The organism is Sphingomonas faeni (genome assembly GCF_040407495.1).
GTDB lineage: Bacteria > Pseudomonadota > Alphaproteobacteria > Sphingomonadales > Sphingomonadaceae > Sphingomonas > Sphingomonas faeni_D.
Genome location: NZ_JAPZPP010000001.1, coordinates 1 through 56,385 on the forward strand (window position 1 = coordinate 1; position 56,385 = coordinate 56,385).

General features: G+C 65.4%; 54 protein-coding genes, 5 tRNA genes and 1 riboswitch (1 of these 60 only partly in view). Of the genes, 27 read left to right on the forward strand and 32 right to left on the reverse strand.

The window, feature by feature from the left end:
- Window positions 1-77 (forward strand) — tRNA-Arg (locus O6W96_RS00005).
- A gap of 50 nt (window positions 78-127) precedes the next feature.
- Window positions 128-204 (forward strand) — tRNA-Arg (locus O6W96_RS00010).
- A gap of 9 nt (window positions 205-213) precedes the next feature.
- Here O6W96_RS00010 and O6W96_RS00015 read toward each other — a convergent pair.
- Window positions 214-1,182: an alpha/beta hydrolase gene (locus O6W96_RS00015; RefSeq protein ID WP_353467685.1), complete on the reverse strand. Its 969-nt coding sequence runs from the start codon at window positions 1,180-1,182 to the stop codon at window positions 214-216.
- Between the two features lie 80 nt (window positions 1,183-1,262).
- On the opposite strand from O6W96_RS00015, the gene O6W96_RS00020 reads away from it, so the two are divergent.
- A complete protein-coding gene (locus O6W96_RS00020; protein WP_353467686.1) occupies window positions 1,263-2,210 on the forward strand; it encodes an alpha/beta fold hydrolase in 948 nt (315 codons plus the stop codon).
- Between the two features lie 264 nt (window positions 2,211-2,474).
- On the opposite strand, the gene O6W96_RS00025 is transcribed toward O6W96_RS00020, so the two are convergent.
- From O6W96_RS00025 to yaaA, 5 genes are all read right to left on the reverse strand, one after another.
- Window positions 2,475-2,825: a DUF952 domain-containing protein gene (locus tag O6W96_RS00025; RefSeq protein WP_353467687.1), complete on the reverse strand. Its 351-nt coding sequence runs from the start codon at window positions 2,823-2,825 to the stop codon at window positions 2,475-2,477.
- Entirely contained in the window at window positions 2,822-5,587 is a 2,766-nt protein-coding gene (gene gyrA / locus O6W96_RS00030) for a DNA gyrase subunit A (protein WP_353467688.1), read from the reverse strand. Before gyrA ends, O6W96_RS00025 begins: the two co-directional genes overlap by 4 nt.
- Before the next feature lie 121 nt (window positions 5,588-5,708).
- A complete protein-coding gene (locus tag O6W96_RS00035) occupies window positions 5,709-5,993 on the reverse strand; it encodes a hypothetical protein (RefSeq protein WP_353467689.1) in 285 nt (94 codons plus the stop codon).
- Between the two features lie 230 nt (window positions 5,994-6,223).
- A complete protein-coding gene (locus tag O6W96_RS00040; protein ID WP_353467690.1) occupies window positions 6,224-6,910 on the reverse strand; it encodes an SDR family NAD(P)-dependent oxidoreductase in 687 nt (228 codons plus the stop codon).
- Window positions 6,907-7,656 (reverse strand): peroxide stress protein YaaA, encoded by a 750-nt coding sequence (gene yaaA, locus O6W96_RS00045; protein WP_353467691.1) that lies wholly within the window; start codon window positions 7,654-7,656, stop codon window positions 6,907-6,909. The genes O6W96_RS00040 and yaaA overlap by 4 nt, the downstream gene beginning before the upstream one ends.
- A gap of 163 nt (window positions 7,657-7,819) precedes the next feature.
- On the opposite strand from yaaA, the gene O6W96_RS00050 reads away from it, so the two are divergent.
- On the forward strand, window positions 7,820-9,112 hold the full coding sequence (locus O6W96_RS00050) for a hypothetical protein (protein ID WP_353467692.1): 1,293 nt from the start codon (window positions 7,820-7,822) through the stop codon (window positions 9,110-9,112).
- A 194-nt stretch (window positions 9,113-9,306) separates the two neighbouring features.
- Here O6W96_RS00050 and O6W96_RS00055 read toward each other — a convergent pair whose 3' ends face one another.
- Window positions 9,307-9,774, reverse strand: coding sequence for an Lrp/AsnC family transcriptional regulator (locus O6W96_RS00055; RefSeq protein ID WP_353467693.1), 468 nt, complete (start codon window positions 9,772-9,774; stop codon window positions 9,307-9,309).
- Between the two features lie 197 nt (window positions 9,775-9,971).
- Here O6W96_RS00055 and O6W96_RS00060 point away from each other — a divergent pair, with 197 nt between their 5' ends.
- Together O6W96_RS00060 and O6W96_RS00065 are read left to right on the forward strand one after the other, a co-directional pair.
- On the forward strand, window positions 9,972-11,828 hold the full coding sequence (locus O6W96_RS00060) for a sensor histidine kinase (protein WP_353467694.1): 1,857 nt from the start codon (window positions 9,972-9,974) through the stop codon (window positions 11,826-11,828).
- Window positions 11,825-12,814: a polysaccharide deacetylase family protein gene (locus O6W96_RS00065; protein WP_353467695.1), complete on the forward strand. Its 990-nt coding sequence runs from the start codon at window positions 11,825-11,827 to the stop codon at window positions 12,812-12,814. Before O6W96_RS00060 ends, O6W96_RS00065 begins: the two co-directional genes overlap by 4 nt.
- A 116-nt stretch (window positions 12,815-12,930) precedes the next feature.
- Here O6W96_RS00065 and rpsI read toward each other — a convergent pair whose 3' ends face one another.
- The 3 genes from rpsI to O6W96_RS00080 form a co-directional block, all read right to left on the reverse strand.
- Window positions 12,931-13,488: a 30S ribosomal protein S9 gene (gene rpsI, locus O6W96_RS00070; protein ID WP_082441435.1), complete on the reverse strand. Its 558-nt coding sequence runs from the start codon at window positions 13,486-13,488 to the stop codon at window positions 12,931-12,933.
- Window positions 13,488-13,967: a 50S ribosomal protein L13 gene (gene rplM, locus O6W96_RS00075; RefSeq protein ID WP_060524218.1), complete on the reverse strand. Its 480-nt coding sequence runs from the start codon at window positions 13,965-13,967 to the stop codon at window positions 13,488-13,490. The genes rpsI and rplM overlap by 1 nt, the downstream gene beginning before the upstream one ends.
- 124 nt (window positions 13,968-14,091) lie before the next feature.
- Window positions 14,092-15,144, reverse strand: a complete 1,053-nt coding sequence (locus O6W96_RS00080) for a COX15/CtaA family protein (protein ID WP_353467696.1) — start codon at window positions 15,142-15,144, stop codon at window positions 14,092-14,094.
- Between the two features lie 357 nt (window positions 15,145-15,501).
- On the opposite strand from O6W96_RS00080, the gene O6W96_RS00085 reads away from it, so the two are divergent.
- Window positions 15,502-15,885 carry a MerC domain-containing protein gene (locus tag O6W96_RS00085; protein ID WP_056047781.1) on the forward strand — a complete coding sequence of 128 codons (384 nt, stop codon included), beginning with the start codon at window positions 15,502-15,504 and terminating at the stop codon, window positions 15,883-15,885.
- A 41-nt stretch (window positions 15,886-15,926) separates the two neighbouring features.
- Window positions 15,927-16,394 carry a Fur family transcriptional regulator gene (locus O6W96_RS00090; RefSeq protein ID WP_107961831.1) on the forward strand — a complete coding sequence of 156 codons (468 nt, stop codon included), beginning with the start codon at window positions 15,927-15,929 and terminating at the stop codon, window positions 16,392-16,394.
- A 38-nt stretch (window positions 16,395-16,432) separates the two neighbouring features.
- On the opposite strand, the gene O6W96_RS00095 is transcribed toward O6W96_RS00090, so the two are convergent.
- On the reverse strand, window positions 16,433-16,969 hold the full coding sequence (locus O6W96_RS00095) for a GNAT family N-acetyltransferase (protein WP_353467697.1): 537 nt from the start codon (window positions 16,967-16,969) through the stop codon (window positions 16,433-16,435).
- 92 nt (window positions 16,970-17,061) lie between these two features.
- Between O6W96_RS00095 and dxs the strand changes: the two genes are divergently transcribed.
- Entirely contained in the window at window positions 17,062-18,984 is a 1,923-nt protein-coding gene (dxs, locus tag O6W96_RS00100; protein ID WP_353467698.1) for a 1-deoxy-D-xylulose-5-phosphate synthase, read from the forward strand.
- On the forward strand, window positions 18,981-19,148 hold the full coding sequence (locus O6W96_RS00105) for a hypothetical protein (protein ID WP_168711593.1): 168 nt from the start codon (window positions 18,981-18,983) through the stop codon (window positions 19,146-19,148). The genes dxs and O6W96_RS00105 overlap by 4 nt, the downstream gene beginning before the upstream one ends.
- 145 nt (window positions 19,149-19,293) lie before the next feature.
- On the opposite strand, the gene O6W96_RS00110 is transcribed toward O6W96_RS00105, so the two are convergent.
- On the reverse strand, window positions 19,294-19,965 hold the full coding sequence (locus O6W96_RS00110; RefSeq protein WP_353467699.1) for an RBBP9/YdeN family alpha/beta hydrolase: 672 nt from the start codon (window positions 19,963-19,965) through the stop codon (window positions 19,294-19,296).
- Between the two features lie 185 nt (window positions 19,966-20,150).
- Between O6W96_RS00110 and O6W96_RS00115 the strand changes: the two genes are divergently transcribed.
- The 5 genes from O6W96_RS00115 (at window position 20,151) to O6W96_RS00135 (ending at window position 23,421) form a co-directional block, all read left to right on the forward strand.
- The gene (locus tag O6W96_RS00115) at window positions 20,151-20,951 is read left to right on the forward strand and encodes a TlyA family RNA methyltransferase (protein ID WP_353467700.1); all 801 of its coding nucleotides are present in this window, start codon (window positions 20,151-20,153) and stop codon (window positions 20,949-20,951) included.
- A 220-nt stretch (window positions 20,952-21,171) separates the two neighbouring features.
- Window positions 21,172-21,690, forward strand: a complete 519-nt coding sequence (locus O6W96_RS00120; RefSeq protein WP_435372175.1) for a TspO/MBR family protein — start codon at window positions 21,172-21,174, stop codon at window positions 21,688-21,690.
- 39 nt (window positions 21,691-21,729) lie between these two features.
- A complete protein-coding gene (locus O6W96_RS00125) occupies window positions 21,730-22,017 on the forward strand; it encodes an accessory factor UbiK family protein (protein ID WP_353467702.1) in 288 nt (95 codons plus the stop codon).
- A gap of 97 nt (window positions 22,018-22,114) precedes the next feature.
- Window positions 22,115-22,621 (forward strand): YbjN domain-containing protein, encoded by a 507-nt coding sequence (locus tag O6W96_RS00130; protein ID WP_165895101.1) that lies wholly within the window; start codon window positions 22,115-22,117, stop codon window positions 22,619-22,621.
- On the forward strand, window positions 22,618-23,421 hold the full coding sequence (locus O6W96_RS00135) for a pyrroline-5-carboxylate reductase family protein (protein WP_353467703.1): 804 nt from the start codon (window positions 22,618-22,620) through the stop codon (window positions 23,419-23,421). The genes O6W96_RS00130 and O6W96_RS00135 overlap by 4 nt, the downstream gene beginning before the upstream one ends.
- 16 nt (window positions 23,422-23,437) lie before the next feature.
- On the opposite strand, the gene O6W96_RS00140 is transcribed toward O6W96_RS00135, so the two are convergent.
- Together O6W96_RS00140 and O6W96_RS00145 are read right to left on the reverse strand one after the other, a co-directional pair.
- A tRNA-Gln gene (locus tag O6W96_RS00140) sits at window positions 23,438-23,512 on the reverse strand.
- 52 nt (window positions 23,513-23,564) lie between these two features.
- On the reverse strand, window positions 23,565-24,674 hold the full coding sequence (locus O6W96_RS00145; protein WP_353467704.1) for a branched-chain amino acid aminotransferase: 1,110 nt from the start codon (window positions 24,672-24,674) through the stop codon (window positions 23,565-23,567).
- 59 nt (window positions 24,675-24,733) lie between these two features.
- Here O6W96_RS00145 and O6W96_RS00150 point away from each other — a divergent pair, with 59 nt between their 5' ends.
- Entirely contained in the window at window positions 24,734-25,222 is a 489-nt protein-coding gene (locus O6W96_RS00150; protein WP_353467705.1) for a MarR family transcriptional regulator, read from the forward strand.
- A gap of 119 nt (window positions 25,223-25,341) precedes the next feature.
- Window positions 25,342-25,415, forward strand: a tRNA-Gly gene (locus tag O6W96_RS00155).
- Window positions 25,416-25,502: 87 nt separating this feature from the next.
- On the opposite strand, the gene O6W96_RS00160 is transcribed toward O6W96_RS00155, so the two are convergent.
- Window positions 25,503-26,396 carry an IclR family transcriptional regulator gene (locus O6W96_RS00160; protein WP_353467706.1) on the reverse strand — a complete coding sequence of 298 codons (894 nt, stop codon included), beginning with the start codon at window positions 26,394-26,396 and terminating at the stop codon, window positions 25,503-25,505.
- A gap of 162 nt (window positions 26,397-26,558) precedes the next feature.
- On the opposite strand from O6W96_RS00160, the gene lldD reads away from it, so the two are divergent.
- A complete protein-coding gene (lldD, locus tag O6W96_RS00165) occupies window positions 26,559-27,692 on the forward strand; it encodes an FMN-dependent L-lactate dehydrogenase LldD (RefSeq protein ID WP_353467707.1) in 1,134 nt (377 codons plus the stop codon).
- 208 nt (window positions 27,693-27,900) lie between these two features.
- Here lldD and fucP read toward each other — a convergent pair whose 3' ends face one another.
- From fucP to O6W96_RS00190, 5 genes are read right to left on the reverse strand one after another with little or no spacing between them, the layout of a single operon-like run.
- Window positions 27,901-29,178, reverse strand: coding sequence for an L-fucose:H+ symporter permease (gene fucP / locus O6W96_RS00170; protein ID WP_353467708.1), 1,278 nt, complete (start codon window positions 29,176-29,178; stop codon window positions 27,901-27,903).
- 28 nt (window positions 29,179-29,206) lie between these two features.
- Complete coding sequence (locus tag O6W96_RS00175; protein WP_353467709.1) at window positions 29,207-29,959, reverse strand: SDR family oxidoreductase; 753 nt, start codon at window positions 29,957-29,959, stop codon at window positions 29,207-29,209.
- Complete coding sequence (locus O6W96_RS00180) at window positions 29,956-31,233, reverse strand: L-fuconate dehydratase (protein ID WP_353467710.1); 1,278 nt, start codon at window positions 31,231-31,233, stop codon at window positions 29,956-29,958. The genes O6W96_RS00175 and O6W96_RS00180 overlap by 4 nt, the downstream gene beginning before the upstream one ends.
- Window positions 31,230-32,075, reverse strand: a complete 846-nt coding sequence (locus tag O6W96_RS00185) for a fumarylacetoacetate hydrolase family protein (protein ID WP_353467711.1) — start codon at window positions 32,073-32,075, stop codon at window positions 31,230-31,232. Before O6W96_RS00185 ends, O6W96_RS00180 begins: the two co-directional genes overlap by 4 nt.
- Window positions 32,076-32,085: 10 nt before the next feature.
- Window positions 32,086-32,826 carry an SDR family oxidoreductase gene (locus O6W96_RS00190; protein WP_353467712.1) on the reverse strand — a complete coding sequence of 247 codons (741 nt, stop codon included), beginning with the start codon at window positions 32,824-32,826 and terminating at the stop codon, window positions 32,086-32,088.
- 130 nt (window positions 32,827-32,956) lie between these two features.
- On the opposite strand from O6W96_RS00190, the gene O6W96_RS00195 reads away from it, so the two are divergent.
- Window positions 32,957-33,298: an L-rhamnose mutarotase gene (locus O6W96_RS00195; RefSeq protein ID WP_353467713.1), complete on the forward strand. Its 342-nt coding sequence runs from the start codon at window positions 32,957-32,959 to the stop codon at window positions 33,296-33,298.
- A 63-nt stretch (window positions 33,299-33,361) separates the two neighbouring features.
- Here the strand turns inward: O6W96_RS00195 and O6W96_RS00200 are convergent, their stop codons facing one another.
- Together O6W96_RS00200 and O6W96_RS00205 are read right to left on the reverse strand one after the other, a co-directional pair.
- Complete coding sequence (locus O6W96_RS00200) at window positions 33,362-34,384, reverse strand: N(4)-(beta-N-acetylglucosaminyl)-L-asparaginase (protein ID WP_353467714.1); 1,023 nt, start codon at window positions 34,382-34,384, stop codon at window positions 33,362-33,364.
- A gap of 195 nt (window positions 34,385-34,579) precedes the next feature.
- On the reverse strand, window positions 34,580-36,862 hold the full coding sequence (locus O6W96_RS00205) for an ATP-dependent helicase (protein WP_353468490.1): 2,283 nt from the start codon (window positions 36,860-36,862) through the stop codon (window positions 34,580-34,582).
- 280 nt (window positions 36,863-37,142) lie between these two features.
- Here O6W96_RS00205 and O6W96_RS00210 point away from each other — a divergent pair, with 280 nt between their 5' ends.
- Both O6W96_RS00210 and O6W96_RS00215 read left to right on the forward strand, forming a co-directional pair.
- Window positions 37,143-38,780, forward strand: coding sequence for an inorganic phosphate transporter (locus tag O6W96_RS00210; RefSeq protein ID WP_353467715.1), 1,638 nt, complete (start codon window positions 37,143-37,145; stop codon window positions 38,778-38,780).
- A gap of 162 nt (window positions 38,781-38,942) precedes the next feature.
- On the forward strand, window positions 38,943-39,803 hold the full coding sequence (locus O6W96_RS00215) for a hypothetical protein (RefSeq protein ID WP_353467716.1): 861 nt from the start codon (window positions 38,943-38,945) through the stop codon (window positions 39,801-39,803).
- Here the strand turns inward: O6W96_RS00215 and O6W96_RS00220 are convergent.
- A complete protein-coding gene (locus tag O6W96_RS00220; protein WP_353467717.1) occupies window positions 39,719-40,963 on the reverse strand; it encodes a glycosyltransferase family 4 protein in 1,245 nt (414 codons plus the stop codon). The genes O6W96_RS00215 and O6W96_RS00220 overlap by 85 nt on opposite strands.
- A gap of 189 nt (window positions 40,964-41,152) precedes the next feature.
- Between O6W96_RS00220 and O6W96_RS00225 the strand changes: the two genes are divergently transcribed.
- Together O6W96_RS00225 and O6W96_RS00230 are read left to right on the forward strand one after the other, a co-directional pair.
- Complete coding sequence (locus O6W96_RS00225) at window positions 41,153-43,201, forward strand: HAD-IIB family hydrolase (RefSeq protein ID WP_353467718.1); 2,049 nt, start codon at window positions 41,153-41,155, stop codon at window positions 43,199-43,201.
- Complete coding sequence (locus tag O6W96_RS00230; protein WP_353467719.1) at window positions 43,198-44,064, forward strand: glycosyltransferase family 2 protein; 867 nt, start codon at window positions 43,198-43,200, stop codon at window positions 44,062-44,064. Before O6W96_RS00225 ends, O6W96_RS00230 begins: the two co-directional genes overlap by 4 nt.
- A gap of 97 nt (window positions 44,065-44,161) precedes the next feature.
- Here the strand turns inward: O6W96_RS00230 and O6W96_RS00235 are convergent, their stop codons facing one another.
- Window positions 44,162-45,262, reverse strand: coding sequence for a glycosyltransferase (locus O6W96_RS00235; RefSeq protein ID WP_353467720.1), 1,101 nt, complete (start codon window positions 45,260-45,262; stop codon window positions 44,162-44,164).
- A gap of 5 nt (window positions 45,263-45,267) precedes the next feature.
- On the reverse strand, window positions 45,268-46,083 hold the full coding sequence (locus O6W96_RS00240) for a hypothetical protein (protein WP_353467721.1): 816 nt from the start codon (window positions 46,081-46,083) through the stop codon (window positions 45,268-45,270).
- Window positions 46,084-46,340: 257 nt separating this feature from the next.
- Here O6W96_RS00240 and O6W96_RS00245 point away from each other — a divergent pair, with 257 nt between their 5' ends.
- From O6W96_RS00245 to O6W96_RS00255, 3 genes are all read left to right on the forward strand, one after another.
- Window positions 46,341-47,180: an amidohydrolase family protein gene (locus tag O6W96_RS00245; protein WP_353468491.1), complete on the forward strand. Its 840-nt coding sequence runs from the start codon at window positions 46,341-46,343 to the stop codon at window positions 47,178-47,180.
- 140 nt (window positions 47,181-47,320) lie between these two features.
- Entirely contained in the window at window positions 47,321-47,965 is a 645-nt protein-coding gene (locus O6W96_RS19680) for a cell wall hydrolase (RefSeq protein ID WP_435372158.1), read from the forward strand.
- Between the two features lie 50 nt (window positions 47,966-48,015).
- Complete coding sequence (locus O6W96_RS00255; RefSeq protein ID WP_353467722.1) at window positions 48,016-48,585, forward strand: septal ring lytic transglycosylase RlpA family protein; 570 nt, start codon at window positions 48,016-48,018, stop codon at window positions 48,583-48,585.
- A gap of 15 nt (window positions 48,586-48,600) precedes the next feature.
- Here the strand turns inward: O6W96_RS00255 and O6W96_RS00260 are convergent, their stop codons facing one another.
- The gene (locus O6W96_RS00260; RefSeq protein ID WP_353467723.1) at window positions 48,601-49,854 is read right to left on the reverse strand and encodes a DUF2254 domain-containing protein; all 1,254 of its coding nucleotides are present in this window, start codon (window positions 49,852-49,854) and stop codon (window positions 48,601-48,603) included.
- Window positions 49,855-49,982: 128 nt separating this feature from the next.
- Here O6W96_RS00260 and O6W96_RS00265 point away from each other — a divergent pair, with 128 nt between their 5' ends.
- On the forward strand, window positions 49,983-51,326 hold the full coding sequence (locus O6W96_RS00265) for a chloride channel protein (protein WP_353467724.1): 1,344 nt from the start codon (window positions 49,983-49,985) through the stop codon (window positions 51,324-51,326).
- Window positions 51,327-51,376: 50 nt separating this feature from the next.
- On the opposite strand, the gene O6W96_RS00270 is transcribed toward O6W96_RS00265, so the two are convergent.
- The 6 genes from O6W96_RS00270 to moaA form a co-directional block, all read right to left on the reverse strand.
- Window positions 51,377-53,086, reverse strand: a complete 1,710-nt coding sequence (locus O6W96_RS00270) for a L,D-transpeptidase family protein (protein ID WP_353467725.1) — start codon at window positions 53,084-53,086, stop codon at window positions 51,377-51,379.
- Window positions 53,083-53,415: a GFA family protein gene (locus tag O6W96_RS00275; protein ID WP_353467726.1), complete on the reverse strand. Its 333-nt coding sequence runs from the start codon at window positions 53,413-53,415 to the stop codon at window positions 53,083-53,085. The genes O6W96_RS00270 and O6W96_RS00275 overlap by 4 nt, the downstream gene beginning before the upstream one ends.
- Window positions 53,416-53,570: 155 nt before the next feature.
- The gene (locus O6W96_RS00280; RefSeq protein WP_353467727.1) at window positions 53,571-54,203 is read right to left on the reverse strand and encodes a DJ-1/PfpI family protein; all 633 of its coding nucleotides are present in this window, start codon (window positions 54,201-54,203) and stop codon (window positions 53,571-53,573) included.
- A 14-nt stretch (window positions 54,204-54,217) separates the two neighbouring features.
- A riboswitch (ZMP/ZTP riboswitch) is annotated at window positions 54,218-54,299 on the reverse strand.
- Between the two features lie 418 nt (window positions 54,300-54,717).
- Window positions 54,718-54,792 (reverse strand) — tRNA-Asn (locus tag O6W96_RS00285).
- 88 nt (window positions 54,793-54,880) lie between these two features.
- On the reverse strand, window positions 54,881-55,660 hold the full coding sequence (locus tag O6W96_RS00290; RefSeq protein ID WP_353467728.1) for an NAD kinase: 780 nt from the start codon (window positions 55,658-55,660) through the stop codon (window positions 54,881-54,883).
- Window positions 55,657-56,385, reverse strand: partial view of a GTP 3',8-cyclase MoaA gene (gene moaA, locus O6W96_RS00295; RefSeq protein ID WP_353467729.1) — the 3' portion only. Its footprint extends 285 nt past the window's final position; the window shows 729 of its 1,014 coding nt (coding positions 286-1,014); its start codon lies off the right edge, out of view — the gene reads right to left on this strand; its stop codon occupies window positions 55,657-55,659. Before moaA ends, O6W96_RS00290 begins: the two co-directional genes overlap by 4 nt.

The window sequence follows — 56,385 nt, forward strand, 5'->3', positions numbered from 1 at the left end:
GCACCCATAGCTCAGCTGGATAGAGCATCAGACTACGAATCTGAGGGTCGGGCGTTCGAATCGCTCTGGGTGCACCAGGATTTTCCGCTTCACGGCGGGCTTGTCGAACCGGTCACGGTACGGCGATGCACCCATAGCTCAGCTGGATAGAGCATCAGACTACGAATCTGAGGGTCGGGCGTTCGAATCGCTCTGGGTGCACCATTTTTCTTATCATCGGGCGTCGAGCCAGTGGGCGATGCGATCGAGTAGCCTGTTCGTCGCGTTCAGCCTGCCGCCCATTTGTAGAAACGCGTGAATCATGCCGTCGAACCGGTCGTGGTCGACGGTGACGCCCGCGTCGCGCAGGCGCTTTCCGTAGGCTTCGCCTTCGTCACGCAGCGGGTCGTTCTCGCAGGTTACGAGCAGGGTCGGGGGCAGGGCGGCGAGGTCGTCTGCAAGGACGGGTGACGCGCTTGGATCGGTGCGGTCTGCATCGGAGGCTAGGTACAGGTCGATCTGCCGTTCCAGGGACTTCGCGTCGATGATGTTGCCGTCTTCGCTTTGGCGCGACGGGTAGGCGGTATCGTGGCGCAGATCGGTGTTTGGGTAGAGCAGGATCTGGCCTCGTAGCGCTGGTCCGCCTTCGGATGCCGCGCGGGAGGCGAGGGCGGTCGCGAGCGTACCGCCTATACTGTCTCCGGAGACGGCGATCCGCGACGGGTCGATGTCCAGAGCGTCAGCTTGTGCAACGACGCCTTGCAATGCCGTCCAGTTGTCGTCGAGTTGCGCGGGGAAGCAGTGTTCGGGCGCGAGGCGATAGGCGGGCGCGGCGACCAGCCAGCCGGTTCGGTTCGCCAGCGCGCGCAATGCCGGGTCGTGTCCGTCGATCGACCCGGCAATCGCGCCGCCGCCGTGGATGTGCAGCAGCAGCGGCAATGGGCCGGGTTTCGGGCGATAGAGCCGGACGGTCAGCGGTCCGGACTCGGACGGCAGCTTGACGTGCGTGATCGCGTGGACCGGTTCCGGATCGCCGGAGAAGGTCTTCAGCAGCGCGGTCTGATAGCGGAAGTCGGCGAGCCACCGCGCATCGTCGGCGTGCGGATCGGCGTCCGAGGCGAGTGTCTGTATCGTGTCGAGTATCGTTCGAGCCTGTGGATCCACCGGCGCATCTCCTTCGCGGATCGGACGTTTGGTGACCACGACGGGTTCCATGGCGCGGGCGGCTGCGACTTTGGACAAGGCCGGGCGTTCAGCGCACTAAGGATTTGAAGGAGATGGCTATGAAGCGGACGGGCAAGCGACTGATCGGCGCGGCGCTGCTGGCGGCGGTATCGGGGATCGGGCTGTCGCTCTATTCGAGCCGCGTCGCGCGGCATGCCGAGGATCTGGTGCCGGCGGAAGGGCGCTTTCTCGACGTGGCGGGCGCTCGGCTGCATTATATCGATGTCGGCAGCGGGCCGGCGATCGTCATGGTTCACGGGCTCGCCGGGCAGTTGCGCAACTTCAGCTATGCGCTCGTCGACCTGCTGAAGGACGACTACCGCGTGATCGTCGTCGATCGGCCGGGGTCGGGCTATTCGACCGCGACGGGGGCGATGCCGGGGATCATCGGGCAGGGCGCGATCATCGCCGACTTCATCCAGAAGCTCGGGCTGGATCGGCCGTTGCTGGTGGGGCATTCACTGGGCGGTGCGCTGAGCCTCGCGGTCGGGCTCGACCATCCGCATCTGGTTCGCGCGCTCGCCCTGATCGCGCCGTTGACGCAGCCGTTGGAGCAGGTGCCGGAGAGTTTTCGCGGGCTCGCCCGGATCCCGTCGGGTGCGCGTCTGGCGTTCGCGCAGGTGCTGGGGACGCCGCTTAGCCGGTTGACCGCGAAGAAGACGCTGGAGGGCGTGTTTGCGCCCGAGGCTGTGCCGGAGGATTTCGTGACGCGCGGTGGCGGCGCGCTGTCCGCGCGGCCGATCGCGATCGCGGCGGCGGCGGCGGATCTTGCCGGGGCGAACGACGACGTGACGGCGATGGTTGGGCGGTATGCGGAGATCGGCTTGCCGGTGCGGATATTGTTCGGGCGGCAGGATGCGATTCTTGACCCGGCGTGGAATGGTCACCGGACTGCGGCGGTGATTCCGGGGGCCAAGATCGATACGATCGAGGGCGGGCATATGATCCCGATTACTGCGCCTGAGGCTTGTGCGCGGTTTGTGAGGGCTGCGTTTGCGGCTGGGTGAGTTTGTGGCCTGGGGTCAGCGTATTCGAGTGAACTATCCGCCCCGGCGTAGGCCGGGGTCCAGTTGGAAAGGTCGATGTTACTGAGGACGGCGCTCTGTTAGCGACGTTCCCCAACTGGGCCCCGGCCTTCGCCGGGGTGGTTGCAGCATGGTCGGAACCGATCTGCAATAATCGAGCGGCAATTCCCGCTTCTTGTTCTCCTGCGAAGGCGGGAGCCCAGTCTGGGCTCCCGCCTTCGCGGGAGAACAAGTTTTAGGTTGGGGTCAGCCCGCGACGGGGAGTTTTACCTTGCCGGCTTCGTCGCGTTCCAGGGGGCCGTAGGACAGTACGACCTCGAGCAGCAGCGGGCCGCCATAGATGTGCGGAAACAACTGTCCGCCGCGCGACTCTTCCCACTTCACGTCGTCGCCAAGCGCTTCGAGATCGATCGCCGCGACGTGCAGGTCCGACTGGCCGGCGAAGTGCTTGTCGACCGTTTCCGTCAGCTGCTCGGCGGTCGACAGGTGAATATAACCATCGGCCAGATCCACCGGCGCACCCGCAAAGCTCCCGCTTTCCAGGGTCGCCAGTTGCTCCCCCGTCAGCACCTTGTAGGCGATCGGATCGCGGCTCATTCGCCGTCCTCCGGACCCGCAGCCGTGTCCTCGCCAATCGTCGCGCCGGTATCCGGAGCGACCTCTGGCACTGCGTCGGCCAGGTTGATCTCGGCGTCTTCCTCGGTTTCCTCGATCCGTGCGGCGGAGACGACGTGCTCGCCCTTCGCCACGTCGAACAGCTTCACGCCGGCCGAGTTGCGGCTGATGACGCGGAGCGACGCGAGCGTCGTGCGGATCAGTTTCGCCTGGTTGGTCACCAGCATCAGCTGATGGCCCTTCGCCGCGGCAAAGCTCGCCACGACGGGGCCGTTACGCGCGATGTTGTCGATGTTGGTGATGCCCTGGCCACCGCGACCGGTGCGGCGATAGTCATACGCGCTCGACAGCTTGCCATAGCCGTTCTCGCAGACCGTCAGGATGAACTGCTCGCGGTCCTTGAGATCGTTGTAGCGGTCGGCACCCATGCCGTGATCGCCCTCGCGCTCGCCCTTCCACGGTGCGAACTTGAGGTACGTCTCGCGCTCCTCGGGGGTGGCGCCGACACGGTGCAGGACCGACAGCGAGATGACCTCGTCGTCGCCCTTCAGCGTGACACCGCGCACGCCGGTCGACGTGCGGCTCTGGAACTCGCGGACGTCGTCGCCGGCAAAGCGGATCGCCTTGCCGAGCTTGGTGGCGAGCAGCACGTCGTCATGCTCGCTGAGCAGCGCGACGCCGATCAGCTTGTCCTCCGAACCCTCTTCGAAGCGCATCGCGATCTTGCCGTTCGACGGCACGTTGGTGAACGCGTCCATCGCGTTGCGGCGGACAAGCCCGCGCTGCGTCGCGAACATCACGTGCAGGCGGCTCCACTCGCTGAGATCCTCCGGCAGCGGGAGCACGGTCGAGATCGTCTCGCCCGGCGCCAGCGGCAGCAGGTTGATCATCGGGCGACCGCGCGTGGCGGGGCCACCCTCCGGCAGGCGCCAGACCTTGTAGCGATAGACCTTGCCGAGGTTCGAGAAGAACAGCACCGGGGTGTGCGTCGAGGTGACGAACAGCTCGGTGACGACGTCCTCGTCCTTCGTCGACATGCCCGCGCGACCCTTGCCGCCACGCGCCTGCGCGCGGAACGTGTCGAGGCTGGTGCGCTTGATATAGCCCTGCATGGTCACGGTGACGACCATGTCCTCGCGCTCGATCAGGTCCTCGTCGTCGATGCCGTTGGCGGCGGCGGCGATCTCGGAGCGGCGCGGGGTGGCGAATTCGTCGCGGATCGCGATCAGCTCGCCGCGCATCACTTCGTACAGCTTCGCACGGTCGCCGAGGATGTGGAGCAGCTCGCCGATCGTCGCGGCCAGTGCCTTCAGCTCGTCGCCGATCTCGTCGCGGCCGAGCAGCGTGAGGCGGTGCAGGCGGAGATCGAGGATCGCGCGGACCTGCGGCTCGGACAGCTTGTAGATGCCGTCGGCCTGCTTGTCCTCGACCGCCTCGACCAGCGCGATGTACGGCGCGATCTCCTCGATCGGCCATTCGCGCGCGAGCAGCTTGCCGCGCGCTTCCGCCGGGCTCGACGAGCCGCGGATGATCTTGACGACCTCGTCGAGGTTGGTGACCGCGATGACGAGACCGAGCAACAGATGCGCGCGCTCGCGTGCCTTGGCGAGTTCGAACTTCGAGCGGCGGGTGATGACCTGCTCGCGGAAGGTGATGAACGCGCCGATGATGTCACGCAGGTTGAGCAGCTCGGGACGGCCGCCGCGGATCGCCAGCATGTTGGCGGGGAAGCTCGACTGCGCCGGCGTGTGCCGCCAGAGCTGGTTGAGCACCACGTCGACGGTTGCGTCGCGCTTCAGGTCGATGACGATGCGGACGCCCATCCGGCTCGATTCGTCGCGGATGTCGCTGACGCCTTCGATCCGCTTGTCCTTGGCGGCTTCGGCGATCTTTTCGACCAGGCCGTTCTTGCCGGTCTGGAACGGGATTTCGGTGAGGACGATCGAGCGACGGTCGCCCTTGCCCTCCTCGACGATGTGGCGCGAGCGGACGATGATCGAGCCGCGGCCGGTCTCGTACGCCGACTTGGCGCCCGCGCGGCCGAGAATGATCGCACCCGTCGGGAAGTCGGGACCGGGGACGATCTCGAATAGTTCCTCGGTCGTGATCGCGCCATTGTCCATGTACGCGAGGCACGCGGCGATCACTTCGCCCAGATTGTGCGGCGGAATGTTGGTCGCCATGCCGACCGCGATGCCGCCCGCGCCGTTGACCAGCAGGTTGGGGAAGCGCGCCGGCAGCACCGAAGGCTCGCGCTCGGAGCCGTCATAGTTGGGCGTGAAGTCGACCGTGTCCTTGTCGAGATCGCCGAGCAGCGCGTTCGCGACCTTGCCGAGGCGTGCCTCGGTGTAGCGCATCGCCGCGGGTGGATCGGGATCCATCGAGCCGAAGTTGCCCTGGCCGTCGATCAGCGGCACGCGCATCGACCAGTCCTGGGTCATGCGGGCCAAGGCGTCGTAGATCGAGCTGTCGCCGTGCGGATGGTATTTACCCATCACGTCACCGACGATGCGCGCGGACTTGCGGTACGGCTTGCCGGCGACAAAGCCGCTTTCGTGTGCGCCGTACAGAATGCGGCGATGGACGGGCTTCAGGCCGTCGCGGACGTCGGGGAGCGCGCGCGCGACGATGACGCTCATCGCATAGTCGAGATAGCTCGACTTCATCTCGTCGACGATCGAGATCGTGGCGATGCCGGCGGGCTCGCCGCCCTGGGGTTCGGCGAGTATGGTCTCGTCGGTCAAATCTGAACGCTTTCGGCTTGTTGCGATGTTGTGACACACCTTAGCCGAGGGGGGGGCACCTTACTACCCCCGCGCACGCGTACGCACGCGAAGGAGCAAGGTTTCATCGTTAATTTGGGGCTTATTTGCAGGCGGCCTTGGTCTTGTTGCCGGCGAGCGAGCAATTGTACGTGACGGTCTTGCCGTTTGCGAGCTTGGCGGTGACCATGCGGCCCTTGGCAACCGTCGTGGTGCGTTTGGCGACCTTGGTGTTGCCCATCGGCGTGGTCGTCTTGGTCGTGGTGGTGTGCGTCGCGACGGTCTTCGGCTGGACAGTCTTGGTCTGAGCCTGGGTCGCGGCGACTGCTGCGGTGCCGGACAGCAGCGTAGCGGCGGCGAGGATCGCGAGGGGGAGGGACTTCTTCATGCGGGTATCCTCTCGTTTCGGCCTTGGTGGACGATGCGGAGAGACTGCGCCGGGGGACCTGAACGGAGTGTGGCAGCGAGGTGAAATCCGCGTCATGAGCGGGACTGCTTCTCACCCCTCCTTGGAAGGGAGGGGCAGGGGGTGGGTAGGCTTCCGCATTGGCTAGCGGTCGTGGTCTGCAACCGGCCGACCCACCCCCAACCCCTCCCTTTCAGGGAGGGGAGCAGAAGTCAGGGCGTGACCTCGACGCCATCCCAGGCGAACAGCTTGCCGCTGTCCGGCGCGCGCAGGCCGTCGATGACGTCGAGCAACTGCACCGCGGCACGGTCGGCTTTGAACAGGTTGCCGGGGGTGACGTTGCCCTGGAATGGCTTCGACAGGCCGGTGTCGACAGTGCCGGGATGCAGGCCGACGACGATCCCGCTGGAGTTCCGGCGCTTGTCCTCGATCGAGATCGTCTTCACCAGCTGGTTCAGCGCCGCCTTCGACGCGCGGTAGCCATACCAGCCGCCAAGCTTGTTATCGCCGATGCTCCCCACGCGCGCCGAGAGCACAGCAAATACGATCCGCCCCGCCTTCGGCATCGTCGGCAGGAAGTGCTTCGCCACCAGCGCCGGCCCGATCGCATTGATCGCGAAGTTGCGCGCCATCCACATCGGATCGAGCTCGCGCATCGACTTCTCGGGACCGTTGTCGCCGTCGTGCAGCAAGCCGGTTGCGACGATCACTAGCGTCGGCGAACCGACCCGCGAAGCCGCCGCCGCAATGCTAGCCTCGTGTTCCAGGTCGAGATGCCGATCGCCGCTCTCCGACCGCGCGAACCCGTAGACCTTGTCGAAAGCCCCTTCCTCGATAAGCGCCTCCTGCAGCGCCTTGCCGATCCCGCCCGAGGTGCCGATGACGACCGCGCTGTTCACTTGCGCACGAACCGGAACTGCGCGTCGCTGCTGCCCGCCGCGTCATACGCATAGCCGTCGCTGTCGAACCCCTTGATCCCCTCGATGTCATCGACGCGGTGCTCGACCAGCCACCGGGCGACCATCCCACGAGCCTTCTTCGCGTGGAAGCTGACGAACTTCTGCGCCTCGCCCTCGCGGAAATCGATCGCGACGACACGGATCGATTTAGGCAGTTTCCCATCCGCCGCCGCCCAATATTCCTGGCTCGCGAGGTTGAGGATCGTCCCCGATCCCTCCGCCTCGACATCGTCGGCGAGCAGCTTGGCAATCCTGTCCCCCCACCAATCGGTCAGCTTCGCCTTCCGCGGTGCCCAGCGCGTGCCCATTTCCAGCCGGTAGGGTCGCATCAAGTCGAGTGGCCGCAGCAGGCCGTACAAACCCGACAGCATCCGCACGTGATCCTGCGCATAATCCACCGCCGCCTCGTCGAGCGTCTTGGCCTCGAGGCCGGTATAGACGTCGCCGGCGAACGCGAACATCGCCGGCCGCTCGGGCAGCGTGTCGAAATCGCGATACCGGTCCGCATTGAGCTTCGCCAGCGTGGGCGAGATATGCATCAGCTCGGACAGCTTCTTCTGCGTCAGGTGCGCGGCGGCATGCGCCAGCGTCTTCGCTTCGTCGGCAAAGCGCGGCGCAGTAGGATCAAGCTTGGGTAGCGCGCTCTCGTAATCGAGCGTCTTGGCGGGCGATAGGACAGCGATCATCGTCGCGATCTAGCGGCGGCGGGGAGCGCGTTCAATCGACGTTCACCCGCTAATTTGCAGGCAGGGGATCCGGACCGCTTGCTTGAACGTATGCACCACGGACCATATAGCGTCGCGGCGCGCCACTTACGTAAGCGGGCCGACGCAGAGGGAGAGTTTCCGCATGAAGACCATTTCCAAGCTTGCACTGATTGCGGCGTTTGCCACCGGCACGAGCGGCCTCGCGCTGTCGGCGCCTGCGTTCGCCAAGGACAAGAAGGCCGATGCCGCGCCGGCGATGAAGCTGAGCCCGGAAGTCCAGAAGCCTGGCGTTGCCGCGCAGACCGCGCTCGCGGCCAAGGATTATGCCGGTGCGCAGACCGCGATCGACCAGATCGATGCTGCTGCCAAGACCGACTACGAGAAGTACATCGGTGCCGCCCTTCGCTATCAGCTCGAGAACGAGAAGCTGGTCGCGGCACAGACCGCCAACCCCAACGCGCCGATTAACGAGACGACGCTGGCCGGTCCGCTCGATGCGCTGATCACCAATGCAGCGACGCCTGCTGCCGATCGTGGTCGCTACGCCTATCGTCGCGGCGCGCTCGCGTTCAACAGCAAGCAGTACCCGATCGCGCTTCAGTATTTCGCGAAGGCCAAGGAGCTCGGGTTCACCGATCCGAACCTGCCGCTGCAGATCATCAAGGCGAAGATGGACAGTGGCGACGTGGCCGGCGCCACCGCCGACCTCGACACCAGCATCACGCAGATGACCGCGGCCGGCCAGAAGGCGCCCGAGGAATATTACCGGTACGCGGTCGCCAAGTCGTACGCCGCCAAGCGCAACGCCGACACGATGACTTGGCTGAAGAAGTGGATCACCGCCTATCCATCCGCAAAGAACTGGCGCGACGTGCTGGTCCTGTCGGGAGTTCAGCAGAACGCGTTGATCCCGCTCGACGAAGCACAGAAGGTCGACATCTTCCGCCTGATGCGCGCCACCAACTCGCTCGCCGACCAGACCGACTATTTGCAATATGCCGATAGCGTGAACCGTCGTGGCCTGCCGAGCGAGGCGCAGGCCGTGCTCAAGGAAGGCATGGCGCAGGGCAAGATCCCGACGTCGAACACGATGGCCAAGGGTTTGCTCGCCGACGCGACCAAGAACATCGCCGCCGACGGTCCGCTTGCGGGTCTCGAAAAGCGTGCGACGACCGCGGCCAACGGCAAGCTCGCCGCAGGTACGGCTGACGCATATCTCGGGCAGAACAACTACGCCAAGGCGGTCGAACTGTACCGCGTGGCGTTGCAGAAGGGCGGCGTCGACGCCGACGACGTCAATCTTCACATGGGCATCGCGCTTGCGCGCTCGGGTGACAAGGCCGGCGCCGCCACTGCGTTCGCCGCAGTCAAGGGCGCGCCCAAGGCCGACGTTGCCGGTCTGTGGACCACCTGGCTCGGTGCGCCGACTGCCTAAGTGTTCCGGTCCTGATCTAAAGGAAACGGGGCGGCAGCAATGCCGCCCCGTTTTGGTTCAAGATATTGTCGGCCGCCTCATACGCGCCCCTGAAACCCGGCGCCGTCAGACCGTCCTTCCCGAAAGGACTGGCCGGTGTCGTCGAACTGTTCAGTCGAGACCCTTCCAAGAGCGATCAAAGCGGTCGGTCGCGCTTAATCCACCACCACCGGAATGCCCGACAGTGCCTTGGCGGTCCGGATCGTCAGCGACGTCTTCACGCTCGCCACGTTCGGCGCCGGCGTCAGATGCGTTGTGAGGATCTCCTGGAAGCTCTTTAGATCCGCCGCGACGATCTTCAGGATGAAGTCGATCTCGCCGTTGAGCATATGGCATTCGCGGATCTCGGGGATGTCCGCGATATGATGCTCGAACGCGGTGAGGTCGTGCTCTGCCTGGCTGCGCAGCGATACCATCGCGAAGACCGTGATGGGGAAGCCGAGACGGCTCGCGTCGAGATCGGCGTGATAGCCACGGATCGCCCCCGCTTCCTCGAGCGCACGGACACGGCGCAGGCACGGTGGTGCGGTAAGGCCCACCTGGTCGGCCAGGTCGACGTTGGTCATCCGACCGTCGGCCTGCAACAGCGACAGGATCTGACGATCGATCCGGTCAAAACTCATTTCACGCAACTCCCGAAAGGCATCGCAAACCGAGCGATTCATTCCTCATAGCGATAAGATTGTTGCGGCGAAACGCAATTGTCCCACAATGCGACGAGAGCCATCGCTTGCCGAAATGGGGTGTTTCTTCGTCCGACCCGGCCCGTTAAGGAATCGGTACGGAGAGCGTGCTAGGCCTGCCGTAGCCGGGGAACGATGTGCGGTTCGACGATAGCCTTAAGACGATCCTTGCTGCCGACATGGCCACCGGTTTTGGCGCGCAATCGGCGTGGCGGCAACTGGTCGACCTGATGGGGCGCGGTCGGACTGCGGTCGACGAACCGGCGATCGCGCGGTTGCGGCTGCTGCGTCGGGCGGTACCGGTCGATGTCCGTGCCGCGAGTGCCCGCGCGCTCGCCTTTGCCAAGCCGGAAGCGAAACTCGTCGGGTTCTTTGCAGAGGACGTTCTCGCCATCGCCGCACCAGTGTTGCGAACGGCTATGCTGGAACCGGACGACTGGCTCGCGCTCCTCCCGCGGCTGACCCCGGCAACTCGTTCCGTCCTGCGTCATCGTCGTGACCTGCCAGCAAACGTCCAGCGCGGTTTGCAGAGCTTCGGTTCGACCGACTTCGTGTTGCCACGCCCCGATGCGGCGGTGGAGGCGGACGTCGTCGACGCCGAACCGAGTCCCGAACCGACGCGGATCGAAGAGCCACCGGTCGTTGAAACGCCGATCGCCCAGTTGTCGGAACCGGTCGCTGCCGAAGCGCCCGCGCTGTCGCTGTATACCGCGCCGCTGAGCGAAACGCCGTTCATGGCACTCGGCGCGGTTGCGCGCGGCCTGCCGTTCGTTGCCGAGGCGTTGCGCCACGCCGCGCTTGCCGAAAGCGAACCTCCGGCGCCGTCGTCGACGGATGCACCTCCGGCCGACCGGTTCGAGATTTCCGATCTCGTCGCGCGGATCGAGGCATTCAACCGCGACCGGACCGTCGAAACCGCTACGCCGACGCCGACCGCGGCGGATATCGAGGGCTTCCGCTTCGAGACCGACGCACAGGGCATCATCCGCATGGTCGACGGCGTTGCGCGATCCGCGCTGATCGGCGTCTCGCTTGCGTATGCCGCGGCGCAAGGCGAGGCCCATCTTGACGGCGTAGCGGCGGGTGCCTTCCGCCGGCGCTCGCGGTTCAGCGATGCGCGGCTCGAAGTAGGGGGCTTGTCCGATGCGTTCGGATCATGGCGGGTGTCGGGCGTACCCGCATTCGAGCATGCCTCCGGACGGTTCATCGGCTTTCGCGGCACCGCACGTCGGCCACGCCGCGATGAGACGACGGCGCCGGATCGCGTATCGTCGCCGGTATCCGATTCGCTACGCCAGCTGGTGCATGAACTCCGCACGCCGACCAATGCGATCGCGGGGTTCGCCGAACTGATCGAGACACAATTGCTCGGTCCCGTCTCGCCGACCTACCGCGACCGTGCGACCGCGATCCGCACACAGGCGGGCGACCTGTTGTCCGCGATCGACGATCTCGACACCGCCGCCCGGATCGAAGGTCATGCGCTGGACCTGCGTCCGACGACGGTGCCGGTCCGGGTCTTGCTTGATCGCATCGTGCGCGATCTGGAGCCGCTTGCATCGCTGCGCGGAGCGCATGTGTCGATCGCGATGCCGGCCGGCGACTGCGACATTCTTGGTGATGACCGCGCGGTGGAGCGGCTGGTCGGACGACTGCTCGCTTCGCTGGTATCGGCGGGGCGCAAGGACGAACAGCTCGGGATCGTCGTGCGTCCGGTCGCCGACACAGTCATGATCGAGATCGATCGACCGGTGGCGCTCGCTGCGCATACCAACGATGTGCTGCTGAGCATCGATGCCGAACATGAGAGCGACGGTGATGGCGCTCCGCTGCTCGGCACTGGCTTCGCACTTCGCCTGGCGCAGAATCTAGCGGTAGAATTGGGTGGCGTGTTGACGATCGGCGCGGACCGGTTGTCGCTCCGACTGCCCGCTGCGGACGTACCGGCCATCGGGCGGGCGGCCTTGGAGCGGGGGGGCGACGAGCAGCGGTGATCGCCACCCGCGCGTATCGCCCGCCGCGCCCGACCGATGCGCAACGCGTCGTCTGGCCGGAGGCGTTCGACACGCGCTTCACGGTGTTCGTCGATGTCGAGGAGGAGTTCGACTGGCGCGCTCCACTCGATCGCCGCAACCGTTCGACCACCGCGATGGCGGCATTCCCCGACGCGCATCGTCGGTTTGCCGACCACGGGGTCGCGCTCAACTGCATGATCGACCATCCGATTGCTACCGATCCTGCATCGGTCGAGATCCTCTCGCGCGTTATCGAGGATGGGCGGTCGGAGATCGGCACGCAGTTGCATGCCTGGGTCAACCCGCCGTTCGATGAAGCGCACGTGACGACCTACGCCGGCGATCTTCCGCCTGCGCTGGAGGCGGCCAAGCTCAAAACGCTGACGAACGCGATCGCGACTGCGTTCGGATCGGCGCCTCGCGTCTATCGCGCAGGCCGCTACGGGATCGGCCCGCACAGTTTCCAACTGCTGGCAGCGCTCGGTTATCGGATCGATAGCTCGGTGCGCCCTGGCTACGACTATCGCGCCGATGGTGGTCCCGATTTCTCGATGCACGACGCGCAAGCCTATGACGAAGGGGGGATCATCGAGTTACCGCTGACGACCGTCTTTACCGGGTTTGCGCGACGGGGCGGTGGTCGACTGTATCGGGCGCTCGGGCACGTGCCCAAGGGTAGGGGGTTGTTCGCCCGCACCGGCCTGCTGTCGCGGGTCGCGCTGACGCCTGAGGACATGCCGATCGAGGCTGCGCTTGAGGCGGTCGCGGTTGCAGCAGGCGAGGGGCTTCGTTTGCTCAACCTCTCGTTTCATTCGCCATCGCTGGCACCCGGCCACACGCCCTATGTTCGTGACGCCGCTGACCTGAGACGTTTTTACGCGTGGTGGACGGCAATGCTCGCCGAACTGGACCGCCGCGGCATTCGCAACGCGTCGCTCGACGAGATCATTGCCGCGCTTGGGTAGGTTCCGTCGTCTGTCAGAGTCGCAGTTCGGCATATGCGCGGTGCACTGACGCCTTAAACCAGAAAGGGCGGCCCGTTGCCGGACCGCCCTCTTGGTAAGCAATACTGAAAGCGAGATTAGCGCTTCGAGAACTGGAAGCTACGACGGGCCTTCGCCTTGCCGTACTTCTTGCGCTCGACGACGCGGCTGTCGCGGGTCAGGAAGCCTGCTGCCTTCACCGATGCGCGCAACACCGGCTCGAAGCGGGTCAGTGCCTGGCTGATGCCGTGCTTGACCGCGCCGGCCTGGCCCGAAAGACCACCACCCTTGACGGTGCAGACGACGTCGTACTGACCTTCGCGCTCGGTGATGCCGAACACCTGGTTGATGACGAGACGCAGCGTCGGACGTGCGAAATACACTTCCTGGTCACGACCGTTGATCGTGATCTTGCCGGTGCCGGGCTTGACCCAGACGCGTGCGACGGCGTCCTTGCGACGGCCGGTCGCATAGGCGCGGCCCTGCTTGTCAAGGATCTGCTCACGCAGCGGCATCGGCTCGCGGACGGGCTCGTTCGAGACCGGTGCTGCGATATCGCCTTCGCTGGTCGGCAGAGCCTGCTCGGCGGGGGCAGCCGGCGCGGGCTGGTTGGTCAGGCTCGCGAGATCGGCGAGCGACTGGCGGTTGTCGGACATTATGCGCCCACCTTGTTCTTGCGGTTCATGCTGCCGATGTCGAGCACGGCAGGGTTCTGTGCCTCGTGCGGATGCTCGGTGCCCTTGAAGATACGCAGGTTGCGCATCTGCTCACGACCCAGCGGGCCGCGCGGGATCATGCGCTCGACAGCCTTTTCGAGAACGCGCTCCGGGAAGCGGCCGTCGAGGACCTTGGCGGCAGTGATGCCCTTGATGCCGCCGGCGTAACCGGTGTGCTTGTAATAGATCTTCTTCGCGGCCTTGTTGCCGGTGAATCGGATCTTGTCGGCGTTGATCACGACGACGTTGTCACCGCAATCGACATGCGGGGTGAACGACACCTTGTGCTTGCCGCGCAGGACGTTGGCGATGATCGATGCGGCACGGCCGACGACGAGACCTTCCGCGTCAACGATATGCCACTGCTTCTCCACCTCAGCCGGCTTTGCCGACTTGGTGGTCTTCATGAGCGCCTTCATGGGCGTTAGACCTTCCAGATTGAATGCAAGCGCACCAAGGGGAGGCCCCGCAGCGCGAATGCCGGCCTAATGCTGAAAGGAGGGCTTCAAGTCAAGCTTTCCGCCGGTTTCCTGACGGGTATTATTATACCCGTCGCTTCAGGCGGGGCGCTGTGCCGACTGCGTGCGCGGCGAACATCGCGGCGATCAGGAGGAGCGCGGCGTTGCCCTGGTGCGCGACCGCAACGTCGATCTGCACGCCGGTCATCAACGTCGCGATGCCGAGCATGATCTGGAGCGTGACGAGGCCGACGACGAAGAACCCCGCGCTGCTGCCGGTCTTGGTCGCCTTGATCGCTAGCCAGATCAGCCCGGCGGCGGCGGCGAACGCGAACCAGCGGTGGATGAACTGCACGACGATCGGGTTGTCGACTGCGTTGCTCCAGGCGGGGTTCACCATCGGTACGTCGGCTGGGAACAGGCCGTCGCCCATCAGCGGCCAGCTTGCGAAGGCATAGCCGGCGTCGAGACCGGCGGTGAACGCGCCATAGACGAGTTGCACGAACAGCAGCGCGAGCGCGAAAATCGCGACGGGCGCGAGGCGGGCAGGGGCAGCGAGCGGATTGCGGTGCAGCGCCATCAAGTCGAGCGCGGTCCACACGATCCCGGCGAGGATCGTCAGTGCCGTCAGGAGGTGGACGGCGAGTCGGATGTGGCTGACGTCCGTTCGCACCGACAGGCCTGAGGCAACCATCCACCAGCCGATCGCGCCCTGGAACGCGCCCAGTGCGAGCAGCGCCGACAGCCGCCAGCCATAGCCGACCGGGATGCGCTTGCGCACTGCGAACCAGATCAGCGGCACCGCGAACACGAGCCCGATCACCCGGCCCCATAGCCTGTGCAGATATTCCCAGAAGAAGATCGCCTTGAACCCGCCGACCGTCATGTCGGCGTTGAACGCGGCATATTCGGGGATGCGCTTGTAGGCGTCGAACTCGGCCTGCCATTGCGCGTCGTTGAGCGGCGGGATGATCCCGCTGATCGGCTTCCACTGCGTGATCGACAGCCCCGACTCGGTCAGCCGCGTGATCCCGCCGATGACGACCATCGCGACGATCAGGCCGGCGACCGTGAACAGCCACAGGGCAACGGAACGAGGACGGGCTTTGCTGAGGAAGGCGGCGCTGGGTTGAAGCATGGTGAGGAGATAGTGGTTTGCGAGGCGAGGCGCCATCGGTTCGTGATGCGCCGTTGCTTCATGTTGCTGGACCGGCGGGGGTGCAGGGGGCGTAGCGTCCTGCCGCTCTTCCCGTCATCCTGACGAACGTCAGGATCCAGAGCCTCAAACGCCAGCATGCGTAACTCTGGGTCCTGACTTTCGTCAGGATGACGGAGGGGGGTGGAAGATGGCGCAGTAATCGCCGGGTTGAACGAGAGGCGTGGCTTCCTTGCGATATCGGATCAAGGGCCAGCCTGAGAAACTCGAAATTTTCCCACAAGAAAAATGCGATGTAATGTTGTATCCTTTCGTTGAGACATCTATATCCGGCAAACGATGACGCCCTCGGCCACGCATACCCACCGCTTTGCCGGTCTCGATCGCTATGCGATCGGCTTGTCGGGCCTGTGCATGGTGCATTGCCTGGCGACCTCCGTGCTGGTCGCGCTGATGTCGACCGCGGGCGGTTTCCTGCTCGACCCGATCTTCCACGAAGTCGGCCTGACGATCGCGATAGGTCTCGGCGCGCTCGCGCTCGGGCGCGGCGTGCTGAACCACGGCTATATGATGCCTGCCGCGATGGGCGCGCTCGGACTCGGCATCATGGCGGGAGCGATGACGCTGCCGCACGACAGCGGTGGCGGCGAGACGTTGTGGACGATCGTCGGCGTCGGCCTGCTCGCATTCGGCCACGATCTCAACCGCCGCGCGGAAAGCTGAGCGGGTTGCTGGAATCCCTCCGGCATCCTACTTCACCCAGCATGGCGCACGCTCACAACCACACCGAACCGCAGGGCGCCGATCTTACCGTCGCAGCACAGACGACGCTCGAAAAGGCCGGCGAGCAATGGACGACGATGCGCGCTAGCGTGTTCGCGGCACTGGCCAGCTTCGAGAAGCCGGCATCGGCGTACGACATCGCCGAGGCCGTCTCGAAGGCCGAAGGTCGCCGGGTCGCGGCGAACAGCGTGTACCGCATCCTCGACCTGTTCGTCGGCGCGAACCTAGCGCGGCGAGTCGAGAGCGCGAACGCCTATGTCGCCAACGCGCATCCGGATTGCCTGCACGACTGCATCTTCCTGGTCTGCGACTCGTGCGGCCAGACCACGCATCTCGATAACGACACGATCACTAAGGGCGTCCGGAACGCGGCGGAGGCGGCGGGCTTCTCCCCGGTGCGTCCGGTGATCGAAGTCCGCGGGCGATGTGCGGACTGCGAGGCTAAGTAGCCTAGCCATCGCGCAATCCTCCCCCTGGCGGGGGAGGATCAGCTTCTGCCCAGATCCTTCCCCATCCGGATCATCGGCACAGGCACGTCCCCCGGAGTCTCGATCCGCTCGATCGGCAGATACCCGCAGGCCCGGTACAGCGGTTCCCCGGCCAGCGTCGCCATCATCTCCGCCCGCGCAAACCCGGCCCCTCGCGCCGCGGCCTCGCAAACCGATAACACCAGCCGCCCGACACCCTGCCGCGTAAAATTCGGATCGGTATACATCGCGCGGATCCGTGCCGCGTCGCGCACCGAATCGAGCAACGCCGCATCGCGCAACGCCGTGCTGTGATCGCCCCCGTACAGCGTCGCGCGCCGACTCCACCCGCCACATCCGGCCAGCCGACCGTCCGCCTCGACCAGCAGATACGTCCCGTCCGCGATCAACTGCGTATCGAGCCCCATTACCGCGCGGCTCGCCTCGACCTGTGCGGGCGTGAGGAAGTCCCCCTGCAACGCGCCGATCGCGCGTGCCATCAGCGCGGCGATCGCCGGGATATCCGCCTCATCGGCCACACGGTGCGTAAAGTTCATAATTGTGCACTTTCCGAGCGATTCCAGTGCGAATGCTAGCGCAGGACACGGTAACAATCGACACGATACGCGCGCTGCATTAAGCCCGTCCGATGGCCGACCTTCCCTCGACACCGCTGCTCGACACCGTTTCGACGCCCGACGACCTCCGCAAGCTGCGCCCGGACCAGCTCCGCCAACTCGCCGACGAACTGCGTACCGAGACGATTTCCGCGGTCGGCACCACCGGCGGGCATCTCGGCTCGGGCCTCGGCGTCGTCGAGCTGACCACCGCGATCCACTATGTCTTCGATACCCCGCGCGACCGGTTGGTGTGGGACGTCGGTCACCAATGTTATCCGCACAAGATCCTCACCGGACGCCGCGATCGCATCCGCACGCTGCGCCAGGGCGGGGGGCTCAGCGGCTTCACCAAGCGCAGCGAGAGCGAATACGATCCGTTCGGCGCGGCGCATTCGTCGACCTCGATCTCGGCCGCGCTCGGCTTTGCGATCGCCAACAAGATTGCAGGCACCCCGGGCAAGGGCATCGCGGTAATCGGCGACGGTGCGATGTCGGCGGGCATGGCGTACGAGGCGATGAACAACGCCGCGCAAGCGGGTAACCGTCTGGTCGTGATCCTCAACGACAACGACATGTCGATCGCCCCGCCGGTCGGTGGGCTGTCCGCGTATCTGAGCCGGATCGTCTCGAGTCGCGAGTTCCTGGGATTCCGCGACCTGGCCCGGAAACTCGCCAAGCGGCTGCCACGGCCGATCGCCAGCGGGATGCGCAAGACCGACGAGTTCGCGCGCGGCATGACGATGGGCGGCACGCTGTTCGAGGAACTCGGCTTCTATTATGTCGGCCCGATCGACGGTCATAACCTCGAACACCTTATCCCGGTGCTCGAGAATGTCCGCGACGCGGAGGAGGGCCCGATCCTCGTTCACGTCGTCACCAAGAAGGGCAAGGGCTACGCGCCCGCCGAGGCTGCCGCGGACAAGTATCACGGCGTCCAGAAGTTCGACGTGATCTCCGGCATCCAGACCAAGGCGCCGCCGGGGCCGCCGCAATACCAGAACGTGTTCGGCGCGCAGCTCGTCGCCGAGGCCGCCAAGGACCCGCGGATCTGTGCGATCACCGCGGCGATGCCTTCGGGCACCGGACTTGACGCGTTCGCGAAGGCGTATCCCGACCGGTTCTTCGACGTCGGCATCGCCGAGCAGCACGGCGTCACCTTCGCCGCCGGCCTCGCCGCACAGGGGATGCGCCCGTTCTGCGCGATCTACTCGACGTTCCTCCAGCGCGCGTACGATCAGGTCGTGCACGACGTCGCGATCCAGAACCTGCCGGTTCGTTTCGCGATCGATCGCGCGGGGCTGGTCGGTGCGGACGGTGCGACTCATGCCGGGTCGTTCGACGTCACGTACCTCGCGACGCTGCCGAACTTCGTCGTGATGGCGGCGGCGGACGAGGCCGAACTCGTCCACATGACGCACACCGCGGCGCAGTACGACACCGGCCCGATCGCGGTGCGCTATCCGCGCGGCAACGGCACCGGCGTCGCGCTGCCCGAGACTCCCCTGCTGCTGGAGATCGGCAAGGGGCGTATCGTGCGCGAGGGCAAGAAGATCGCGATCCTGTCGCTCGGCACGCGTCTCGAGGAAGCGCTCAAGGCTGCCGAGGTTCTTGAAGCCAAGGGGCTGAGTACGACGGTAGCGGATCTCCGTTTCGCCAAACCGCTCGACGTCGATCTGATCCGCAAGCTGCTTACCACGCACGAAGTCGCGGTGACGATCGAGGAGAACTCGGTCGGCGGATTCGGCGCACACGTTCTGACGATGGCGTCGGACGAGGGGCTGATCGACGGTGGTCTCAAGCTGCGCACACTACGTCTGCCCGACGTGTACCAGGACCAGGACAAGCCCGAAGTCCAGTATGCCGAAGCCGGACTCGACGCGACTGCGCTGGTCGATACCGTGCTCAAGGCGCTCCGCCACAATTCGGGCGGGGTTGCCGAAGCGCGCGCATGACCGGGCCCACCAAGGGCCTTGTGATCATTGCGCTGGCGGTGATCGTGATGGTGTCGTTGAATATTGCGATGTGGCGGCGGATGCGGGGTGGTTTGGCAGCGGCGAAGGCCGAGCAGGCGGCTAATCCTGAGCTGTTCGATGAGGACGGTTCTCGGATTTCTTGAGCGGACTTTGGTAGCAGCCACCACCCCGGCGAAGGCCGGGGCCCAATTGGGAGACGTTGGTAACCGAGCGCGGTGCATCGTTACTGTGACCTCACCAATTGGGCCCCGGCCTTCGCCGGGGTGGTGTACCGTCAGGTAGGTGAGGTTAACCGCCCAAGTAGTGCGTTTGCGCGGCGTCGGTAGCGCTCACCGCAAGGATCGACCGCGCTTTGCTTGCCGGCAAAGCCTGCCCCCTGCCATCGCCACTCGCTGCGATGACCCGCTCCAGCAAGTCCTGCCCTTCGCGCCACCTGCCGATTCCACTCGCGGCATTCAAATGCCCCTGCGGCCCGGCGTCGACGAAGTGGCTGCCCCAGTTCGCCGCCATGCTGTGCGCGCGCTCGGGCTTGACCCAGGGGTCGTCGCTGCTCGCCACCACTATCGACGGGAACGGCAATGGGGTTCGCGGAGTCGGCGAGAAGCCCTTTAGTTCGGCCTGCGCGCCGCCACGATCGACGTCCGCCGGTGCCACCAGCAACGCGCCCGCTACCGGCCACCCATAGGGCTGGGGGCTGAGTTCGGCCCACCACGCCACCGCCAAGCACCCGAGGCTGTGTGCGGCAAGGATAACCGGCGCCTGTGCCTGCCGGATCGCCTCGTCGAGACGCGTCACCCAGGCGTTGCGGTGCGGCGTGTTCCACATGCCGAGTTCGACGCGCACAGTGTCGGGCCGCGCCTCTTCCCATAACGTCTGCCAGTGCGAAGGGCCCGATCCACCAAGGCCGGGTACGGTCAGGATCGTCGGCTGGACGGAATCATACGGTGCGAAAGAACCCACAGCGCTTCTCCTTCTCCAAAACCTCGTTCTGCGAGGTCGGGAGCGTGGCCGAAGGACGCTCTAGGGCACGCCATCCGGTCACGATCCCATGCCTTCAACGTAATCCTACTCGTTCGGTAGGCAATGGCATTGCGGCGAAAGGAAGGCAGCTTGCGGCAATCGGATCGGGCGACGATAGCGGACGGATGGTGAAGGTACGTGCAGACCAAATGCTGGTCGACAGGGGGCTGGTCGAGTCGCGAACGCGCGCGCAGGCGCTGATCATGGCGGGCCTCGTGTTCGCGGGGACGAAGAAGGTCGACAAGCCCGGTCAGCCGCTTCCCGACGATGTGCAACTCGACGTACGCGGCCGCGATCATCCCTGGGTCTCGCGCGGCGGGATCAAGCTGGCGCACGGCCTCGCGCATTTCGGTTGGGACGTGACCGGCGCGGTGGCGATCGACGTGGGCTCGTCGACCGGCGGCTTTACCGACGTCATGCTGAAGAACGGCGCGGCTAAGGTCTACGCGGTCGACAGCGGGACCAACCAGCTTGCCTGGTCGCTGCGGCAGGATGAGCGCGTCATCGTTCACGAGCAGACCAGCGCGCGTATCCTGACGCCTGCGCATATCCCCGAGCCGGTTGACCTGATCGTCTGCGATGCGAGCTTTATCGGTTTGGCCAAGGTGCTCGAACGTCCAATGTCCTTCGCCAAGCCCGACGCGCGGCTGATGGCGCTGGTGAAGCCGCAGTTCGAGGCGGGGCGCGGCGAAGTAGGGAAGGGCGGTGTGGTCCGCGATACCGTGATCCACCAGCGCGTCTGCGACGAGGTCGCGGCGTGGTTGACGGGGCAGGGGTGGAGCGTGGTCGGCGTGGTCGAAAGCCCGATCACGGGGCCCGAGGGCAATGTCGAGTTCCTGATTGCTGCTTTGCACGGCGAGAGTTCGACGGTGGAACAGCCGGTCCCGGACGTGCCAAACGATCGCAAAACGCCTCCGTCATTCTGACGAAAGTCAGGACCCAGAGCCACGAAGGGTGCGCTCGGTATCCTGGATCCTGACTTTCGTCAGGATGACGGCGTGGGGAGATAGCGTGCCGGAATGAACCACTAGCGGAACGATTATCCACCAAACTCGGTTTACCGATCGCAAAATGCGCGCCAGGACGAGCGCGCGTAGAGGCGGAAGGATTTGTGTGGGCGGTATCGCTTCGAAGGGCCAGTTGAGGATGTCGTTCCTCCGCTGGGCGGTCGTGACCGTACCCCTAGTCCTGTTGCTGGGCTTCCTGTCCGGTCGGTCGGTCAGCGTCGGCAGCGAGAATGCCTGGTACATGGCGCTTGTGAAGCCCGCGCTGAATCCGCCGGGCTGGGTATTTCCCGTCGTGTGGACCACGCTCTACATCCTGATTGGTCTGGCGCTCGCGATGATCCTCAACGCGCGCGGCGCTCGGTTGCGCGGGCTGGCCGTCGCGCTGTTCGTCGGCCAGTTCGTGCTCAACCTCGCCTGGACGCCGATGTTCTTCGGCGCGCACAAGATCGGGCTGTCGGTACTGGTGATCGTCGCCATGCTCGCGCTGTCGATCGCCGCGACCTTCGTATTCGCGCGCATCCGCCCCGCCGCGGCGTGGCTGATGGTGCCGTACATGGTGTGGATCAGCTTTGCCGGCGTGCTCGCGTTCAGCATCGGGCAGTTGAACCCCGATGCCGAAACCCTTGCACCCGCGCCGCATACGTCCCAAATGCTGTGATGCAGCAGTCACTGCGACAGTCTTTGGGATTTTGAAGCAATGCAGTCCGAAAACCGCGTGTTCGACGATATCGTCAAGGTCTTGAACGGTGCTGCCGGTACGCTTGCGGGCGTCGGTCGCGAAGCCGGTTCCGGTGCGCGGGAACGCGCGCGCGAATGGCTCGGCGGGCTCGACTTCGTCAGCCGCGAAGAGTTCGATGCTGTGAAGGCGATGGCCGCTGCGGCGCGCGACGAGAACGACACTTTAAAGGCGCGTCTCGATGCGCTCGAAGCCAATTTCGCGGCACAATCGACGGTAAACGCACCGCTCGGGGCGTCGGTCGACTGACTTTTCCACAGTTTTCCGCAGAATTGGGGCCGATGGGGTTGCCGGGGCGTTTTTGCCTCGGCACCCTTTGTCGTGCGATAAGGACCGCCAGGACCCTATGATGCTTGAACACGCCGACCACGACCACGAAGACGCCGCCCCGATCGACATGCTCGAGAGCTATTACGCCGCGCATGGCTGGGAGCATGAGCGGCACGACGACGAGATTGTCGCGACCGTCAAGGGAAGCTGGGCGACCTACGAACTGCGCGCTCTGTGGCGCGAAGACGATAGCGTTTTGCAATTCCTCGCTTTTCCCGATATTAAAGTACCCGACGAGCGACGTCAGGCGGTGTACGAGACGATCGGACTGGTCAATGAGCAACTCTGGATCGGGCATTTCGAACTCTGGTCGTCGAGCGGCATATTGCTGTTCCGGCACGCGGCTATGGTAGACGGCGGCGACGACGGGACGATGTCGCTCGACGCGGCGGAACTGCTGGTCGAATCGGCGATCGAGGAGTGCGAGCGCTTCTACCCCGTGTTCCAGTTCGTGCTGTGGGGCGGGAAGAGCCCCAAGGAAGCGATCGCCGCGGCACTAATTGAAACGCACGGCGAGGCATGAGCTTTCCGGTGGGTCCGCTGTGGCTTATCGGCTGCGGTAACATGGGCGGCGCGATGCTGCGGCGGTGGATCGCCGCGGGACTCGATCCGGCGACCGTGACGGTGGTTACGCGCAGTGGGAACGGGGCGCCTGAGGGCGTCCGCTCGCTGACCGTGCTGCCCGACGAGGAGGCTCCTGCAACGTTGATGCTGGCGCTCAAGCCGCAGCAGATCGATGCGGCACAGGCGTTGCTGGCGCCGATGAAGGGCGCACCGAAACTGCTGCTGTCGATCCTTGCGGGTGTCGACCACGCCGCGCTGACCGAGCGGTTCGCGGCTGACATGATCGTCCGTGCGATGCCCAACCTCCCGGTCGCGATCGGCAAGGGCGTCACCTCGCTCTACACACTGGGCGCTTCCGTGGCGGCGATCGCAGCGACGGAAGCGTTCGCGGCCCCGCTCGGTCACTATGAGTGGATTGCCGACGAAGCGCATTTCGACGCAGTAACGGCGCTCGCGGGATGTGGTCCGGGCTTCGTGTTCCGGTTCGCCGATGCGCTCGCCAAGGCTGGCGCCGCGCTCGGCCTGCCCGCCGACCAGTCCGCGCGTCTCGCCATCGCCACGCTGGAGGGCTCCGCGATCATGGCGGCCGATGCGGACGTATCGCCAGCTGTGCTCGCAGACCGCGTGGCCAGCCCAGGCGGGTCGACCCGCGAAGGAATGAACGTCCTCGACCGCGACGATGCGCTGGTCGGGCTGCTGACGGCGACGCTGGCCGCGTCCGAACGCCGCAACGCCGAGATGGCCGCCGCTGCGCGCTAGATTGATTTAAGGAAGTTGGCTGGGGCGGCAGGGTTCGAACCTGCGCATGGCGGCATCAAAAGCCGCTGCCTTACCACTTGGCGACGCCCCAACAGAGGCGGCCTTATAGCGGGGCAGCGGCGTGTGAAAAGCCCTTCCGAACGTCAATCGGCGAGATGATGCAGCCAGTTGTTGTCGTCGGGCGCGGTGCCGCGCTGGATCGAGACGAGCGCGTCGCGCATCCGCGTCGTCAGCGCGCCGGGGGCACCGTCACCGATCGTGAAGCGGCCCTCGGGGCTCGCGACCGTGCCGATCGGCGTCACCACCGCGGCAGTGCCGCAAGCGAACGCCTCGACCAGCCGGCCACTGGCGGCGTCGGCACGCCATTGGTCGATCGTGTAGCCCTCTTCACGAACCTCGATGCCCTGAGCGCGGGCGAGCGTCAGGATCGAGTCGCGCGTGATCCCGGGCAGGATCGTGCCGGTGAGGGCAGGCGTCGCCATGCTGCCGTCGTCGAACACGAAGAAGATGTTCATGCCGCCGAGTTCCTCAACCCAGCGCCGCTCGGCCGCATCGAGGAAGACGACCTGGTCGCAACCGTTGCGGATCGCCTCGGACTGCGCGAGCAGGCTGGCGGCGTAATTGCCGCCGCACTTGGCCGCGCCGGTGCCACCCTGTGCGGCGCGCGTGTACTGCTGGCTCACCCAGATCGACACGGTCGGGGCGCCGCCCTTGAAATACGCGCCGACGGACGAGGCGAGTACCATGTAGAGATATTCCGCCGACGGCTTCACGCCGAGGAACACTTCGGAGGCGAACATGAACGGGCGCAGGTACAGCGCGCCGCCATCGCTCTCCGGGATCCAGTTCGCATCGGTCCTGACGAGACGCTCGACTGATTCGAGGAACAGGTCCTCGGGCAGTTCGGGCATTGCGAGACGCCGCGCCGAATCCTGAAAGCGGCGCGCATTCGCTTCGGGACGGAACAGCGCGGTGCCGCCATCGGCGAGCCGATACGCCTTCATCCCCTCGAAGATCTCCTGCGCGTAATGCAGCACCGACGACGCCGGATCGATCGTCAGCGGCGCGCGCGCGGTAATGCGTGCGTCATGCCAGCCTTCGGTCTCGCTGTAGCGGATAATCGCCATGTGATCGGTGAAGACTCGCCCGAAACCGGGATCGATCAGCCGCTTTGCCCGCTCGTTCGCCTCGACCGGAGTCGCGTTCGGCTCATGTCGAAAGGCGGAGGTTGGCGTAAAAGCTGGAGCGGACATCGAAAATCTCTCTCGTGGCGGGTTGCCGACGACTACGGGCGATGGCTAAACCGGTCAACATGTCTGCCACAGCGTCGTCTGCTTCACCCCTGTTCCTTCGGGAACCCGAACTCCGCCGCGGCATGGAGCTGCTGTATTTCGGGTATAGTCACCTGACCCGATCGATCGATCAGGGGTTGGCCGAGGAAGGGCTCGGGCGCGCCCACCACCGCGCGCTGTATTTCATCGCGCGGAAGCCCGACATGACGGTCAGCGAACTCCTGTCGTTGTTGGCGATCACCAAGCAATCGCTTGGCCGCGTGCTGAACGAACTGGCCGACCGCAAACTGGTCGAGACACGACCTGGTGAGCGCGATCGTCGGCAGCGCCTGCTGCGGCTTACGGCCGAGGGGTCGGCGATGGAGCGCGAATTGTTCGAAGCGGCACGAATCCGGATGGCGGAGGCCTATGCCAGCGCGGGGCAAAGCGCGGTTTCTGGATTCTGGGCCGTGCTCGAAGGACTGGTACCCGAGGCGGACCGTTCGCAGGTGTTTGGCCTGCGCGGCTAGCCGATCGGGTGGAGGCAGATGGCACGATTTGGCGTTGACGCCGCCGCAAGGACTGTGGCACTCGGCCGCTCATCGAGAGCCGGGGTACGACCCGGACCGACAGGCGTAGATCGCCGTCCGCGGGTGTAGCTCAATGGTAGAGCTTTTGCTTCCCAAGCAAGTGACGAGGGTTCGATTCCCTTCACCCGCTCCATCGGTCAAACCGACGTTAGACGCCACGTGAAGCCACGGTACAACGTGTTGCGCCAATGTTGGTCATCTACCACGTCAAACCCCCGCGCTAGTCTTCGGTTTGCAGTGATATCGTCCGTTTGCGCCTGCCGGGAGCGGCGACCGACAGGCTGGGGGTGATCGGCGCCGTCTGCGGATCGGACCAGCCTAACGCTTGCGAGATTGCGGTGGCGGTCCGTTTCAACGCGACCAACGCTTCGTCGGCCGATATGTGCGGGGTTTCGTCGATCACTTCGAGGAACGGGATCGTCAGTGCGGCGACTACGTGCCCGTCATAGCCGAAGATCGGGCAGCTCATGTCGGAGACGCCCGCCATGCGATTGCTCGTGCTCCGTTCATGGCCACCGTCGCGGATCGCGGCGAGATGCGTGTCGAGGCTTGCACGCGTCGCTGCATCCGTCGTCTCGTCGAGGATCGCTGTGCGCACCTCTGCATCCATGAACGCGAGCAGGACGTGGCCCGAGCAGTTCGTCGCCAGCGCGATACTGGTCCCCAGTCGTACGGCGAATCCGGTCGGGCCGGGGCTCTCCTGCCGCAGCACGATCAGGCCGCTCGTGTCGTTGCGCACGACCAGGTGGCAGGATTGCATCGCGGTCGCCGCCAAAGCGTGCATTAGCGGCGCGGCGACATGCGTCAATTCCTGCGCCGGGGTCGCGCGGTGCGCGGTTTCGAGCAGCTTGTAGGTCACCCGGTAGCGGTCGCTCGCGGGATCCTTGTTCAGCCACCCGCGCCGATCCAGCACGACGATCACACGGAACAGTTCGCTGATCGACCGCGACAGGCGGTTCGCGATGTCGCTGACGGTAAGTCCGCTCGGCTCGCGTGCGAGCAGTTCGATGATGTCGATCGCCTTCTCCAGCGCGGGCGCGGAATAGACGCGGGGGACTGCGCTATCGGGGTCCGGGACGGTATCCGGCTTGGACGGCTGCGGGGCAGGGGGCATGGCGGGGCGATCGTGATTGCGGACGCGAACCTTATGTCGCAAGTGCCGCATGTCGATACAGCAATCTTTCATATCTGAAAGTTGCTCGCCATAGTGGTGGCTTGCTAGGGCTCGCCGGTACGCCGCGGTTCGGGATCGATGCGCATACATGGGAGACGCCGCATGACGATCGCCTCGACGCTCGATTTCCGCGAGGCTGCACGCAAGCGACTGCCGCGGTTCCTGTTCGAGTATGCCGATGGCGGCTCCTATGCGGAGGCGACCCTAGCGCGCAACGTGAGCGACCTCTCGGGGATCGCGCTGCGGCAGCGCGTGTTGCGCGATGTTTCGGATCTCGATCTGTCGACGACGTTGTTCGGCCAGCATCAGGCGTTGCCGGTCGGGCTCGGGCCCGTGGGGATCGCCGGTATGTACCATCGTCGCGGCGAGACGCAGGCGGCGCGCGCCGCGCATGCCGCGGGCATTCCGTTCTGCCTGTCGACGGTATCGCTCTGTTCGCTCGGCGAGGTGGTGAAGGCGGCACCGACGGGGCCGACCTGGTTCCAGCTTTACGTCATCCGCGACCGCGCGTTCATGCGCGATCTGCTCGTCACGGCGAAAGCGGAGGGTGCGAAGGCGCTGGTGTTCACGGTTGACATGCCGGTGCCGGGCGCGCGCTACCGCGATCAGCATTCGGGGATGTCGGGCCCGCGCGCACCGCTGCGCCGGATGCTGCAGGCGATGGGCCGTCCCGGCTGGGCGTGGGACGTGGGCTTGCGTGGGCGACCGCATCAGCTCGGCAATCTGGAGCCGGTGCTGGGCAAGGCGAGCGGGCTGAACGATTACATGGGCTGGCTCGGCAGCAATTTCGATCCGTCGATCGCGTGGAAGGATCTCGAATGGATCCGCGAAGGCTGGGACGGACCGCTGATCATCAAGGGCATCCTCGATCCCGACGACGCGCGCGAGGCGGCGGCGATCGGTGCGGACGGGATCGTCGTGTCGAACCATGGCGGACGGCAACTCGACGGCGTGCTGTCGAGCGCGGCGGCACTGCCGGCGATCGCGGAGGCGGTGAAGGGGCAACTGACGGTGCTAGCGGATTCGGGCGTGCGGTCGGGGCTCGACGTGGTGCGGATGCTGGCGCTTGGGGCGGACGGCGTGCTGCTCGGGCGGGCGTGGCTGTATGCGCTGGCGGCGCGGGGGGAGGCTGGCGTGACGCAATTGCTGACGCTGATCGAGCGCGAGATGCGCGTGGCGATGGCGCTGACGGGGGTGCGGTCTATCGCGGAGATCGACCGGGGTATTCTGGTCTGAGGGCGGCGCCTCTCAACGCTCGATTAATGCTCACGCACGCCAACAAGCGCTACCACCCCGGCGGAGGCCGGGGCCCAATTGGGGGACAAAGGTAACGGGGGGCCGCGCTACGTTACGACGACCTTTCCAATTGGGCCCCGGCCTTCGCCGGGGTGGTGGTTAGTGGCGAGGTCCTGCCAACTGTCTTCGCCTTGCGGTGCTCCGTTGCTCAGTGGATCGTCGGCTGAAGCGCCTCACCCGACAGCGTCCGCCCGGCCTTCACCGCGAACGTCAGCACCACCAGAAAGCACATCGCCGGCACCAGCATTGCGGTATCGATCCCGGCGAGGTCGGAGATATGCCCCATCAGCCCGGTCAGCACCGCGCCGCCGATGATCGCCATGATGATCAGCGATGCCCCCGCACGCCGCAGCGGCCCAAGCCCGTCCATGCCCAGCGCGAAGATCGTCGGGAACTGGATCGACATGAACAGGCTGGCAAGCACCAGCGCGTACAGCCCGACCTGCCCACCAACGAAGCCCGCAACCCCGGCGAGCACAGCACTTACCACCGCGAAGATCGCCAGCAGGCGAGGGGGGGCGATCCGGCCCATCAAAGCGGTACCGGCAAACCGCCCGATCCCGAACAGCACGAGGCTGGCGAACAGGTAATCCGCGGCATCGTGCTCGGCCATGCCGGGCACATTCGCCTGCGCATAGCGTATCGTGTAGCTCCACATCCCCACCTGCGCGCCGACGTAGAAGAACTGCGTGATCGTCGCGAAGATCAGCCGCGGGTGGCGGAACACGTCGACGAACCGCGACGGTGCGCCGACCGTCTCCTCGGCGCGATGCTCGGGAAAGCGGATTACCGCGGCGGCGACCGCGAACAGCAGCACGACCAGCCCGATCACCAGGTACGGCGTCTGCACCGCGACGACTTCGCTGCGATAGAAGGCCTCGCGCGCCGCCGGGCTCATCGCCGCGACCGTCGCCTCGTCGTGGACGATCGCCGACAGGATGAAATACTTGCCGATCAGCACGCCCGCGACGGTGCCGACCGGGTTCGCCGCCTGCGCCCAGTTCAACCGCTTCGCCGCGGTCGTCGGGTCGCCCAGCTCGGTCATCAGCGGGTTCGCCGACGTCTCGAGGAACGCCAGCCCGCACGCGATCACGAACAGCGCGGCGAGGAAATACAGATACTCGCCGTAATGGGCGGCGGGATAGAAGAGCAAAGCGCCCGCCGCGTACAGGACAAGGCCGGTGACGATCGCGGTCTTGTAGCCCTTCGCGCGCGTTACCAGCGCCGCCGGCACCGCGAGCAGGAAATAGCCCATGTAGAAGGCCTGCTGGACGAAACTCGTCTGGAAGTCGGTGAGCGTGAACGCCTTCTTGAACTGCGCGATCAGGATATCGTTGAGGTTGTTCGCCATCCCCCAGAGGAAGAACAGCGCGACCGTCAGCACGATCGCCGGCACATATTTCCTGTCGGCGGTCGTTCCGCTCATGATCCACTCCTGATTATGTTTATGTTTGTTAGTCTATCGCGCGGTCGAGGTGGGTGTAGCCGCCATCGACATAGAGCCATTGCCCAGTGGTGTGGCTTGCCCGGTCGGAGAGCAGGAACACCACCGTGTCTGCGATCTCGCGATCCTCGGTCATGCGGTGGCCGAGCGGTATGCGCGCGACGATGCCGTCGAGCTTCGCCTGCGGATCGTCGAAACTGTCGATCCAGCGCTGGTAGAGCGGCGTCATCACCTCGGCGGGGATCACCGCGTTAACGCGGATCCCGTCGCCGCGCAGCGCTACCGCCCATTCGCGGGTGAGCGCCAGTTGCGCGCCCTTGGCGGCGGCGTAGGCGCTGGTGTCACCTTGCCCGGTGACCGCGGTCTTCGACGAGATGTTGACGATCGCGCCGCCGGTCTTGCGCAGATGCGGCACCGCGTGATGCGCCATCGCGAAATAATGGACGAGGTTCTGGTCGAGCGAGGCGCGGAACTCCGCCGGTGTCCGGTCCAGACCGATATTGTCGTTGGCACCGGCATTGTTCACCAGCCCGTCGATCCTGCCATAGCGTGCGACCGCTGCCTCGACCGCCGCCGCGCACGCAGCTTCGTCGGACAATTCGGTCACGATGAACAGATGCTCGGCCGTGAACTCCTCCGGCGCGCTTCGCGACACGATCACCGGGATCGCGCCTTCCTCGGCCAACCCCTGCGCGATGGCGAGGCCGATACCGGCCCCGCCACCCGTGACGATCACGACCTTGCCGTCGAGCCCGAGCTTCACCCGGCGAACCGATAGTCGATCAGCGACTGCGGCTTCATCTCGATCGAATAGCCCGGCAGCGTCGGCGGCATGTAGGCTGCGTCGCGGATCACGCAGGGGTCGACGAAATGCTCGTGGAGATGGTCGACATACTCGATCACGCGCCCCTCCTTGGTCCCGGAGAAGCAGAGATAGTCGATCATCGACAGATGCTGGACATATTCGCACAGGCCGACGCCGCCGGCATGCGGACACACCGGCAGGTCGTACCGGGCCGCCAGCAACAGCACCGCCAGCACCTCGTTGACGCCGCCCAGACGGCAGCTGTCGATCTGCACGACGTCGATCGCGCCCGCCGCCATGAACTGCTTGAACATGATGCGGTTCTGGCACATCTCGCCGGTTGCGACCTTCACCTCGCCGATCGCGTTGCGGATCGCCTGGTGACCGAGGATATCGTCGGGGCTGGTCGGCTCCTCGATGAACCAGGGTTCGGCGAAGGCGAGCGCGTTGACCCACTCGATCGCCTGCGGAACGTCCCACACCTGGTTCGCGTCGATCATCAGCTTCCGATCGGGGCCGAGTACCTCGCGCGCGATCGTCAGCCGGCGGATATCGTCCTCAAGATCGCGACCCACCTTCAGCTTGATATAGTCGAAGCCGGCATCGACAGCTTCTTGCGCGAGCCGGCGCAGCTTCTCATCGGGATAGCCGAGCCACCCCGCCGACGTGGTGTAGCAAGGGAAGCCGGTCGCCTCGAGATCGGCGATCCGCGCGGCCTTGCCCTCCGCGCGGTTCGTCAGCAGCGTGAGCGCGTCTTCCGGCGTGATCGCATCGGTCAGGTACCGGAAGTCGATCGTGCGGACCAATTCCTCGGGGGTCATGTCCGCCACGAGGCGCCAGACCGGTTTGCCGACCGCCTTCGCCCACAGGTCCCAGATCGCGTTGACCACCGCGCCGGTCGCGAGATGGATCGCGCCCTTGTCGGGGCCGATCCAGCGCAACTGGCTGTCCCCGGTCAGATGGCGCCACATCCGCCCCGGATTCTCGATGATCCAGTCGAGGTCGAGCCCGATGACGAGATGCCGCATCGCCTCGATCGCGGCGACGCAGATGTCGTTGCCGCGGCCGATCGTGAAGGTGAGGCCGTGGCCTTCGAGACCGTCCGTATCCGTCTCGAGCACGACATACGCCGCCGAGTAATCCGGATCGGGGTTCATCGCGTCGGACCCGTCTAGCCCCGCGCTGGTCGGGAAACGAAGGTCGATCGTGCGCAGACCGGTGATGGTCGTCATGCGGCGGCGACCATCGTCTGCGTCTGCTCGCCGAGCCCCTCGATCCCGAGGCGGACGGTCTGGCCCGCACGCAGATACACCGGCGGCTTCTGCCCCAGGCCAACGCCCGCGGGCGTGCCGGTCGAGATGATGTCGCCCGCCTCCAGCGTGCAGAAGTCGCTGAGATACGAGACGATCGTCGCGACGTCGAAGATCATGTTGGCCGTCGTGCCGTCCTGGTAGCGATGGCCATCGACTTCGAGCCACAGGCCGAGCGTCTGCGGGTCGCCGACCTCTTCCGCAGTAACGAGCCAGGGACCGATCGGGCCGAACGTATCGCAGCCCTTGCCCTTGTCCCACGTACCGCCACGCTCGAGCTGGAAAGCACGCTCGGACACGTCGTGGACGACGCAGTATCCGGCGACATGCGACAGCGCGTCTGCCTTGGCGATATGGCGGCCAGGCGTGCCGATGACGACGCCGAGTTCAACCTCCCAGTCGGTCTTTTCCGAGCCGCGCGGGATCTCGACATCGTCGTTCGGCCCCTGAATCGCGCTGGTCCATTTGCCGAACACAACGGGTTCGGCGGGGAGGGCCATGTTACTCTCGGCGGCGTGATCCGAATAGTTCAGGCCGATGCAGATGAACTTGCCGGTGCGTGTGACGCACGGCCCGATCCGCGGCGCGCCATCGACCTTGGGCAAGGTCGTCACGTCGAGCGCTGCGATCTTAGCGAGGCCCTCGGGCGACAACAGGTCACCGGCGATATCGCCGAGATCCGCGGGCAGCGCGCGGATCGCGCCGTCCTGATCGAGGATGCCGGGCTTTTCCTGACCGCGGGGGCCGTAACGCAACAGTTTCATGTGATGATCCTTAGTTGACCCAGCCGCCGTCGATCACGTGGACCGCGCCGGTGGTGAAGCTTGATTCGTCGCTGGCGAGATACACGAACAGCGCGGCGATTTCCTCGGCACGGCCTAGGCGGCCCATCGGCTGGCGCGCGACGAACGCCGCGTCTGCCTCGCTGACTGAGATGCCTTGCGTCCCTGCCTGCGAGACGATGCGTTCGCGCAGGGAAGGGGTCTCGATCGTGCCCGGGCACACGCAGTTGCACCGGATCCCGCGACCGACGAAATCGGCGGCTATCGCCTTGGTCAGGCCGACCACAGCCGCCTTTGACGCGCCGTAGGCGTAGCGGTTGGGGATGCCCTTCACGCTCGACGCGATGCTGCTCATGTTGACGATCGCGCCCGCGCCCTTGTCGAGCATGTCGGGCAGGAACGCGCGGGTCAGGCGGTGCATCGCGTGGACGTTCAGGTTGAACGACAGATCCCAGTCGGCATCATTGCCTTGCAGGATATCGCCCGCCGCAACGAAGCCAGCGATATTGGCGAGGATATCGATCGGGCCGATCGTCGTCGGCAGCGCGGCGATCGCAGCTGGATCGAGCAGGTCGACGACGAGATGCTCGACGCCCTCGACCGCCTTCAGCGCGGCGCCGTCGCGGTCGAGCGCGAACACCCGGGCGCCCTCGTCGCGGAAACGTTCGGCGGTCGCGCGGCCGATACCTTGTGCCGCCGCGGTCACCACCGCGGTCTTGCCCGACAGTCTCATTCCATCTCCTGCGCGTCGTTGTGCGTTGAATAGGTTTTATTAGTCAAAGTAGCTTTTGTGAAGAGCCGCGATATGCTGGATCGGCGGTTGGGTCCTGTGACGTGTCCAAGCGAAGTAAGGGAAAGCAAACATGGCATACCGGATCGTAAGCGCGCTCGACCTCGTCGACGACGCGGCCCTGATCGCGGCCTATCGTGAGCGGCACGCAGCTGGCGCGGTCTGGCCCGAGATCGTTCGCGACATACGCGACCGGGGCTATCGCGACATGGAGATTTGGCAGATCGCCGATCGGCTCGTGATGATCGCGGAGGTTGAGGACGATTTTCCGCGCGCTGCCGACCCCGCCGTCCAGCCTCGGGTCGCGGAGTGGGAATCGGAAATGGATCGCTACCAGCGCCCCGTCGATCCGGCAGGACCGAAATGGGCGGTCATGGAGCGTATCTTCTCACTTCAGGATCAGCCGAGCGACTGAGCTCGACCGGTCCTGTGGGTGTGGAATTGGGAATGTCTGATCAGCGAGGTTGCTACGATCCCGTCACGCCTTGAACAAAGATGCCGCTTTCAGCACCGTCGTCCGGCCTGCCGCATCGGTCATCGCGTAGGTAAAGCCCGGCAGCAGGCAGAATGCGCCGACATTGCCCTTCGGATCGAGCGCAAGGAAGCCGACCTGGACGCCACGGATCGCATTGCCGCGCAGCTTGGCGATGTGACGGACCACCTCTTCGCACGCCTGCTGCGCCGTGGCGCCGCCGCGCATCGAGGCGACCACGCGTGCGGAGCCTGCAATCCGGGTGACCTCTTCGCCAAGTCCGGTCGAGGTTGCGCCGCCGACGCCCGCCTCGACGTATAGTCCCGAGCCGACCTGCGGTGAATCGCCGACCCGCCCGCGCATCTTGAACGCCATCCCCGACGTCGTGCAAGCGCCCGCCATCCGCCCATCCGCGGTGCATGCCAGCAACCCGATCGTGTCATGATCCAGCGCGCCGCCTGGCGTTCGGGCTGGCGTGAGACCGCGCACCTCGCTGTTGGCCTCGGGTTGGTATTTGGCGGTTTTAAGCCAGTCCCGCCATGCCTTTTCGGATTCCGGCGTCAGCAGCGATTGTTGCGGAAAGCCCTGATCGCGGGCGAACCGCGTTGCGCCTTCGCCGACCAGAAACGTATGCGGCGTCCGCTCCATGACTCGCCGCGCGACTGAGATTGCGTGCACCGTATTCTCCAGCGCCGCGACCGCCCCGACGCCACCGGCATCGTCCATGATCACCGCATCGAGCGTCACATGCCCGTCGCGATCGGGATAGCCGGAATAGCCGACGCTGTGATTGGTCGGGTCCGCTTCCGGTACCATCGCGCCGGCCTCGACTGCGTCGATCAGCGATCCCCCTGCGGCAAGTCGCGCGAACGCAGCGGCGTTGGCGGCGGCACCAAAATCCCAGGTCGACAGGACGACAATGCCCGATCGACGCTCGTTTGCCGAAGTGACGGCGCTGGCAGACGACGCAGCCAGCGAGAGAGTCCCAAGCGTTCCAAGGCTTCCGAGCAGTGAACGGCGTGTCGTCATTAATATGGGCCCCGATATCGCGTTATGTCGTAACGGTATCGCGATGCGCCTGCGTCCGCCAGAGGCGCCCTTGTTCCGGCTGGTCGATACGCGAACAATACAGGTATCTGCTCGGCGGATAATATGATCAGAGCTCAACATCCATTGCTTAGGCTGCCGCTTATTATGTGCGGTGAATACAGCGATCCGAGATGCTTACGGGTTGATCGTGACGAAGCTGTCCATCACGCGCTTGCGGCCGGACGTCTCAAAGTCGATTTCCAGCTTGTTGCCTTCGATCTCCGCGATCAGTCCATAGCCGAACTTCTGGTGGAAGACGCGCATGCCGAGCGACAGGTCGTCGCGGCCCTTGTTGCCAAGGCTGATCGCGCTGGAGCGGCTCTCGACGACGCGGGCGGGCTTGGTGGAGAAGGTGCTGCCGGTGCCAGATGCGCGCTGCCAGCCTGGGCCGCGGCCGGTGCCGCGGGCGACGTCGGCGAACGGATCGGCGCGGTCGGACCAGTTGGCCTGCCAGAGGCTGGCGCCGCCGGACATCGTGGTTTCGGTGTCGATATGTTCGGCGGGGAGTTCGGCGACGAAGCGCGAGGGGATCGACGAGTTCCATTGGCCGTAGATTCGGCGGTTGGCGGCGTGGATGATGACCGCCAGCCGCCGTGCGCGCGTGATCGCGACATAGGCGAGACGACGTTCCTCCTCGAGGCTCTTGACGCCGCCTTCGTCGAGCGAGCGCTGCGACGGAAACAGCCCTTCCTCCCAGCCGACGAGGAAGACCGTGTCGTATTCGAGACCCTTGGCGGCGTGGATGGTCATGATCGTGACCTGCGGATCCTGCGCGCCGCCCTCGTTGTCCATCACCAGCGAAACGTGTTCGAGGAACGCGCCGAGCGAGTCGTATTCCTCCATCGCGCGGACGAGTTCGCTGAGGTTCTCCAGACGGCCGGTCGCCTCGACCGATTTCTCGGCCTGGTACATCGCGGTATAGCCGCTTTCGTCGAGCAACTGACGCGCGAGTTCGGCGTGCGGCAGGCTGGTAGCCATGTCGCGCCAGCGGGCGATGTCGCCGACCAGCCGGCCGAGCGACTTCTTCGCCGCGCCGGTCAGTTCGTCGGTGTCGAGGATGCGCGCGGCGGCTGTGGTCAGTGGGGTGCCAGTGGCGCGGGCGAGCTGGTGGATGCGCGCGACCGCCTTGTCGCCGAGGCCGCGCTTGGGGACGTTGACGATGCGTTCGAAGGCGAGGTCGTCCGCCGGCTGGTTGACCACGCGGAGATACGCCAGCGCGTCGCGGATCTCGGCGCGTTCGTAGAAGCGGAAGCCGCCGACGATCTTGTACGGCATGCCGATCGCGATGAAGCGGTCCTCGAACTCGCGTGTCTGGTGCTGCGCGCGGACCAGGATCGCGACCTCGTCCAAGGACTTGCCGGAGCGGCGGACGATATCGATCTCCTCGCCGACGCGGCGCGCTTCCTCGGGGCCGTCCCAGACGCCGATGACTTTCACCTTCTCGCCGACGTCACGCTCGGTCCAGAGCTGCTTGCCGAGCCGCCCGCCATTGTTGGCGATCACGCCCGACGCAGCGCCGAGGATATGCGGCGTGCTGCGGTAATTCTGCTCTAGCCGGATGACCTTCGCGCCCGGAAAGTCGCGCTCGAACTTGAGGATGTTCTCGACCTGCGCGCCGCGCCACGAATAGATCGACTGGTCGTCGTCGCCGACGCAGGCGATGTTCTTGCGCTCCTGCGCTAGCAGCCGCAGCCAGAGATATTGCGACGAGTTGGTATCCTGATACTCGTCGACCATGATGTATTTGAAGCGCTGCTGATACTGCGCGAGCACGTCGCGGTGCGTCTTCAGGATGACCAGCATGTGGAGCAGCAGGTCGCCGAAATCGCACGCGTTGAGCGCGATCAGCCGCGCCTGGTATTGCTGGTACAACTCGCCGCCGCGGCCGTTGGCGTAACGCTCGGACTCGCCGGCATCGATATCGGCGGGGACGAGGCCCTTGTTCTTCCACTGGTCGATCAGTCCGGCGAGACTGCGCGTCGGGAAGCGCTTCTCGTCGATGTCGGCAGCGAGGATAAGCTGCTTGAGCAACCGCAACTGGTCGTCGGTATCGAGGATCGTGAAGTTCGATTGCAACCCGACGAGTTCGGCGTGACTCCGCAGCATTTTGGCGGCGATCGCGTGGAAGGTGCCGAGCCACGGCATGCCTTCGACCGCATCGCCGACCAGACGGCCAACCCGCTCGCGCATCTCGCGCGCGGCCTTGTTGGTGAAAGTGACGCTGAGGATTTCCGATGGCCACGCCTTCTTGGTGAAGATCAGGTGCGCCAGCCGGGCGGTGAGCGCGGCGGTCTTGCCAGTACCCGCGCCAGCGATGATCAGCACCGGGCCGTCGGTGGTCAGCACCGCCTCGCGCTGCGGCGGATTGAGGCCGCGGAGATAGGGAGGCTCGGCGTGCGGCGCGGACGTTTGGGCGATCTGGTTCACCGGTGAACAGGTAGGGAACGCGGCGCGATGGGGCAAGCGGGTATGGGTTGGGATGCCGGCGTTCGAGTGGTTTTCGGTGATGTAACGGAGGGCCCGTTCGCGCGGCGCGCGCGGCGGGCTGACTGACCGTAGAAGAGGTCGGAACTTACGATCCTGAGGCTGCGTTCCAAATCTAGGCGAACGGTCGCTCGATTTACATCTGTCATAAGATTGTCATCGTTAGGGCCGACTGCACAGTTCCATGGCAACCTCCCCATTTGCATCCGACGCGATGACCGCTGATTCGAGTGCTGCATCGGCGCCGCGTACCGGTCCCAAGCTCGATCATTCGCTGCACCCGGCGGGGCGGTGGATCTTCCTTGCTGTCCTGATCGGCGGGCTCGCGTATGCAGGGTTCAGCATCGCGTTCGACACCGCGCAGGTCGGCGAGACGCTGGCAGGCGGCGCGTTCGCGTTCCTTGCGCTGGCGCTGCTGATCGCGCTCGGGTTCGAGTTCGTGAACGGGTTTCACGACACCGCCAACGCGGTCGCGACGGTGATCTACACGCATTCGATGCCCGCACCGCTCGCGGTCGTCTGGTCGGGGTTCTTCAATTTCCTGGGCGTGATGCTGTCGTCGGGCGCGGTGGCGTATTCGATCGTCACGCTGCTGCCGGTCGACCTGATCCTCAACGTCGGCAGCGTCGGCGGGTTCGCGATGATCTTCGCGCTGCTGCTCGCGGCGATCCTGTGGAACCTCGCGACCTGGGCGGTCGGGCTTCCCAATTCCTCGAGCCATGCGCTGATCGGCTCGATCCTCGGCGTCGGCCTCGCCAACCAGCTCATCAACGGCGGTGGCGCGGACGGCACCTCGGGCGTCGACATGGTGCAGGTCTGGAAGGTGCTTTCCGCACTCGCGTTCAGCCCGATCGTCGGGTTCGTCGGCGCGCTGTTGCTCCTCCTCGTGATGAAGCGGTTCCTGCGCGACAAGAAGCTGTACGAGGCGCCCGAGGGCCAGACGCCGCCGCCGCGCGGCATCCGGGCGCTGCTGATCGGCACCTGCACCGCGGTCAGCTTCGCGCACGGCAGCAATGACGGGCAGAAGGGCATGGGGCTGATCATGCTCATTCTGATCGGTTGCGCGCCGACCGCCTATGCGTTGAACCGGACTATGCCCGAGAGCGCGATGCCCGCATTCGTGCAGTCTGCGCAGGCGGCATCGGCCGCCTACCGCGCGCACGCCGACGGCGCGCCGGCCGACGTGGCGACCTCGCGCGCGCAGGTCACCAAGGCACTGAAGAGCAAGCATGTCGCCGACCCGGTCATCTATGGCGCGCTGGCGACGCTGTCGGACGACGTGTCGAGCCGGATCGCAAGCTACGGGTCGCTTGGCAAGGTGCCGGCCGCGGCCACGCCGAACCTGCGCAACGACATGTACCTGGTGCTCGATACGACCAAGCTGATCGCCGAGGACAAGTCCGCGCAGAGCCGCTTCACCGCGCAGGAGATCACGACGCTCAAGAGCTACAATAGCGGGCTCGAGCAGGGCACGCGCTATATCCCGACTTGGGTGAAGGTGACCGTCGCGCTCGCGCTGGGCCTGGGAACGATGGTCGGGTGGAAGCGGATCGTCGTCACGGTGGGTGAGCGGATCGGCAAGACGCACCTGACCTACGGCATGGGCGCGTCGGCCGAACTGGTCGCGGCGGCGACGATTTTGCTCGCAGTGAGATACGGCATGCCGGTGTCGACAACGCATATCCTGTCGTCGGGCGTGGCGGGTGCGAGCGTGGCAAACGGCGCTGGATTACAGCGGCGCACCGTGATGAACATGGCGCTCGCTTGGGTGATGACGCTGCCGGTGGCAATGCTGCTGTCTGGCGGGCTGTACTGGCTGCTGCTGACGCTGGCGCATTCGCTGGGGTATTGAGCGCTCTAAAATCCTCCCCCGATGGGGGAGGGTCAAGTTTGGCGGAACCCCCAGCCCGCGCCACGGGTTGCCGCGACCATGCGATTACGATGCTCGATCTGCGGGAACTGGGACTGGCTCGTGCGCGAGGACTGGGCCGAGTGTAGCCACTGTCGGTTGTTAGTGCGCGACGTGAGCGAGGTCGGTGCGGTTGCGGAGGAAGTCGGAGCGCGCTTAGAAAGCGGTCTTGTCGATCTCGAACGCGATCCGCCGGAGCGCTGGATGCTCGACCCGGCGGGTTTGCGGAACGCGGCCTGGCGGTTCGGTTTCGAGGTTGAGCCGTTCGCTGTTGCGCAGGGCGGCGTCCGCTTTCCCCCGGATTACCGTCCAGCCCAAGCCCATTCGTCCCCTGCGACCACCGTGCCTCACGCGATAGGACTTGGCATCATGGCGCGACCCGCCGATGCGAACGACATCGTCGAGATCGCGACCGATTATCGCACCGCGTTTGCCCGGATCGTCGTCGTCCTCGACGGCACGGCAGAGGCAAGCGAAATCGCAGCTCGGGTTCCGTGGATAAAGGTCGCCCATCACTCGCTGGCAGGCGACTTCGCCGCTCAACGCAACCGCCTGCAGGACGCGATGCAAACCCGCTGGGTGCTGCAGATCGATACCGATGAGCGTCCCGACACAGCTCTGCTTGACGCACTTGGCTGGTTGGTCGCGGCGGCGGAACGTGACGGGTTGCGTTCGCTCGGTTTGCCACGTCGCAACCTCGTTGACGGGGTACAGTCCGCATCCTATCCGGACATTCAGTACCGCCTCAACCGCAGCGACATCCGCTTTACTGGTCGCGTTCACGAACGTCCCGTCGTACCGTTCGTCGAGAGTTCGCTGGCGCTGGCGGGTGCGCTCCAACACCGGCTCGATGGCGAGCGGGTGCGTGAGCGGACACGAGTCTACGAGGCGATGTCGAGCGGTGCGGGCAGGCCCGAGGACGAGATGCTGCTGCTTGCGCCCTTCGACCCTATTGCCGTGCGATAGACCGCGGTCGTCTGCGCGGACAGGGTATCGCGCGTGAACATGCCCGACGCCCTCCGGCTTGCCGCAGCGTAATGTGCGCGTAACGCCGGATCTTCGATCAGCCGCTGAACCTGCGTGGCCAGGTCGTCGCCGGTGCAGGTCCTCGCCAGCAATCCGGCACCGCTCTCGCCGATGAACAGCCGTGCGCTCGGGTCCTCGGCGCAGGCGACGACGGGTCGGCCGAACATCATCGCTTCCTGATACACGAGCCCGAAGCTCTCATAGCGTGACGGGGCGACGATGACGTGCGCCGCGCTCATCAGGTCGTGCAACGTCGGTTCGTCGACACGGTGGTGGCAGCGCAGCCGCGCCCGCGCGGTGGACGGAAGCGCCTTCAGGTCGTCTGCATGGACGCCAATGATCGTCAGGCGGAAATCGCGCATCCCCGCGTCCGCACGCCGCGCGAGGATCCTCAGCGCCATGATCAGGGCATCGAACCCCTTGCGGTGCTCGTCACGCCCGACGAACAGCAGTTCGATCGGCTGGTCCTCGGGAATATCGTCCGGATAGGTCGCAGCCGTTCCGCGTGCGACGATCTCCGGCGGCAGGCTGAGCCCGATGACCGCATGGTGCTCCTCCCGGTCGGGCGCTTCGACCGCGTACAATGCAGCGATCTTCTCGCCGTGGAGTTGCGTGTTCGAGATCAACGCCTTGCTGAACCGCGCGGACAATCGCTCCGCCAGCATCGCGGCGCGACGGTCGAAGCGATCGCGCACGCTGGTGACGGTCGCCGCTGACGTCGCAGCCGGCGTGGAATTGCGCGTCACCAGCGGGGCGGGGCCGGCGAGCGCGATAGCAAGGCCCGGCGCATACCAGTTGGTCGCCTCCACCACGTCGAACGGCACGCGGCGATGCTCGCGCAGGAGGGTGCGGCGGAAGGCAAGCGAGGCAACGACATGGCCGATCGCCGCGAGCGTGCGGAAACGGGCGGACAGCGAACCGTCACGCAGGCCGCAACCGATCACTGTCACGCGGTCATCGTGACCAGCGTCGCGCCGATCCATCGTAAATACAGTGACGTCATGCCCTGCGCCCGCGAGCGATTGTGCGATCTCGCGCGCGGCGCGGGTCAGCCCGCTCTTTTCTGGAGGATAGGCCCAGGTGAGCAGAGCGATCCTCACGACGCGTTTACCGGGACGTTTTTCGGGTCGGTAACGTTCGTACTAATCTGAGTTAACAAGGCTGTTTTAAGTATCATCCGCCCGGAACCCGGCAACCCCGCGGACGGTTCCTTCGATGAATCACAGATGAACGGGGGAAGGGTGTTCGTTTTACATATCGCGTTGCAGGGATGTCTACGCGCAACCGACGTGGAATACGGAATTACCGCCGATACCGGGGGCCATATCCGGTACCTGCTCGATCTCGTCTCTGCTAGTGGCCGCAATCCCGCGATCGATCGCATGGAAATCATTACCCGCGCGTTTCACCACGCGGCCTATGCCGAATGCTATGCCGAGCCGATCGAGACGATCGACGGCACCACGCGGATCGTCCGCCTGCTGACCGCGTCCGACGCGTATCTGGTAAAGGAAGACCTGTGGACCGAGCATGATAGCTTGGTCGAGGCTATGGTGTCGCACATCGCTACGCTGGATCGCGTTCCCGACGTCATGCACGCGCATTATGCGGACGCAGGGCTCGTAGCGGCCCGCGTATCCGCGCGCACCGGCATTCCGTATGTGTTCACGGCCCACTCGCTAGGCCGCGTAAAGCGCGCCGCGTTCGATCGCGACTGTGTCGAGACCGCAGGCCTCGATCGCCGTATCGCGATCGAAGAGGAAGCCATTGCCGGTGCGGCGGCGATCATCGCATCATCGCGCGACGAGGCGGAGGTTCAGTATGCGGATTACGACGCCTATGATCCCGGCCGGATCCGCGTGTTCGCACCGGGCAGCGATCTGAAGCAGTTCGCGAACTGCACGACCGATCCGCGTGTCGATGCACTGATAAATCGGTTCCTCGATGATCCGGCCAAGCCGGTGATTCTTGCGATCGCCCGCCCGGTTACCAAGAAGAACCTCGCAGCGCTGGTCCATGCCTATGGCCGATCGCCGGCGTTGCAGGCGTCCGCCAATCTCGTGATCCTGGCTGGTACGCGAGACGACAGCGCAACGCTGGAGCCGGAGATCCGCGACAACATCGCCGAACTGCTGCAGCTCATCGATCGCTACGACCTGTATGGCAAGGTGGCGTATCCGAAGCAGCACCGCCCCGACGATATCGCGGCGGTCTATGCGCATGCGCGAACCCGGCGCGGCGTATTCGTCAATCCTGCGCTCAACGAACCGTTCGGCCTGACCCTGCTTGAAGCGGCGGCAAGCGGTCTGCCCGTGGTTGCGACCGACAGCGGCGGTCCGAACGATATCGTCGAAACGTGTGGCAACGGCATTCTCGTCGATCCGCGTTCGCCGGATGCAATTACCGATGCCCTCTTGAAGATCCTCGACGATCCGGCGTTGTGGTCACGCTATTCCGCCGCCGGATCGGTTGCGATCCGTGCCTATGACTGGGACCGGCACGTCCAGCTTTATACCGGGTTGCTCGCGGAGGTCGTGAACGACGCTGCGCCTGCGGTCACGGATCGGAAGCCGGACTTGTTGCTCGTATCGGATATCGACGGAACGCTGCTCGGCTGTGCCAAAGGCGTCGACGATTTCACCGCATGGCACGAGGCGCAGTCGGACGTCGCCTTCGCGATCGCTACCGGGCGCAGTTTCCACAGCGCGATGGCGGTGCTGGGCCAGCACGACGCACCTCGGCCGGAGATCCTGATCACGTCGGTTGGTTCGGAGATTTACTACCGAACCGTGCGTGGTGCGGTGTATGACCGCGACACCGAATGGGAAGGGATCATCGCCGCGGGCTGGGACCGGGACGCGGTCGCTGCGCTGATCGGGCGTCACGCAGGGCTTACGCCGCAAAGTCCACTGGAACAGCGTCGCTTCAAACTGAGCTACTTTGCCGACGGCGACATGGCGGCAGCCGAGCGTGTCCGCGCGCTGCTCGCCGAACATGGCCATAGCTGTTCGATCATTCAGAGCCATGGCCGCTATCTTGACATTCTGCCGCACGCCGCATCGAAGGGAACGGCGGTCGAGCATGTCCGCCGCCGTCTGGGCCTCGAACCGCGTCAGGTTATCGTTGCCGGCGACAGCGGCAACGATATCGAGATGCTGCGATCGTCGCGGCATGCGATCATCGTCGGCAATTATTCGGACGGCCTGGGATCGCGGGCGGACCTCGCCCACGGCTATGTCGCGGTCGGCCATCACGCGCGCGGCGTGATCGAAGGCGTGGCGTTCTTCCGCGATGCCGCCGCCGGGATCAGCGTCGAGGGGCGCAGGAAAGCATCGTGAGCCCCTCTACGGTCAGCGTCCTCACGCTGGTACGCGGTCGTTGCACCCATCTGGTGAATTTGATCACCGGCCTCAATGAATCGACGCGGAAGCCTGACGAACTGGTGATCGGTTACATGCAGGACGCGCCGCATGCCGATCTGCCGCCGACCGACTTTCCGGTACGCGCGGTGTTCGTGGAGGGCGACGCGATGCCGCTGGCGGCGGCGCGCAATTGCGCAGCGGAGGCCGCCCGTGGGGATCAACTGATCTTCCTGGACGTCGATTGCGTTCCCGCGCCGACGTTGGTCGAACGCTATGCGGCCACGGCAATCGAGCCGGGTGGTATTCGGTTGGGCGAGGTGCTGTATCTTCCGGCCGGCGCGCTGGATGCCGGGCTGGACTGGGACATGCTCGATCGGGTCGGCGTGCGTCATCCCGCTAAGCCGCCGATCGCGTTCGATGAAATACGGCCTACGCCGAGCCACGGTGAACTCTGGGGCCTGTCGTTCGCGATCTCCGCGGCGGACTGGGCGCGGGCAGGGGGGATGGACGAGCGCTATGTCGGCTATGGCGGCGAGGAAACCGACTTCGCCGCACGACTGGAGCGGGCCGGTGTGCCGATGTGGTGGGTCGGCGGTGCACGCGCGTATCACCAGCATCATGTCGTCCACACGCCTGCCTATCAGCATTTCGACGCGATCATCCGGAACGCGCGGTTGTTCCGGAGCACGTGGGGGCGGTGGTGCATGGACTATTGGCTCGGGCATTTCGCCGACCGCGAGCTGATCGCGTGGGATACCGAAACGATTACCGTGTTGCGGCAGCCGACTGCAGAAGAAGTGACCGCGTCGAGAATGCCGCCGGAGACGTTGTTCAGCTGAGATACTGCGCGGGTATCTGCAAATCAGACGAAGTGTGATGACGCACAACGTCTCGTTCCTCCCCCACCATAGGACGGGTCGACCTAGCGCTTACCCGTTAAGCAGGCGCCCAAAGCGAAACCGCCAAGCCCTCCAGATAGTCCGCGGCGACCTTGGCCGCATCCGCATCGTACAGGTCGGTAAGTGCGACCGGATCGAGGGCCTTCGCTGCGTCAAGGATACCGCGCCATGGTGCCAGCGCCCCCGGCCATGACGGCAACGCGACCGCCGCCCCCAGTTCCGCCAGTCGCTCCGCCTTGCGGGTCTGTTCACCGAAATACCGCCACTCGGGCGCGCAGACATAAGGCCGGCCGACCCGCGCGATCTCGTGCACGGTGTTGTCGCCCGCCGACGCGATGACGACGTCCGCCGCGGCGATGTGATCGGTGACGCCGGGGACCCAGCCGAGTTCGACGAGGTTGCCGAAGTCGGTCTCATGCCCCTCGCGATGGACCGGCCCGAGCACCAGCCACAGTGCGTCCGGCACCGCGCGCGCCGCCATCGTCAGCGGCGCGTAGGGCGTGCCAGCGCCGCCGCCGCCGGTCAGCACGACGATGATCTCCTTGGTCGGGTCGAGGCCCAGTTTCGCGCGTGCCTCGGCCTTGGTCGGGACGGCATCGACGGTGGTGCAAAGGCCGCCTGCGTAACAGGTATTGGCGCGTACCCAAACCGGCGTATCCGCTTGTTCTAGCGCCTCACCGAACGGTGCGAGCAGGCCGACGCTCGCCTGGTATGCGCCCAAATGACCCGGATCGAGCCGATCGCCGTGCATCCGGATGCTGATCGCAGGCACGCTCGCGATCCGGGCGAGCAGCGCGATCTCGGCGGAGACGTCGACCACGAACAGCGCCGGATCCACGTCGTCGAGGTGATCGACGATCGTCCGCATCGTCGCCCGCGTCTTCGCGACGCCGAGCGGGACGCAGTGCATCACCTCGGGCGTCGCCTGCGCGAACAGGCCCGGCGTGGGCACCGGTGCGCCGATCATGTCGGGCAGCGCGGCGATCGTGATCGGGCGCTCGAACCCGTCGAACAGCGAGGGCTTGGCGGTCAGGATCGTCACCGCGCGGTCGGTGGGCAATTCGCGGATGATCGCCATCGCCCGGTTGGCGTGGCCGCGACCCTGGTGATGGATGAAGAACGTGATCGGCTTGGTCATGCCGATCACTGTACCGATACGGTCTCGGATGGCGATTGATATCGATCAGCATAGTCGGCGTTCAGTCCGAATGCCGCCTCGGTCTCGGGATCGAGCCAGGCCGTGATGTGATCGGCATCGGCGCGCGCAAGTTCGGGATACGGGGTCGGTACATACGGGGCATGGCCTTGCCCCTTGTAACTGGTGATCGGCACGAACGGGTCGCGGCAGGCGATGCGCGTCGTCGCGCTCAACGCCGCGACGAACGCACCGGGATCGCGCACGAACGCGTCGTAGCCGAGCAGTGCGACGTTGTGCGCACGGTTGGTGAGCGACGCCCAGTGGCGAAGTTTGGCGGTCCGCTTGGCGATGCAATTGGCGAAGCGCTCGCCGGTTTCCGGATCGCGCTCGTGCAGCATCTCGTCGCCGTGTATCGGGTGTCCCGGCTCGATATGGCCGAAATGATCGTCCCAATAGCTGTGCCAGTGGCTGCGAATGAACGCATCGAACGGTTGCGCCTTCAGGTCGGGATGCGCGTGCCAGGGCTGGCGGTGCAGGCTGCGCGCCCAGTCGAACGCATCGCGCGCGACGACCAGCACCAGCGTATCCTTCACGAACAACGTCTGCGGCGGCACGAACCAATGCTTGAACCCGAATGCCTCGGTGATTTCCGCGCCAGGCATGTTTGCCTCGATTGCACGCGTGACGAGGTTGGTGCCGCTACATCGCTGGCCATAGATCTGGACGCGCGTGATCGGCACGTCGCCGCGTTTCAGGATACGCAGTCCCGGCAAAGGCTGTTGCCAGTTCAAGGACTTGGGGGGTGTGGTCGCGATCGCCATGATGCCGTTCCGCTAGCGCTGTCGGGCAATGCGTTCAATACCGACCCACCGCGGTATCCAGCAGGCGATACGCGCCGCCGTCGATACGGCTAGAAACCTACGACCGGTTTGGATGCCATCCACCCCTCCGGCCGACCACGATGAAGACTTTACCGGCAGTCGCGGGATCGTGCGGTGCCGCATGATTGCGACAGGAGTGTCCTGCCAATACACGGCTTGGCGATGACACATTCGTTCTTCCCGACAGATCGGCAGTGATGCGGATCGACGCGCACCAGCATTTCTGGACCTATTCGCCGGCCGCCCATCCGTGGATCGAACCCGGCAGCCTCCTGGCGCGCGATCACGCGGCGGCCGACCTGATCCCGTTGCTCGATCGTGCCGGTATCGGCGGCTGCATCGCGGTCCAGGCACAGCAGACCGAAGCCGAGACTGAGGCATTGCTCCTGCTGGCCGCGGAGACTCCGCGTATCCTCGCCGTGGTCGGCTGGACCGATCTCGCAGCGGACGACATCGCGGATCGGCTCGATACATGGCGGCAGGTTCCGGCGCTGGTAGGGTTCCGGCATATGGTGCAGGACGAACCTGCGGACGATTTCCTGCTGACCCCCGCGTTCGTGCGCGGCGTGCGTGCGGCGCTGGCACGCGGGTTCAGCTACGACATCCTCGTCAAGTCCCGGCAGGCGGGGCATGTCCGGCGGTTCGTCGATCTGGTCGGCGTCGATCTGGTCCGTGACGGACAACTGATCCTGGACCACGGCGCAAAGCCGGCGATTGCGGACGGCGGTTGGCAACCCTGGGCCGACTCGATCGTCGACATGGCGCGGACGCCCGCGTTGATGTGCAAGCTATCGGGACTGGTGACGGAAGCCGATCACGCGACCTGGACCGAGGACGGGATCGCCCCATATCTCGATCACCTGTTCGCGTGCTTCGGTCCCGAACGGCTGATCTTCGGTTCCGACTGGCCGGTCTGTCGGCTCGCCGCCGAGTATCAGGCGGTGTTCGACCTGATCGACCACTTCGTCGCGCGCACCTGTCCCGAAGCGCGCGACCGGATTTTCGGCGACAATGCGGCGGTCGCCTACGCGCTGTGACACGACGCGCGGGTCGGAGCGTGGCCCCCGCGCTTGCCGATCGCAGTCTCGCGTTCGGCATGGCGTTCGCACCATTTCCCTGACGTCGGATGGTGGTTATGAATGTGGCGATGGCTCAGCGACGCGCTCGATCTCCTACGGTGCGCCGTCGTCCCTACGCATCGTCGCGTCGGCCATCGTCCGAACATTGGCTGCTGCTGCTCGGTGCCGCGGTTGTGTTCGCGGTGATCTGCGGTTCGCTCACCGACCTGCCCTGGCCGACCGCGAGCACCGATTTGCGGCGTCCGCACCGGCTCACCATGACGCAGGCCCGCACCTCCAACGCGCTGGTGCCGATCGTTGCGACCAGCCGGTCGGTCGCCGAGCGATACCAGTTCCGGGGCGGACCCGCCGCGCGCGAACAGGCCACCGGATGCCTCGCGACGGTGGCGCTGTACGAGGCCGGCAGCGACCGCGACGGACAGCGCGCGGTGATCCAGGTGGTTCTCAACCGGGTCCGCGCGCCGGGGTTTCCCAAGACCGTCTGCGGGGTCGTCTATCAGGGATCGAACCGGACCACCGGGTGCCAGTTCTCGTTCACCTGCGACGGATCGCAGACCCGTCGGCCCGAACGCAACGGCTGGGAGCAGGCGCGCCGTGCCGCACGCCGCGCGCTGGCCGGGTATGTCTATGCGCCGGTCGGCCGGGCGACGCACTATCACACCGACTGGCTGGTGCCCTATTGGCGGTCGTCGCTGGTCAAGGTGGCGATCGTGCACTCGCATATCTTCTACCAGCGGCGATGACGCGTTCGCCGGAACTTATTGCTGCGCCGGCCCGACGGACAAGGATACCCATGTCGACCCTGATACGAACCGCGATCAGCACCGCGTGCCTCGGCCTGCTTGCCCTGACCGGGTGTGCGGGCGGATCCTATCGCCCGGTCAGCGACGTTCCGGTCAAGCTGGGCCGCCCCTATCGGGTCAAAGGCGCCCTCTATGTGCCCGCCGTCGATCCCGCCTACGACGTACTGGGTTACGCAAGCTGGTACGGATCGGAATCCGGCAAGCGTACCGCGAGCGGCGAGCGGTTCCGTGCCGACTGGGCGACCGCGGCGCATACCACGCTACCGCTGCCGACCTATGTCGAGGTCACTGCGCTCGATACCGGACGGCGGATCATCGTGCGGATCAACGATCGCGGCCCGTTCGCGGGCGGCGCACGCATCATCGATCTGTCGCGTGGTGCGGCCGAGCAACTGGGGGTTCGCGGTGGCGGCCCGGCGGCGGTCCGGGTTCGCCGCGTCGAGCCGACCGCGGACGACCGGGCTCGCCTCCGCAAGGGTAAGCAGGCGCGGGAGCTTCCGCCGATCTCCGAGCATGATCGGCTGAGCTTCAAATCACAGCTGGCCGCCGCCGGTTTCTGATGTCCGATCTCCGAGTCAGTCCGTTCGATCGCCCCAATGTTTGCGATGCGCAGCTTCGAACGCGGCAAGATCGTCTGGGTCGTCCATCATCCGGCGGGCGCGCGCCAGGCAATGATCGGCGAGTGCGCGGACGTCGTGTCGTGCCGCGGGTAACGCCGCGTGGAGCGCAGCGAGCGTGACGGTCAGCCGGATCGTGACTTCCGCTTCCTGGCCTCCCTCGCGCAGGATCGGGCGGAAGGCATCGGTCAGCATCTCCTCGATGGTTGGGCGCGGCAGATAGACGGGTGGCAGATCGTCGATCTCCACCATGTTGGGCCGGTCGACGGGCAGGTTGAGCAGCACCCGCAGCAACGCGTTGAGCACTTCGATTGCGGTACCGGGATCGTTAGTCGCAGGCGCCAAGGCCCGGCTTGCAATCTCGGACAGCGCGATCAGTCCGAGCCGCGGGTCTTGGTCGAACGAGCGATGCCGCTCGATCGTGAATGCGCCCAGCATGAGCGACCGCAGCGCGTCGTCCACTGCGCCTTCGATCCGCAGCAGGTCGCGGTGCGGGTGGACCATCGCGCCCGGTAGCACGACGACATGGATGACGATCCCTCGCTGCGTCGCGATCGCGCCCAGTGCGGCGACATCGACATGCGTGACATAACCGGTCGTCTCGCTGCGGATCGACCGCGCTTCGGCCGGCACCGCGATTGCAGGGCGCCCGCCGAGATACGGCTGCGCGGCGAAGTCGGTCATCGCTTCGGCCGCCGCATTCTCGACCCGGTCGATAACGTCGGACATCCGGCCGAACGCCGTTATGTGCGCGATCCAGCGCAACAGTGTGACCACCACCCAGATGACGATCAACACGGTCGCGCCGAACAGGATGATCCGCCCTTCGTTGCCATAGGCGTGCGTCTGAAGGCCGATGATCCCGACGATCGAGAAGACGAACGCGCCGAGGAACGTCGACAACGCGTTCTGCGAGGTGGGGTCGTTGATCAGCAACTGCGTCGCGCGCGGGGTCGCCAGTTGCGTCGCCGACGAATAGGCGCTGACCATCGCCGTCAGTGAAAAGGTCGTCACCGCCAGCATGCTCGACGCCATGATCTGCAGGATCGTGCCAACCGCGTCCTGACCCAAATCGGCACCGAACGCGTACGGCAGATAGGGGACGATCGCACCCGACAGGATCGCCAGCACGACGCTCAACAGGCTGATGACCGCGGCACGAAACCAGATCTTGCGGACGATCCGGCGCAGGACCCACGACCATCTCTTCATGCGCATTCCTCGATCGATCGACGGACGTGTCGATGGGAAACGGTCGCTTGGACAAATTGCTCCGAGCCGCAGGCACGACACGCGGCGTGGGGTGACGAAATGGGGCGCGTGATCTAGGTCACCGTCCCATGTCTGGGTTTTTCGATCGATTGATTCCGGCGCGACGCTGGACCCCGTCGCGGTATCGCGCGCTGTTACGGGCGCGCGGCCCTCGCTCGGTCCAGTTCAGGACGCGCGCCGCGATCCTGGTCGGGGCGATCCTGATCGGTGTCGTCGCGACTGTGTTTGCCGAGGCGGCGGACTGGGCGGCGTCGGTCTTCGCCGGCTATGCGACGCACTGGCACTGGTTGCCGCTGCTGACGACGCCGCTGATCTTCATGGCGCTGGTCTGGCTGACCCGCCGCTATGCGCCGTTGGCGCGTGGCTCGGGCATCCCCCAGGTGATCGCCGCGCAAGCCGACCCCAACGAGGCGACCCGCACGCTGATTTCGCCGCGTACCGTCGCCGCAAAGGCGGTGCTGACGATCGGTGCGGTGCTGGGCGGCGCATCGGTCGGGCGCGAAGGACCGACTGTCCAGCTTGCCGCGGCGGTGATGGGCGCGACGCACCGCCTCGTCCGCGTGCCGTTGCGGGGTGGCGTGTTGATCGCCGGTGGCGCGGCGGGGGTCGCCGCGGCGTTCAACACGCCGCTTGCCGGATTGCTGTTCGCGATCGAGGAACTGGCGTCGGCCTATGAACAGCGCGTGACGTTGCTCGTGCTCGCGGCGATCGTCATTGCCGGGATGGTCGCGCAGTCGGTGCAGGGCGACTATATCTATTTCGGCGCGATCGGAGCGCACATGCCGCTGCTGTCCGCCTTGTTGGTCGCACCGGTCGCCGGGATCGCCGGCGGCATGGCGGGCGGCCTGTTCTCACGGACGCTGCTGGCAATGGCGCTCGGGCGTAACCGCGTGACGGCATGGACTCGCGCAAACCCAGTAAAATTCGCCGGGGCGTGCGGCGCTATCGTCGCGCTGCTCGGCGTGTTCACCGGGCTTACCTGGGGCACCGGCTATTCCGCCGCCCGCGCAATGATCGTTGGAACCGATGCGCCGCTCTGGTTCGGGCCAGCAAAGTTCGTCGCGACCGCGGCGACCGCGATTGCGGGATTGCCGGGCGGCATCTTCGCCCCCTCGCTTGCGGTCGGCGCCGGGGTCGGCAATCTGCTCCGCGAGATTTTCCCCAGCGAACCCGCGAGCGCGATCGTGATCCTCGGCATGGTCGCTTATTTCGCCGGCGTCGTTCGCGCGCCGCTGACCGCGGTCATCATCCTGTCCGAAACCACCGCCAGCCGCGGTCTCATGCTGCCGATGTTCGCAACCGCCTTCATCGCTGACGCCGCCAGCCAATGGGTATGCCGCGAGAAACTCTATCATGGCCTTTCCAAGGGCTTCGCTATGCCAACCCAGCCACTGCCCGCGGTAGGAAAATGATGGTCATAGCCTGACGAGGGTAGCGTAATACGATGCCATTTCGCGTCGTATCAGGGGCCGATATCGATCGCCTGGGCCTCCGCCCGCTTCGCCGACGCCTTGGCAAACCCGAGCTGTTCCGCGATCGGATCGTTCCAGCCATAAGGGTCGGTGCGGAACGCCACCCGCCCGCCATCGTCGACATAGACATTATGGTACAGCAGCCGGACCGGGATACGGCGTGGCAGCGGTACGAAGGTCATCTCGCCCGACGCCTGCGCGGTCTGCCACGCTTCGGTGACGCCCTGGTCCTCGGCGAGCATCTGCGCGAACCCCAGCGCGTCCTCGACGCGCACGCAGCCGTGGCTCAGATGACGCTGGCTGCGCTCGAACAGCCCCGGTGCGGACGTGTCGTGGAGATAGATCGCCTGGTCGTTCGCCATGTCGAACTTGACCAGACCCAGCGCGTTGCTCGGCCCCGGTTGCTGGACGATCCAGCCATCGCGCAGCACCATGTTGTGCGCAGCGAGATAGTCCTCGCCGACATTGGCCATCTCGCCGTTCTGGATCGACTTGGGCACCGTCCACGTCGGATTGGCGACGAGGCGATAGATCGGCGACGACAGCGCCGGCGTTTCGCGGCCGGGCTCGCCGACGATCACCTTGCGCTGGTCGACCACCGCGCCGTCCCGGTAATAGCGGAGTTGCGCGGCAGCGGTGTTGACGTCGATCCGTGTCGCCGGCGGCGTCCGTGTGAGCCAACGGCGCCGCTCTAGCCCGACGGCGAGCGCCCGGGCGCGGTCGCCGGCGCCGAGGTTGAGCACCTTCAACGTCTCGGGTCCGACGATCCCATCGGCGGCGATGCCGTAATCGGTCTGGAGCCCCTTCAAGGCGTCAGCCATCGCCTGTGTGTAGAGCATCGGGGCGGCTGTCGATGGCGCGTGCGAAAGCGCTATCGGCGAGGCAGGGGCCAGCGGATCGGCGGCCACCGACCCTGGGTCCGTCACGGTCGGCAGATATCCGCTTTCCACCAGCTGCTCGACAATCGTCGCTACCCGTGCGTCGCGATTGCCGACGCGGATTACGCCGGACGGGATTGCCTGAACCGGGGTTGCAACGGTCGCCTTCGCGCTGAACGCGAGATACGCTTCGGACAGCGCCTTGTACTCCGCATCCTGCGGCGCCAGTCCATCGAACCACGCTGCGAGATCGCCTTTCGCCAGCGCCCGCGTCAGACCGGCGGCAAGGTCTGATTTGGGACGCGGCAGTGTATACACCTCGTGCAGCGACGCCGGATCGACCCGACCCTGCGAAAGTGCACCGGCGTACTCGAGCGCGGCTTTCGTCCGCGCTACATCATCGTTTCCGACCGGATCCGCGAGGAACGCGATCCGGTCCAGGCCGTGGCGCGCGCGATCCGCCAGCACGCGGTCGAAGGCCTCGCTATTGCGCGCCGACCAGACCGCACGCCACCCCGCCTTGGCGTAGACGGCACGGCTGGCGGGATCGGTAACTGCCTGCTTGGCAATCGCGATCGACCGTTTCGAGGGCGCATCCGCAGGTAGGGTGGCAGCGTCCTGAGCAAAGGCGAACCCCGCCGGGGCCAGGGTGATGAGCGGCACCGCGGCCAGAATGAGCCGCATCCGCAATGTCTTGACTATCATCCGCACCCAACGCGCAGGCCGCCCGAACGCCTCACCGACGCGGTACGATTGCTCCTCGCCGATGTGCGAGAACGACGGGTGACAGGTGAAAAGACTGTCCGTCGCCAAACCGATCACGCTGCGTTATCGAACTTCCTGACCTCCACAGCGCTTTCGTCGAAATCGTCGAGCAGGCGCGCATTGATGCCGATCTTGCCAAAATCCTCGTCAAGCGTCTGCCAATGCGTGCCGCAGCCGCACACCGGGCAATGGTGGATACCGATCATGCGATCGCCCCAGACATAGGCGACGGTTTCGCCAGATATGCGAACATCGGCAGGCGGGTAGTAGGCGGTGCGCCAGGCAGTTCGCCGACAGAGCGAGCAATTACAGTCCGCCACCCAAGCAGGCAGGCTTGGCAGTTCGATCCGCACATTGCCGCAGTGACAGCTTCCTTCGACAGGCATGACGACGTGTATACGCCAAACCAAACCTCCGCAAAGGGCGGTTTCTACCGAGGCCGACCGTCTCGATCGGGACCGGATTTTGGGAGTATGGCAGTTCCGAAATCATCGACCCGGTTACCGTTATTCGACTGTACGAAGCTACCGGGCCGCTCGACCTATCCCCGCAGAACTTCCATTACGATCCTCTGGCGATCGGCCGATGCGTTGTGCGGATTGCCAGTGCCGAATGGTGGCTTTGGATCATATTCCATGGCTAATTCAACCGCACCGCCCACCTCAGCGCCAGCGATGTGACCGCATAGCGCAAGACCAAGATCGATCCCCGCCGTGACGCCCGCGGAGGTCCAGTATTTCTCGGCCTTGGTCACCCTGTCGCCTGTATATTCCGCTCCGAAATGGACAAGATAATCTTTTGCTCTCCAATGAGTGGTCGCCTTCCGGCCACGAAGCAGACCGGACGCGCCGAGGATCAATGACCCCGTGCAAACTGATGCGGTGATGATCGTCGTCTGGTCGATACGCACAATGCTTGAACGCAACGCTTCGCTGCCCATGCACTGTCGTAGGCCAACGGTACTGCCGCCTGGGATAAGAAGCATATCGACCGATTCTACGTTTCCTATCGCGGCTGACGGTGTCAGCGATAGGAAGTCATCGCCGGTCCGACACGGACCGCCGGTCTCGCTGACGAATATGATATCGGTATCTGGCAGGCGAGCGAGGGGGTCATAAACCCCGATAGGATCAAGCGCCGTGACGCCATCGAATAAGAATACAGCTATTCTCATACCGCTTCCTTCTGTGGAGCGGCCCAGGCGAGCGGCCTGATGGATGCCGCGCTCCCCGGTGGTTACCCACCTGTGTCGCCAGTCACGCCGCATCGGAAGTCTGACCGCCTGTCCACGAATTGCAAGCCGCTGCTGACACTCAGTCGATCGCAGGATCGATCCCGGCACGAAGCAGCAGTTGCGCGGCGTTGCGCATTTCCCGAGCATACTCGGGCACACGTCCGGATAGCGGCCGAACGTCAGCCGCTTCTCCGTGTCGCGAAATCGATGCTTCATCCGCCATGATCGCGCGCTTCGGCGATCTTCTATGGCTTGCGGCTTTCCGTACATTCCGACACTTGGCGTCGGTCAGCATACGGTGCTCCTAGCGCCGAAAACTAGTGCCCCCAAAGGGGGCCCCACTCGGGACTAGGCGCTACCAAACGGTCTCGAACCGTACCGAACTTCAACTGTGAGGATTTCCGCGGGCTTGCAAGCCTCCGCGAACTTCTCAGCACCCCCGCGAACGAGGAAATGGCTCCCTGAGTAGGATTCGAACCTACGGCCACTCGATTAACAGTCGAGAGCTCTACCGCTGAGCTATCAGGGAACGTTGCCGGAGGCGGCTCTATAAACGGCCAGTCGGACGATGCAAGCGGGTTTCGCCGCAAAAATGCAAAGTCCGCGATAAACGGGGGTCAGGAGACGAACTGCTCCATCGTGATGCGGTCGTCGAGCGCGTGCTCCGGGTCGAACAGCAACGTCAGTTCGCGCGCGCGGTCCATGCAGATGTCGACCCGGGCGACGTCTCGTATCTCGCGTTGATCGGCGACGGCGGAGACGGGGCGCTTGGCCGGATCGAGCACGCGGATGCCGATGCGCGCTTTGTCCGGCAGGATCGCACCGCGCCAGCGCCGAGGGCGAAACGGGCTGATCGGCGTCAGCGCGATCATCCCAGAGCCGAGCGGCAGGATCGGGCCGTGCGCCGAGAGATTGTACGCGGTCGAGCCCGCAGGCGTGGCAACGAGGATACCGTCGCAGGCAAGTTCGGGCAGGACGATGCGATCGTTCACCGTCACTTCGAGATTCGCGGTTTGCCGGGTCTCACGCAGAAACGACACTTCGTTGATCGCGGGCAGCGTGTGCGTGCGCCCGTCGACGCCAAGCGCCGTCATGCTGAGCGGGATGACCTTGAACGGTTTCGCGCGCTCCAGCCGGTCGCCGAGGCCGTGATGGCGCCATTCGTTCATCAGGAAGCCGACGGTGCCAAGGTTCATGCCGAAAACGGGCACGGGCGGCTTACGGCGTTCGAGCATGGCGTGGAGCGTTTGGAGCATGAACCCATCGCCGCCGAGTGCGATAATGACGTCGGCATCCTCGACGGGTACCCAGTCGCCCAGGTCGGCGAGTTCAGCCTCGGCGGCACGAGCGGGCGGGGTATTGGACGCGACCAGCGCCCGCCGCTCGTATCTGTTCATCCGCCGGTGACGCTCATGTGCCGTGCAACTGCGGGACCCTCGCCAGCGCCGATGCGGAAGTCGTGCGCCTTCGGCTTGGCGAACAGGCCGGCGTCGATCGCTGCATCAAGCCCGGCGGTTCCGCCTTCGCGCAACGCGGCCTTGAGATCGACCTGGTCGTCATGACCGAGGCACATGTAGAGCTTGCCTTCGGTGGTCAGGCGCACCCGGTTGCAGCCATCGCAGAAGTTTGCCGTTAGCGGCGAGATCAGGCCGAGCCTGGTCGTCGTGCCGTCGACATTCCAGTAGCGCGCAGGACCGCCGGTCTTGTGCGCATCGCGGGCGAGGGTGAACTGCTGGCCGAGATCTTCGAACACCTTGGTCAACGGCAGGAAGCGATCGGTACGGTCCTCGTCGATCGCGCCGAGCGGCATCGTCTCGATCAGCGACAGGTCGAAGCCTTCGTCACGGCACCAAGCGAGCATCGGCGCAATCTCGTCCTCGTTGAAGCCCTTCAGCGCGACCATGTTGATCTTGATCGCGAGCCCAGCATCCCGCGCGGCATGGATGCCGCCGATTACCTGCGAAACATCGCCGTGGCGGGTGATGTAGCGGAAGCGCTCCGGGTCGCGGCTGTCCATGCTGACATTGACGCGACGGATGCCGGCATCGACCATCGCCTCGGCATGCTGTGCGAGGCGCGTGCCGTTTGTGGTCATCGTCAGCTCTTCCAAGCCCGAACCGAT

Bases quoted from the DNA above. Each gene is read 5' to 3' on its own strand.
- O6W96_RS00020 (WP_353467686.1), top strand. From the start codon at position 1,263: ATGAAGCGGACGGGCAAGCGACTGATCGGCGCGGCGCTGCTGGCGGCG.
- O6W96_RS00025 (WP_353467687.1), bottom strand. From the start codon at position 2,825: ATGAGCCGCGATCCGATCGCCTACAAGGTGCTGACGGGGGAGCAACTG.
- O6W96_RS00035 (WP_353467689.1), bottom strand. From the start codon at position 5,993: ATGAAGAAGTCCCTCCCCCTCGCGATCCTCGCCGCCGCTACGCTGCTG.
- yaaA (WP_353467691.1), bottom strand. From the start codon at position 7,656: ATGATCGCTGTCCTATCGCCCGCCAAGACGCTCGATTACGAGAGCGCG.
- O6W96_RS00050 (WP_353467692.1), top strand. From the start codon at position 7,820: ATGAAGACCATTTCCAAGCTTGCACTGATTGCGGCGTTTGCCACCGGC.
- O6W96_RS00055 (WP_353467693.1), bottom strand. From the start codon at position 9,774: ATGAGTTTTGACCGGATCGATCGTCAGATCCTGTCGCTGTTGCAGGCC.
- rpsI (WP_082441435.1), bottom strand. From the start codon at position 13,488: ATGTCCGACAACCGCCAGTCGCTCGCCGATCTCGCGAGCCTGACCAAC.
- rplM (WP_060524218.1), bottom strand. From the start codon at position 13,967: ATGAAGGCGCTCATGAAGACCACCAAGTCGGCAAAGCCGGCTGAGGTG.
- O6W96_RS00080 (WP_353467696.1), bottom strand. From the start codon at position 15,144: ATGCTTCAACCCAGCGCCGCCTTCCTCAGCAAAGCCCGTCCTCGTTCC.
- O6W96_RS00085 (WP_056047781.1), top strand. From the start codon at position 15,502: ATGACGCCCTCGGCCACGCATACCCACCGCTTTGCCGGTCTCGATCGC.
- O6W96_RS00090 (WP_107961831.1), top strand. From the start codon at position 15,927: ATGGCGCACGCTCACAACCACACCGAACCGCAGGGCGCCGATCTTACC.
- O6W96_RS00095 (WP_353467697.1), bottom strand. From the start codon at position 16,969: ATGAACTTTACGCACCGTGTGGCCGATGAGGCGGATATCCCGGCGATC.
- dxs (WP_353467698.1), top strand. From the start codon at position 17,062: ATGGCCGACCTTCCCTCGACACCGCTGCTCGACACCGTTTCGACGCCC.
- O6W96_RS00105 (WP_168711593.1), top strand. From the start codon at position 18,981: ATGACCGGGCCCACCAAGGGCCTTGTGATCATTGCGCTGGCGGTGATC.
- O6W96_RS00115 (WP_353467700.1), top strand. From the start codon at position 20,151: ATGGTGAAGGTACGTGCAGACCAAATGCTGGTCGACAGGGGGCTGGTC.
- O6W96_RS00120 (WP_435372175.1), top strand. From the start codon at position 21,172: ATGTCGTTCCTCCGCTGGGCGGTCGTGACCGTACCCCTAGTCCTGTTG.
- O6W96_RS00125 (WP_353467702.1), top strand. From the start codon at position 21,730: ATGCAGTCCGAAAACCGCGTGTTCGACGATATCGTCAAGGTCTTGAAC.
- O6W96_RS00130 (WP_165895101.1), top strand. From the start codon at position 22,115: ATGATGCTTGAACACGCCGACCACGACCACGAAGACGCCGCCCCGATC.
- O6W96_RS00135 (WP_353467703.1), top strand. From the start codon at position 22,618: ATGAGCTTTCCGGTGGGTCCGCTGTGGCTTATCGGCTGCGGTAACATG.
- O6W96_RS00145 (WP_353467704.1), bottom strand. From the start codon at position 24,674: ATGTCCGCTCCAGCTTTTACGCCAACCTCCGCCTTTCGACATGAGCCG.
- O6W96_RS00150 (WP_353467705.1), top strand. From the start codon at position 24,734: ATGTCTGCCACAGCGTCGTCTGCTTCACCCCTGTTCCTTCGGGAACCC.
- O6W96_RS00160 (WP_353467706.1), bottom strand. From the start codon at position 26,396: ATGCCCCCTGCCCCGCAGCCGTCCAAGCCGGATACCGTCCCGGACCCC.
- lldD (WP_353467707.1), top strand. From the start codon at position 26,559: ATGACGATCGCCTCGACGCTCGATTTCCGCGAGGCTGCACGCAAGCGA.
- fucP (WP_353467708.1), bottom strand. From the start codon at position 29,178: ATGAGCGGAACGACCGCCGACAGGAAATATGTGCCGGCGATCGTGCTG.
- O6W96_RS00180 (WP_353467710.1), bottom strand. From the start codon at position 31,233: ATGACGACCATCACCGGTCTGCGCACGATCGACCTTCGTTTCCCGACC.
- O6W96_RS00185 (WP_353467711.1), bottom strand. From the start codon at position 32,075: ATGAAACTGTTGCGTTACGGCCCCCGCGGTCAGGAAAAGCCCGGCATC.
- O6W96_RS00190 (WP_353467712.1), bottom strand. From the start codon at position 32,826: ATGAGACTGTCGGGCAAGACCGCGGTGGTGACCGCGGCGGCACAAGGT.
- O6W96_RS00195 (WP_353467713.1), top strand. From the start codon at position 32,957: ATGGCATACCGGATCGTAAGCGCGCTCGACCTCGTCGACGACGCGGCC.
- O6W96_RS00200 (WP_353467714.1), bottom strand. From the start codon at position 34,384: ATGACGACACGCCGTTCACTGCTCGGAAGCCTTGGAACGCTTGGGACT.
- O6W96_RS00210 (WP_353467715.1), top strand. From the start codon at position 37,143: ATGACCGCTGATTCGAGTGCTGCATCGGCGCCGCGTACCGGTCCCAAG.
- O6W96_RS00235 (WP_353467720.1), bottom strand. From the start codon at position 45,262: ATGACCAAGCCGATCACGTTCTTCATCCATCACCAGGGTCGCGGCCAC.
- O6W96_RS00240 (WP_353467721.1), bottom strand. From the start codon at position 46,083: ATGGCGATCGCGACCACACCCCCCAAGTCCTTGAACTGGCAACAGCCT.
- O6W96_RS00245 (WP_353468491.1), top strand. From the start codon at position 46,341: ATGCGGATCGACGCGCACCAGCATTTCTGGACCTATTCGCCGGCCGCC.
- O6W96_RS00255 (WP_353467722.1), top strand. From the start codon at position 48,016: ATGTCGACCCTGATACGAACCGCGATCAGCACCGCGTGCCTCGGCCTG.
- O6W96_RS00260 (WP_353467723.1), bottom strand. From the start codon at position 49,854: ATGAAGAGATGGTCGTGGGTCCTGCGCCGGATCGTCCGCAAGATCTGG.
- O6W96_RS00265 (WP_353467724.1), top strand. From the start codon at position 49,983: ATGTCTGGGTTTTTCGATCGATTGATTCCGGCGCGACGCTGGACCCCG.
- O6W96_RS00275 (WP_353467726.1), bottom strand. From the start codon at position 53,415: ATGCCTGTCGAAGGAAGCTGTCACTGCGGCAATGTGCGGATCGAACTG.
- O6W96_RS00280 (WP_353467727.1), bottom strand. From the start codon at position 54,203: ATGAGAATAGCTGTATTCTTATTCGATGGCGTCACGGCGCTTGATCCT.
- O6W96_RS00290 (WP_353467728.1), bottom strand. From the start codon at position 55,660: ATGAACAGATACGAGCGGCGGGCGCTGGTCGCGTCCAATACCCCGCCC.